Consider the following 57671-nt stretch of genomic DNA (forward strand, 5'->3'; position numbering starts at 1 on the left):
TTGCGCCACGCGACGGTAATCGCGCTTGAAGAAGGCGAACAGGTTGCGCGCCAGGTAGTCCTGGTCTTCCGGGGTCAGGCTGCCGACGATGCCGCAGTCGATGGCAATGTACTGCGGGCTCCAGGGATTCACGGTGCTGACGAAGATGTTGCCGGGGTGCATGTCGGCGTGGAAGAAGCTGTCGCGGAATACCTGGGTGAAGAAAATCTCCACGCCACGTTCGGCGAGCATTTTCATGTCGGTGCGCTGGTCGGCCAAGGTCGCCAGATCGGTGACCTGGATCCCGTAGATGCGCTCCATCACCAGTACCTTCGGCCGGCACCAGTCCCAATAGACTTGCGGCACGTACAGCAGTGGCGAGCCGTCGAAATTGCGCTTCAACTGGCTGGCGTTGGCCGCCTCGCGCAGCAGGTCGAGTTCGTCGTAGATGGTTTTTTCATAATCGCTGACCACGTCCACCGGGTGCAGCAGGCGCGCATCGGCGGAGAGTTTTTCGGCGGCGCGGGCGAGGATGAACAGCCATGCCAGGTCCTGGGCGATCACCGGTTTGAGACCGGGGCGGATCACTTTGACCACCACTTCTTCGCCGGTTTTCAGTTGCGCGGCATGCACCTGCGCCACCGAAGCCGAGGCCAGCGGCTCGACATCGAAACGGCTGAACACGTCGCTGATTTTCTTGCCCAGCTGTTCTTCGATCAGCTTGACCGACACCTGCGAGTCGAACGGTGGCACGCGGTCCTGCAGTTTCATCAGCTCATCGGCGATGTCTTCTGGCAGCAGGTCGCGGCGAGTGGACAGGATCTGCCCGAACTTGATGAAGATCGGCCCCAGGTCCTGCAACGCCAGGCGCAGTCGCGCGCCACGGCTCAGGTCCAGGGTCTTGCGCGGGAACCAGCGCCACGGCAACGCGTAACGCAGCGCCCGCAGAAACCACGGCAGTGGCAGGGCGAACAGCAGGTCATCGAGGCGGTAGCGGATCACGACGCGCTGGATGCGCAACAAACGGCGGACGGCAAGCAGCTTCATGCGTTATCGCTTGGGTCGAGGGATCGGGAAAGGCGCTCGAAACGCGCCTCGAGACGTTCCAGATCGAGCTTGATCTGGTCCAGTTCACTGAATCGGGCTTCGGCTTCGCGCTGACCGACAAGGGTGCGCGATTCTTCGGCCAGGTATTCGCCCAGGTTCTGGCCCAGGCTGGCAAAGCCTTGCTGGTACCAGCGGGCGCGACTGCGCAGGTGGCCGCCGACCAGTTGTGTGGCGACCGGGCCGAGCCAGCGCGAGAGCTCGTACTCCCAGTCCAGCTCCAGGTCCTGGAGGATCGCCGCCAGCTCCAGCAGCACGCCGCTGTCGCCGTCGAGTTCGACTTCAGGGCTGTGCAGGATCGAGGTCTTGTCCTTGCTCATGGCCAGCTTCAACAGGCTTGAAGCCGGTGCACGCAAGGTGCAGTCGGCGCCGGTTTCCCACTGGGAGGCGAGCATCAGGCCTTCGTCGCTGGGCAGGATGAACAGGTGCAGCGCCGGGCTGCGGCAATCGACGGCAATCACTTTGCCGGTCAGATGCGCCAGCCGCGGCAGCGCCGTGCTGTCGAGGCGCAGCACCCGGTTCAGGCCGAGTTCAACGCTGGCGAGCAGGCCGGCGAGCAGCATCAGGGCTTGATGCCGCGGTGCAGGGCAACGATGCCTGCGGTCATGTTGTGATAGGTCACGCGGTCGAAACCGGCCTCGACCATCATCGACTTCAGGGTTTCCTGGTTCGGGTGCATGCGGATCGATTCGGCCAGGTAGCGATAGCTTTCCGAGTCGTTGGTGATCAGCTTGCCCATCAATGGCATGAAGGCGAACGAGTAAGCGTCGTAGGCCTTGGACATCAGCGCGTTGGTCGGCTTGGAGAACTCCAGCACCAGCAAGCGGCCACCCGGCTTGAGCACGCGCAGCATCGAGCGCAGGGCGTCTTCCTTGTGGGTCACGTTGCGCAGGCCGAAGGCGATGGTCACGCAGTCGAAATGGTTGTCCGGGAACGGCAGTTTTTCCGCATCGGCCTGAACGAATTCGACGTTGCCGGCCACACCCAGGTCCAGCAGGCGGTCACGGCCGACCTTGAGCATGGATTCGTTGATGTCGGCCAGTACGACCTGACCGGTCGGGCCTACCAGGTGCGAGAACTTCCTGGTCAGGTCGCCGGTGCCGCCGGCGATGTCGAGCACGCGATTGCCGGCACGAACGCCCGACAACTCGATCGCGAAACGCTTCCACAGACGGTGCATGCCGCCCGACAGAAGGTCGTTCATCAGGTCGTACTTGGCGGCTACCGAGTGGAAAACCTCAGCGACTTTTTCCGCTTTCTGGCTTTCCGGAACGTTTTTGAAGCCGAAGTGAGTGGTGGGTTCGGCATCGCTGCCTTTGCGCTGATCAGTCATATCGCTGTCACCAAAAGAGAATGCGCGACATTCTAATCCCCAAGGCATGCTTTGTCTTGGCAAGGCTGAAGGTAAGATGGGCAACCATCGGGACGTTTTGACGCAGCAGAGGTCAAGATGCCCCGGGAAAGCATCCATAAAGCAGGAGTCATTCGATGGCCCGTATTAGTGTTGAACGTGCCCACGGCCTGGGTAAGGAAGCGGCTCGCGAGAAGGCCGACAAGCTGGCGCAGAAACTTTCCGATCAGTATGGCCTGGAGCCGCAGTGGTCCGGTGACACCCTGAACCTCAAGCGCTCGGGTGTGAAGGGTGCGGTGCATGTCAGTGAAGATTCGATCAAGGTCGATGTGGAACTGGGCCTGATGATGTCGGCCATGAGCGGCATGATCAAAGCGGAAATCGAAAAGGCGCTGGACAAGGCCCTCGTCTGATTTTCTGGTTGAAATGAGATCCCCTGTGGGAGCGGGCTTGCTCGCGAAGGCAGTCTGTCAGTTGACCAGGATGTTGACTGACACGACGCCTTCGCGAGCAAGCCCGCTCCCACATTTAGTTTGCGGTGCTCTCAAAGGTTTATGTCATTTGTTAGGGTGCCGTTTCTAATTTTTCTCCCTACTTTGTGCCAGAGCCCGACACTTATCCGGGCAGTTCCTCAAACCTTCTGCGCGTGAGGTGCACCATGGCCAAAGTTATTTTGAAGAAAAAAATCGACGCATCGACCAGCACGCTGGGCGACGTCAAATCCTATGCCCGCAAGATCTGGCTGGCAGGCCTGGGCGCCTACGCCAAGGTCGGCCAAGAGGGCAGCGAATACTTTCAAGAGCTGATCAAGGCTGGTCAGGTTGTTGAAAAGAAAGGCAAAAAAGTAGTCGCTGAGAAACTTGAAGCGGCCAATGCCGAGATCGATGAAGTCAAGAGTGAAGTCAGCACTTTCAAAGGCCGTGTCGAAGTTCAACTCGACAAGGTCGAGAAGGCGTTCGACACGCGTGTCGCAAGTGCCTTGAATCGTATCGGCATTCCGTCTAAACATGACGTTGAGACACTCTCTGCTAAGCTCGATGAGCTGACGGCATTGCTCGAACGTGTCGCGCGTAAATCTTAAGGAGAACGGGATGGCTGTTAAAAAGAAAACCGAAAAAGAAGGCAGCTCGTGGATCGGGAAGGTTGAAGATTACTCCCGAAAAATCTGGCTGGCTGGTTTAGGCGTGTACTCGAAGATCGACACTGACGGCAGCAAACTCTTCGATGCATTGGTTAAGGACGGCGAGAAAGCCGAGAAGCTCACCAAGAGCGCTGTTGGCAAGACAGTCGACGCCGCCAAGGACTCCGCTTCTTCGGCCAAATCGCGCATCAGCGGCGTGAAAGATCGCGCACTGGGCAAGTGGGATGAGCTCGAAGGTGCTTTCGACAAGCGTCTGAACAGCGCCATCTCGCGTCTGGGCGTACCGAGCCGCAACGAAGTCAAGGCACTGCACAGCAAGGTCGAGACCCTGACCAAGCAAATCGAAAAACTGACCGGTGCCAAAGTCGCGCCTGTCGCGGCGAAAACCGCGGCAGCCAAGCCTGCTGCCAAGACTGCCGCCGCCAAGCCAGCCGCGAAAACGGCTGCCAAGCCACTGGCAAAAGCAGCGGCTAAACCTGCTGCCAAGCCTGCCGCTAAAACTGCAGCCGCCAAACCTGCAGCGGCCAAGCCAGCGGCCAAACCGGCTGCGGCGAAAGCTGTCGCCAAACCGGCGGCCAAGCCAGCAGCGGCCAAGCCTGCGGCTAAAACAGCTGCAGCAAAACCCGCCGCCGCCAAGCCTGCAGCCAAACCAGCTGCTGCGAAAAAACCTGCAGTGAAGAAGCCGGCAGCTCCAAAAGCCGCCGCGCCAAAACCAGCAGTAGCAGCTGCCAAGCCGGCAACCCCGGCAACCCCGGCAGCCGCTCCGGTCAGCGCCTCGAACTCCGCGACCGCACCGACCCCTGCTGTCACCCCGACTGCCGCGCCAGCTCCATCGACGCCAACCAGTCAGTCCTGATTTTCAGGGCTCAAAAAAACGCCCGGCCTGCCAAGGTCGGGCGTTTTTGTTTGTGCGCGGATTTCTGAGCGACACAAGCCCACTGTGGGAGCGAGCTTGCTCGCGATAGCGGTGTATCAGTCGACATCCAGGTTGGCTGAACAGACGCCATCGCGAGCAAGCTCGCTCCCACAGGGGTGGCGGGTGTCAGGCTTACTCGTGTGCTTCCAGGTACTGCATCGCCATTTGCTCCGTCGCCACTTTGATCGGTGGCAACAGATGCGGCGCCACCAGCATCATGATCTGGTAAACCACCAACCGTACCTCGCCTTCGCGATCGAGAATCCGCTGGTAATCCAGTGAAAACAGCAGGGTCATGGTGATCTGTTCCACCAGTTGCCCTAACGCCTGGGTGTCGCTGACCAATTGCCCTTGAGCCTTCAATCGTGCGAGCAACGACGCCAGTGTGCGCTTGAGTGCATTGAGCAGGTTGCGAATGCCCTTGGCCAGTTTCGGCAGGCGTCCGGCGAGGTTCGACAGGTCCTGGAACAGAAACCGGTAGTGGGACAGGCGCTCGACGATCAGATGCAGGAACAGCCAGTAATCTTCGGGGCCCAATTCGACGTCGGACGGTGGGTCGAGCAGCGGTTGCAGTTCACATTGAAAGCGCTCGAACAGCCCGAGTATCAGCGGTTCCTTGCCGTGAAAGTGGTAGTAGAGGTTGCCGGGGCTGATACCCATTTCATTGGCAACTTCCATGGTGGAGACATTCGGTTCGCCCTTCTGGTTGAACAACTGCAGGGCACATTCGAGGATCCGGTCGCGGGTTTTCATCCAGTCTTCTTAATGATCGGGTCTTGCCACGGCCGGCAGCGGCCGTGGCGCGTTGAACGTCAGCGCACGCGCACGTAAGTACCGGGTGCTGCCTCCATCGGTGGGTAGTTCTGGTTGCCGAGCGCCATGTGGGTTTCCTTCTGCGCGCCGGAGCGTTCCTGAATCCAGCCCAGCCATTGGGTCCACCAACTGCCGTCGACATGTTTGGCGTCGTAGTACCAGGCACGGGGATCGCTGCTCAGTTTGCCGTTCTCGACGTAGTTGGCTTTCGGGTTGCTCGGCGGGTTGAGGATGCTCTGCACATGACCGCTGTTGGACAGCACGAAGCGCCGTTCGCCACCGAGCAACAGCGTCGAGCGATACACCGCGTCCCACGGTGTGATGTGATCGTTGATGCCGGCGACGCTGAAACTGTCGACGGTGACCTTCTGCAAATCGATCGGCGTGCCACACACTTCCAGTCCGCCCGGGTGGGTCAGCGGGTTGTGCTTGAAGAAGTCCAGCAGGTCGCCATGCAGGGCGGCCGGCAGGCGCGTGTTGTCGTTGTTCCAGTAGAGGATGTCGAACGCCGGTGGCTCCTTGCCCAACAGGTAGTTGTTGACGAAGTAGCTCCAGATCAAATCGTTGGGGCGCATCCAGGCGAAGACCTTGGCCATGTCACGGCCGTCCAGCACACCTTTCTGATAGGAGCGGCGCTTGGCAGCCTCCAGCGTCTGTTCGTCGGCGAACAGCGTAGCGGGGCTGTCCAGCTGACTGTCGAGCAGGCTCACCAGATACGTCGCGCTGGACACCCTGCGCAGCTGCCGCTTGGCCTGCAAATGGCCTTGCAGCGCGGCAATGGTCAGCCCGCCGGCGCAGGCGCCCATCAGGTTGACCTCGCGTGCGCCGGTGATCGCCCGGCAGACATTCATCGCTTCTTCCACGGCTTCGACGTAGGTCGAGAGCCCCCATTCGCGGTGACGCACATCCGGGTTGCGCCAGCTGATCATGAAGGTTTGCAGGCCGTTTTTCAGGGCGTACTGGACGAAACTGTTGTGCGGGCTCAGGTCAAAAATGTAGTACTTGTTGATTTGCGGCGGCACCACCAGCAGGGGCTTGGAATACTGCTTTTCGCTCATCGGCTTGTACTGGATCAACTCCAGCAGCTCGTTGCGGAACACCACGGCTCCGGTGGTGGTGGCGACCGTCCTGCCGACCTCGAACGCTTGCTTGGTGACTTGCCGGGGCAGGCCGTCGTTATGCAGCAGGTCGTCCACCAGATGGCCGATGCCCCGCACCAGGCTGTTACCGCCGGAATTGAACAGCTCCTTGACCGCCAGTGGGTTGAGCAGGGTGTTGGAGGGCGATACGGCGTCGTTGAGCAAGGCGAAGGCGAAGTGGGCGCGGGCGCGGTCGTCCGGGCTCATGTTGCTCTCATCGATCCAGCTTTTGACCTGCTTCTGCCAGCTCAGATAGGCCTGCAGGCTACGGCGATAAAACGGGTTGAGGCTCCACGCCGGGTCGGCGAAGCGAGCGTCCTGCGGGTTGGTCGGGTGCAGGGTCTCGCCCAGCAGCACGCGGCCAAGCTGACCGCCGAGTTTGAGGGCATGCCGGGCGCTGTGCAGTGGGTTGCGCAAGCCATGGGCGGCCACACTGCGCAGGGTCGACAGCAGATCCCGGCCACGCAGACCGGTAATCGCACTCTGTGCATTGATGAACGCGGCGGGAGTCGCCAAGGACTCCCTCGCTGGTTTCTCGCGCATGATTCAACACTCCTTCGTCTTCAGGCCAAAAACAAACACACTGAACCAGAACACCATAGACGCTGTAACGGGTTGTTGCGCGGCGTGGCGTCCTGCCGACCGCTGAGGCAGCGCTTTAACTGCCCAATGGCGCCGGACGCGGATGCATCACCGCGCGCTGGCGCTCCTCCTCCAGGAATTTCATGATGATCGGGGCCACCGCTTCGGCCCGGGTAATCAGGAACAGATGACCGTCATCGATGATGTGCAACTGGGCGTTGGGAATCCGCCAGGCCAGCAAGCGCATGTTGACCAGCGGGATCAACGGGTCATCGTCACCGGCCAGCACCAGGGTCGGCTGGCGGATCTTGTGCAGCCAGTGGATGCTGGTCCAGCCGAGGCCGGCGAACAGTTGCCAGTAGTAACCGAGCTTGCCCGCCGAACGCACCTTGGCCGCATGGCTGGCGGCGAGCGTCGGGTCGCGACGGAACGCACCCCCGTAGATCATCGGCGCAATGCGGATCACGTGGGACGGCTGGATGTAGCGTCGCGGGCTGGCCATCATCCACAACACTTTCGGCTTGCCCGGCACCATCACCGCACCCGCCGCCGTGGCGGCCAGCACGAGTTTCTTGCAGCGCTCCGGGTAGTCATAAGCAAACTGCTGGGCCAGGGCGCCACCCCAGGACACGCCGATGACGTTGACCTGCCCGTAGTCGAGATAGTCGAGCATCCGCGCCGTGAGCTTGGCCAACCCCGGAAAACGATACGGCCGGTTTGGCGTCGACGAACCGCCGACACCGGGTACGTCGAAGGCGATGACTTCCAGGTCCGGGTCCAGCGCGGCAATGAACGGGAACACCAGCTCCAGGTTGGCGCCGATACCGTTGAAAATCAGCAGGGGCGTCAAGTGAGGCTTGCCGGGGCGTACCGCCGTGCGGAGCGTCTGGCCATCCAGGTCGACGGTACGGAATATGAAGGGTTGCGGCATGCTTCAGGCCCTGTGGGTCGCTTTTTCCAGTTCATCCCCGCCCCCTGTGGGAGCGAGCTTGCTCGCGATAGCGGAGTGTCAGTCGGCGCATATGCCAAACCAGCCACCGTCATCGCGAGCAAGCTCGCTCGCACAGGGAAGTCGAGGTGTGTCAGTTACCGCTCGTGTACATAAGTGCCCGGTGCGGCTTCGCCCGCCGGGTACGCCTTGTTGCCCAGTTTCAGCGGAGCTTTTTTCAGATTGCCCGAGCGCTGTGCCTGCCAGGCCTGCCAATGCAGCCACCACGAATCGGCGTGCTTGGTCGACTCTTCCTGCCAGTCATCGGCATTGGTGGGCATTTCAGTGCTGGTCATGTAGCGCGATTTCGGATTGCCCGGCGGATTCAGGATGCTCTGGATATGCCCGCTGCTGGACAGCACGAATTCAACATTGCCGCCGAACAGTTGCGCCGACTTGTAGCAGGAGCGCCACGGGGTGATGTGGTCGCTGGTCCCGGCCAAGGAAAAGATATCGGCAGTGACCTGCTTCAGGTCGATCGGTGTGCCGCACACTTCCAGTGCATTCGGACGAATCAATGGATTGCTTTTGAACATTTCGATCAGGTCGCCGTGGAACGCAGCAGGTAACCGGGTGGTGTCGTTGTTCCAGAACAGGATGTCGAACACCGGTGGCTCGTTGCCCAGCAGGTAGTTGTTGACCCAGTAGTTCCAGATCAGATCGTTGGGGCGCATCCAGGCAAAGACTTTCGCCATGTCGCGGCCTTCCAGCACGCCGGCCTGATAGGAGTGGCGCTTGGCGCTTTCGAGGGTTTGTTCGTCGACGAACAGCGCTACATCGCTGTCCAGGGTGGTGTCGAGCACACTGACCAGCAGGGTGAGGGCGTTGACCTTGTTCTCGCCAATCGCTGCGTAATGGCCCAGCAACGCGGTGCAGGTGATGCCGCCGGAGCAGGCACCGAGCATGTTCACGTCCTTGCTGCCGGTGATCGCAGTGACCACGTCGACCGCTTCCTTGAGCGCCTCGATGTAAGTCGACAGGCCCCACTCACGCTGCTCCTTGGTCGGGTTGCGCCAGCTGACGATGAAGGTCTGCACGTTGCTGCGCAGGCAGAACCGCGCCAGGCTTTTCTCCGGGCTGAGGTCGAAAACGTAGAATTTGTTGATTTGCGGTGGCACTACCAGCAAAGGGCGCTCGTGCACCTGTTCGGTGATGGGCTTGTACTGGATCAGCTCCAGCACGTCGTTGCGAAATACCACTGCACCTTCGGTCACGGCCAGGGTCTTGCCGACCTCGAATGCTCCCATGTTGACCTGGCTCGGCATGCCGCCGTTGTGTACCAGATCCTTGGCCAGATGCGAGAGGCCGTCGAGCAGGCTTTTACCGCCGGTCTCGAAGAAACGCTTGACCGCCGCCGGGTTGGCCGCCGTGTTGGTCGGGGCGAAGGCCTCGGTCATGAGGTTGATCACGAAGTGCCCGCGGTTGACGTCCTTGGCCGGCAGGTTGCTGTCATCGATCCAGTCGTGGAGTTCCTTGCGCCACGCCAGGTAGGTTTGCAAATAACGTTTGTAGAGCGGGTTCTGGCTCCAGGCCGGATCGGCGAAGCGACGGTCATCGCTAGTCGGAAGAAGCTCGGATTTGCCTAGCAGTACATTCTTGAGTTCAAGGCCGAAATGGGCGACATGCTTGGCGCTGTGAATCGGTTGCTTGATGGCCTGCCTGAGCACCATGCGAGCAGAAGCCAGTAGATCTTTTCCACGCAATCCAACGACAGGATTCAGCCCCAAGGTGTTTTCGGAGGCTTGTTGCTTCAAGTCATCGTTATTCTTGTTACTCATCTACGACGCTCCAATGTCCTGAGACGAGTACCCGGGGCCCGCTGTGCAGTCACACAACCAATGCCAGGTACTGCTGCTCGGGTGACCGTTAATACTGCATCGCTGCTTTTGTTCGCAGTGAGCACTGCAGGGAACTTGCCAGTTCCATTGGTTACCCGAGTTTAATTTTTTTCGCAAGCAGGCCAATCGACGGCCCTGGAGCGGAGCATTCAAACAGATGAAATTAGAAAATGCCCTCTAAAGAGCAAGAGGCTCGGATTAGAGCATCAGCTTGACGACGGATTCGTTCGGGTCGCGGGTTTTTCCAGCCGCTTTAAGCTCGGCCAGATAATCTTCCCACAGTGCGTCATAACGTCGCGCCAGTTCGTAGAGGTATTCCCAGGTGAACAGGCCGCTGTCGTGACCGTCATCGAAGGTCAGTTTCAGTGCGTACTGACCGGCCGGTTCTATCTTGGTCAGGCCTACGTTGATCTTGCCAAATTGCAGGATGGGTTTGCCGTGGCCCTGGACCTCGGCGGAAGGAGAGTGCACGCGCAGGAACTCGGCGGGCAGGGTGTATTCCTCGCCGGACGCGTATTTCAGCGACAGGGTTTTCGAGGCTTTGTGCAGCTTGATGTCGGTGGGGATCATGACCGGATGTCCGCTTTGTGGAGATCCTTGTGGGAGCGAGCTTGCTCGCGATTGCGGTATCACATTCAACATGAGTATCGAATGAGATGGCCTCATCGCGAGCAAGCTCGCTCCCACAGGTTCTCTATCGCTGTAAGAGTTGCTTACAGGATATAACGGGACAGGTCTTCGTTCTGCGCCAATTCGCCCAGGTGGCTGTTGACGTAGTCGGCGTCGATCTGGATCACCTTGCCATCATGGGCGCTGGCCAGGTCGCCGGCGCTGAACGACACCTCTTCGAGCAGGCGCTCGAGCAGGGTGTGCAGGCGACGGGCACCGATGTTTTCGGTTTTCTCGTTGACCTGCCAGGCGATCTCCGCGATGCGCTTGATGCCGCTCGGCTGGAACTCGATGCCCAGGCCTTCGGTTTTCAGCAGCGCGCAGTATTGCTCGGTGAGCGAGGCGTGAGGCTCGCTGAGGATACGTTCGAAGTCTTCCGGGCTCAGGGCCTTGAGTTCGACACGGATCGGCAGACGGCCTTGCAGCTCGGGCACCAGATCGCTTGGCTTGCTCAGGTGGAACGCACCGGATGCAATGAACAGGATGTGGTCGGTCTTGACCATGCCCAGCTTGGTGTTGACGGTGCAGCCTTCGATCAGCGGCAGCAAGTCGCGCTGCACGCCTTCGCGGGATACATCGACGCCACCGGAATTACCACGCTTGGCGACCTTGTCGATTTCGTCGATGAACACGATGCCGTGCTGCTCGACGGCTTCCAGTGCCTTGGCCTTCAACTCTTCATCGTTGACCAGACGGCTGGCTTCTTCGTCGCGCACCATCTTCAGCGCTTCTTTGACCTTGAGCTTGCGGGCTTTTTTCTTGCCCTTGCCCATGTTGGCAAACAGGCTTTGCAGCTGGTTGGTCATTTCTTCCATGCCCGGTGGCGCGGAGATGTCGACGCCGGCCATTTCGGCGACTTCGATTTCGATCTCCTTGTCGTCCAGCTGACCTTCGCGCAGGCGCTTGCGGAACAGCTGGCGGGTGTTTGAATCGGCAGTCGGGGCGTCGTCGTTGCTGAAGCCCATGCGTGCCGGTGGCAGCAGGGCGTCGAGGATGCGCTCTTCGGCGGCGTCTTCGGCGCGGTGGCGAACCTTGACGATTTCCTGCTCGCGCAGCAGCTTGATCGCGGCATCGGCCAGGTCACGAATGATCGATTCGACGTCACGGCCGACATAGCCGACTTCGGTGAACTTGGTTGCTTCGACCTTGATGAACGGCGCATTGGCCAGCTTTGCCAGGCGACGGGCGATCTCGGTTTTACCGACGCCGGTCGGGCCGATCATCAGGATGTTCTTTGGCGTGACTTCAACGCGCAGCTCTTCAGGCAGCTGCATGCGGCGCCAGCGGTTGCGCAGGGCAATGGCGACGGCGCGCTTGGCATCGTCCTGGCCGATGATGTGGCGGTTGAGTTCGTGGACGATTTCACGGGGAGTCATGGACATAATATTCAGTGGACCTCAAGCAAGAATGAGCCGTGGTGCGGTGGCTGCACGGGCTTACTCGGCGCAGTCCTGCTCCTCAATGGTCTGGGTGTGGTTGGTGAATACGCAGATGTCGCCGGCGATACCGAGGGCGGTTTCGACGATTTCCCGGGCTGACAGGTCGGTTTTTTTCAGCAGCGCGCTGGCTGCGGCCTGGGCGTAGGCGCCACCGGAACCCATGGCGATCAGGCCGTCTTCGGGTTCGACCACGTCACCGTTGCCGGTAATGATCAGGGAGGCGTCCTTGTTGGCAACCGCGAGCATGGCTTCAAGGCGGCTCAGGGAGCGGTCGGTGCGCCATTCTTTGGCGAGTTCGACGGCGGCGCGCACCAGGTGGCCCTGGTGTTTTTCAAGCTGGCCTTCGAAACGTTCGAAGAGGGTAAAGGCGTCGGCGGTGGCACCGGCAAAACCGGCAATGACCTGGCCGTGGTACAGGCGGCGAACTTTTTTCGCGTTGCCTTTCATCACGGTATTACCAAGGGAAACCTGGCCGTCGCCGCCCATGACGACTTTGCCGTGGCGGCGAACTGAAACGATGGTGGTCAAGGGAAGAGTCTCCACGCAGCGGGGCGAAAATGCCTTATGCCCATTCATATGGGGGTGGTGGAGGGTTTTTCAACTGTAAGGCGTGAGAGGGGACGAGTGGTGGCAGGCAGGGGAGGGATGTGTTGTCCGTTCGGACACCATCGCTGGCAAGCCAGCTCCCACAGGATAATCCCCAACCCTGTGGGAGCTGGCTTGCCAGCGATGAACGATGACTCGGTTGACCTTGGGGGGTCAGCGGCTCTGGCGTTGTTGTAACAACAGATTACTGAAGCCGGCGCCGGCCAGTTGTTTCTGGGCGGTCGTCAGTTGTTCGCGGTTGCTGAACGGTCCGACCAGTACCCGATACCAGGTTTCGTCCTTCACCGTACCGGACTCTACCGAAACGGCCTGGCCCAGCAGAATGATCTGCGCCCGAACCTTGTCCGCATCGGTTTCCTTGCGGAACGAACCCGCCTGCAGGAAAAACTTCGTCACAGGCGCAGCCTTGACCGGTGGCGCTGGCGGCGGCGTGATCCCGGCCAATGCAGCCTGGGCGCGAGCCGTGTCGATCTTCGCCGCTTCGGCCGGGGTGACAGGCGTAGTCGGGATGGCCGGCACTTGTGGCGTCGGCAGGGTTTTTTCCGGCACGGCATCCGGCGGCACGATGACTTCCGATTCCGGCAGCAAGGTGTAGAAGTCGTACTTCGGCTTCACCGGTTGCGTCGGGCTCGGCGGGGTCTTGTTGGCCTCGGCGATCTTGCTGGCTTTCTGCTGTTGCTGTTGCTCGACCTTTTCACGCTTGACCGTGTCGCTGCCCTTGCCCGGTTCCAGCTTCATCAGGAACACGATGAACGCGCCGACCGTCAGGCCGATGGCCATCCACAGCCAGCCCGGGATCGGTTGCTTTGCAGGAGCTTGGTAACGGCTGGCGCCACGCTTGGGTGCAGGTTTTTTCTTGGCAGCCAACTTACATACGCTCCAGAGTTTCCAGGCCCAAGAGTTCCAGGCCTTGCTTGAGGGTGCGTCCGGTCAGCGCGGCGAGGCGCAGGCGGCTCTGCATTTGTGCCGGGGTGTCGGCGGCGAGGATCGGGCAGTTCTCGTAGAAGCTGGAGAACAGGCCGGCGACGTCGTACAGGTAGGTGCAGAGGATGTGCGGGGTGCCTTTTTCGGACACGTTGTTCAGGATCTCGCCAAACTGCGCAAGCTTCGCTGCCAGTTCGAGTTCGTGTGTCGCTTCGAGGACGATCTGGCCGTCGACTTCGCTGAAGTCCTTGCCGAGTTTACGGAACACGCCGGCCACACGGGTGTAGGCGTACAGCAGGTAGGGCGCCGTGTTGCCTTCGAAATTGAGCATCAGGTCGAAGTTGAAGCTGTAGTCGCTGGTGCGGTGCTTGGACAGGTCGGCGTATTTCACTGCGCCGATGCCCACCACCTTGGCGATGTTGCGCAACTCGGCCTCGGCCAGCTCCGGGTTTTTGTCCTTGACCAGGGTGTAGGCACGTTCCTGGGCTTCGGTCAGCAGGTCGATCAGCTTCACGGTGCCGCCATCACGGGTCTTGAACGGACGGCCGTCAGCGCCGTTCATGGTGCCGAAGCCCATGTGTTCCATTTCCATCGGATGGGTCACGAAACCGGCCTTGCGCGCCACGGCAAACACTTGCTGGAAGTGCAGGGCCTGACGCTGGTCGACGAAGTACAGCGCGCGATCGGCCTTGAGCTTGCCGCTGCGGTAGCGCACGGCCGCCAGGTCGGTGGTGGCGTAGAGGTAGCCACCGTCAGCCTTGACGATGATCACCGGCAGCGGGTCGCCGTCGGCGTTCTTGAACTCGTCGAGGAACACGCACTGGGCGCCGTTGCTCTCGACCAGCATGCCAGCGGCCTTCAAATCGTTGACCACGTTGATCAGGTCGTCGTTGTAGGCGCTTTCGCCCATCACGTCGGCCATGGTCAGTTTGACGTTGAGCAGTTCGTAGATCTTCTGGCAGTGGGACAGCGAGATGTCCTTGAACTTGGTCCACAGGGCCAGGCAGTCGGCATCGCCGGCCTGCAGCTTGACCACCAGGCCGCGGGCGCGGTCGGCGAACTCTTCGGATTCGTCGAAGCGCTGCTTGGCGGCGCGGTAGAAATTTTCCAGGTCCGACAGCTCGTCGCTGGTGATCGGGTTTTCCTGCAGGTAAGCCATCAGCATGCCGAACTGGGTGCCCCAGTCGCCGACGTGGTTCTGACGGATCACGGTGTCGCCGAGGAATTCGAGAACGCGGGCCACGCCGTCGCCGATGATGGTCGAGCGCAGGTGGCCGACGTGCATCTCCTTGGCCAGGTTCGGTGCCGACAGGTCGACCACGGTGCGCTGTACCGGGCCGGCCTTGCGCACGCCAATGTGGTCATCGGCCAGGGCGGCGTCCAGGCGGGTCGCCAGGGCGTCGGTGTTCTGGAAGAAGTTCAGGAAGCCGGGACCTGCGATTTCGGTCTTGGCAACGTTTTCGTCAGCCGGCAGCGCGGCGATGATTTTTTCCGCCAGATCGCGGGGCTTCATGCCGGCCGGTTTGGCCAGCATCATGGCGATGTTGCTGGCGAAGTCGCCGTTCTTCTTGTCGCGGGAGTTTTCCACCTGGATCGCCGGCGACAGGCCTTCAGGCAACACACCTTCGTTGACGAGTTGGGTGATGGCTTGTTGGATCAGCTGGCGAATGGTGTCTTTCATGGTCTTCTCTTTCGACCGCAGGCGCGGCGGCGCATCATGCGCTGGTGGAAAAACTGGGCATTATCCGTTGCGAAGACGGGCTTGCCAACCTTAGCAGGCAGGTTGTGGATGTGTGGTGACAATTTGACCGCAATCGCGAGCAAGCTCGCTCCCACAGGTTCTGTGGTGGACACAAATTGTATTTCCACTGAAAAACCATTGTGGGAGCGAGCTTGCTCGCGATTACGGTTTTGAAATCAATACAAATCGACAGGATCGACATCCAAAGACCAGCGCACCGCCCGCCCACTCGGCATCTGCTCCAGCACCAACAGCCAACTGGCCAACAACCGATGCAACGGCGCCCGGGCCGTAGCCTGCAACAACAACTGCGCACGATAACGCCCCGCCCGTCGCTCCATTGGCGCCGGCACCGGCCCCAACAGTTCGATCCCGGTCAAACCCTGTTCAGCCAGCAAACGCTCGGCCTCACTGCACGCCTCATCGAGAAAACCTTCGGCTTGACCCGGTTTATGCGCTTCGGCCCGCAACAACGCCAAATGCGCAAACGGCGGCAAGCCAGCCGCGCGGCGTTCGCTCAGGGCCTGTTCGGCGAAGGCGAAATAGCCTTGTTCGGTCAGTTGCACCAGCAGCGGGTGGTCGGCCAGGTGCGTCTGGATAATCACCTTGCCCGGCTCTTCGGCCCGGCCTGCGCGACCGGCGACCTGGACGATCAGTTGCGCCATGCGTTCGCTGGCGCGGAAGTCGCCGGAGAACAGACCGCCGTCGGCGTCGAGGATCGACACCAGCGTCACCCGCGGGAAGTGGTGCCCTTTGGCAAGCATTTGCGTGCCGATCAAAATGCACGGCTGACCTTTTTGAATGGTCGCGAACAACTGGTTCATCGCGTCCTTGCGCGATGTGCTGTCGCGGTCGACCCGCAGCACCGGATAGTCCGGGAACAGAATCGCCAGGCGCTCCTCGGCCCGTTCGGTGCCGGCGCCGACGGGGCGCAGATCGACCTTGTTGCACTTCGGGCACTGGCGCGGCACGCGTTCGACGTAGCCGCAGTGGTGGCAGCGCAACTCGCCGTAACGCTGATGCACGGTCATTCGCGCATCGCAGCGCTGGCACTCGGACATCCAGCCGCAATCGTGACACAGCAGGGTCGGGGCGAAGCCGCGGCGGTTAAGGAATACCAGTACCTGCTGCCCGGCGGCCAGGGTCTGGCCGATGGCTTGTTGCATCGGCCCGGAAATGCCGCTGTCCAGCGGGCGGCTTTTGACATCCAGGCGCAGGAAGCGCGGCTGTTTGGCCCCGCCGGCGCGCTCATTCAGGCGCAGCAGTCCGTACCGGCCGGTGTAGGCGTTGTGCAGGCTTTCCAGCGAGGGGGTGGCGGAGCCGAGGACGATCGGGATGTTTTCCTGTCGCGCCCGTACCAGCGCCAAATCACGGGCGTGGTAGCGCAAGCCCTCCTGCTGTTTATAGGAGCCGTCGTGCTCTTCGTCGATGATGATCAGGCCGGGGTTCTTCATCGGCGTGAACAGGGCCGAACGGGTGCCGATAATGATGTCGGCCTCACCGTCCCGGGCAGCCAGCCAGGCATCGAGGCGTTCGCGGTCATTGACCGCCGAATGGATCAGCGCGATGCGGGCATTGAAGCGCTGTTCGAAGCGCGCCAGGGTCTGCGGGCCGAGGTTGATTTCCGGGATAAGCACCAGTGCCTGCTTGCCGGCCTCGAGGGTTTCGCGGATCAGCTGCAGATAGACTTCGGTCTTGCCGCTGCCGGTGACGCCGGCCAGCAGGAATGCGTGGTAACTGTCGAAGCCGGCGCGAATGGCCTCATAGGCGGCGCGCTGCTCCGGGTTCAGCGGCAGCTCCGGTTGCGCCAGCCAGTGTTCGTGGCGTGCACCGGGGGCGTGCCGGCGGATCTCGACCTGCACCAGTTCCTTGGCCAGCAGCAAGTCCAGGCTGTCCTTGCTCAGCATCAGTTTGCTCAGCAACTGATGGGCGACGCCGTGGGGATGCTGGGCCAGCGTGGCCAGGGCTTCGCGCTGGCGCGGGGCGCGGGCGATGCGCGGATCATCGAGGCTGGCGCCTGGCGCGGCAGACCAGAAGCGTTCCTGGCGCGCTTCGGCCAGCTCACCCTGGCGCAGCAGCACCGGCAACGCCCAGCTCAAGGTGTCGCCGAGGCTGTGTTGATAGTACTGAGAAGTCCACAGGCACAGCTTGAACAGCGCGGGCGGCAGCGGTGGCGTAGCGTCGAGCAAGGCCAGGGCCGGCTTGAGTTTCTCGGCCGGTACTTCGCTGGTGTCGGTGACTTCCACCAGAATCCCGATCATCTCGCGCCGGCCGAACGGTACCCGCAGGCGCATGCCGGGGTGCAGTTGGGCACGCAGGACGCCGGCCGGAGCGCGGTAGTCGAACAGGCGGCGCAGCGGCGAAGGCAGGGCGAGGCGCAGAATGGCGTCGGGCACGCGGGGATCTCGATCAGCGGAATAAACAGCAGGGCTACGACCTGTGGGAGCGGGCTTGCTCGCGAAGACGGCGTGTCAGTCAACATTCAAGTAGCCTGACACACCGCTTTCGCGAGCAAGCCCGCTCCCACAGGGGCGGCGATTTGGTCGGGAGCCTAGCAGACGACTGGTTTGAGCGACAGCTTGCGTGAACGGGATTGTCTGGTAGAATCCGCGGCCTAATTACGTGCGGTATTCAACAATAGTGTTGGGTGGCGGCACGCTAGCCTGAGGAAAACACCATGAAAGCTGATATCCATCCAGAATACCCGGCAGTTGCTGTTACCTGCAGCTGCGGCAACAAGTTCGAAACCCGTTCGACCTTCGGCAAAGCCCTGGCGATCGACGTTTGCAACGAATGCCACCCGTTCTACACCGGTAAGCAGAAGACTCTGGACACCGGTGGTCGCGTACAGAAGTTCGCCGACCGTTTCGGTGCTTTCGGCGCGAAAAAGGCCTAAGGCCGATCAACTTGGGAAGCCGCTACGGTTTTTCCATGCTGATGAAAAAGGCGTCCCTCGCGGGCGCCTTTTTTGTGTCCGCGATTTGGCTGTCTGGCGCGCAGGCCTTTTGTCCGACGCCAGGCGGCCTGACACCCGTCGCGGTGCAACGGGTGGTGGATGGCGATACCCTGCGCCTGAGCGATGGCCGCAATGTGCGCATGATCGGCTTGAACACGCCGGAGCTGGGCAAGCAGGGCCGTTCCGACGAACCCTTCGCCGTGGCCGCGCGCAAACGCCTTGAGGCCTTGGTGGCGGCCAGTGACGGGCGGGTCGGGTTGGTGCCTGGCAAAGAAAGCAAGGACCATTACGGCCGCACGCTGGCCCATGTCTATGGTGCAGATGGCGCCAACCTCGAAGCGCAGATGCTCGCCGAAGGCCTGGGTTTCCAGGTGGCCGTGGCGCCGAACGTCGATCTGGTCGCCTGTCAGCAAGCCGCAGAGCGCAACGCTCGACAGGCCGGGCTCGGTGTGTGGCGCCAGTCGCCTGTACTGAAAGCGGAACAGATCAGCACTTCCGGCTTTGCCGTGCTCAGCGGTCGTGTGAGCAAGGTGCAGCGCAATCGAGGTGGGGTTTGGATCGAGTTGCAGGACTCGGTTGTATTGCGCGTTGCACCCAATCTGCTGGCGCGTTTCGATGTGAACTTGCTGGAAAGCCTCAAGGGCAAGCAGATCGAGGCGCGTGGCTGGGTGCTGGATCGTTCGCGACGTGGCGGATTGAAAGAAGGGCAGGCGCGCTGGATGTTGCCCTTGTCCGACCCGGCGATGCTTCAAGCAGTGCAGTGATAAAAAATTGTAGACATTTTTTCTGTCGATTGTGAACAGTCTAGCCCTTGTGAGCCGTGGCTCTTGGCCCAAAGTCGTAGGGGCGGGCGCTTGACAGGGGTGACCAGTCAGTCTTGTGGGGACTTTGCGAGGCGCGTATCCTCGCTGACCAGTCTGTCCAACAGTAAAAAGCGGAATGCCAAAATGTCTGATCTGAAAACTGCCGCTCTCGAATATCACGCCAATCCTCGTCCAGGGAAGCTGAGTGTCGAGCTCACCAAGGCCACTGCTACCGCTCGCGACCTGTCGCTGGCCTACAGCCCGGGCGTAGCCGAGCCAGTACGCGAGATCGCCCGCGATCCCGAGCTGGCCTACAAGTACACCGGCAAAGGCAACCTGGTTGCAGTCATTTCCGATGGCACCGCGATTCTCGGCCTGGGTAACCTCGGCCCATTGGCTTCCAAGCCAGTGATGGAAGGTAAAGGCGTACTGTTCAAGCGCTTCGCCGGCATCGACGTTTTCGACATCGAAGTCGACTCCGAAAGCCCGCAGGCCTTCATCGACACCGTCAAGCGCATCTCCATCACCTTCGGTGGCATCAACCTGGAAGACATCAAGGCACCCGAGTGCTTTGAAATCGAACGCGCTCTGATCGAGCAGTGCGATATTCCGGTATTCCACGATGACCAGCACGGCACCGCTATCGTGACCGCGGCCGGCATGATCAACGCCCTGGAAATCGCTGGCAAAACCCTGTCTGAAGCCAAGATCGTCTGCCTGGGTGCCGGCGCTGCCGCCATCTCCTGCATGAAGTTGCTGGTGAGCATGGGTGCCAACATCGAAAACATCTACATGGTCGACCGTACCGGCGTGATCCACTCCGGCCGTGACGACCTGAACCAGTACAAGGCTGTGTTCGCTCACGCGACCGACAAGCGCACCCTGGCTGATGCCCTGCAAGGCGCTGACGTGTTCGTAGGCCTGTCCGGCCCGAACCTGCTGAGCCCTGAAGGCCTGCTGTCGATGGCGCCGAACCCGATCGTGTTCGCGTGCTCCAACCCTGATCCGGAAATCTCCCCGGAGCTGGCACACGCCACCCGTAGCGACGTGATCATGGCCACCGGTCGTTCCGACTACCCGAACCAGGTCAACAACGTACTGGGCTTCCCGTTCATCTTCCGTGGTGCCCTGGACGTTCGCGCCAAGCGCATCAACGAAGAGATGAAAGTGGCTGCGGCCAACGCCCTGCGCGAACTGGCCAAGCTGCCAGTGCCTCAGGAAGTGTGCGACGCCTATGGCGGCATCAAGTTGGAATTCGGCCGTGAGTACATCATTCCGAAGCCAATGGATGCCCGTCTGATCACCCTGATCTCCGATGCCGTAGCCAAAGCTGCCATCGAGACCGGCGTGGCGACCCTGCCGTATCCGAAGAACTACCCGCTGAAAAGCGTGGATGATGTGTTCAACGGCTAAGCCGTTGTAGTGCTTCAATCGATAGCCCCGGCTCATTTGAGTCGGGGCTTTTTATTGCCTGCTGCTTATGTGTTGTCTATACAGGCCTCTTCGCGGGCAAGCCCGCTCCCACAGGATTTTGTGTTGTTCGCAGACCTTGTGCACGCCAACGATCCACTGTGGGAGCGGGCTTGCCCGCGAAGGGGCCGGACCAGGCAACATCAAAACCGGCAGGCACAAAAAGCCCCGCTCTTCTTTCGAAGGCGGGGCTTTTCATCATTGCTGCAATCAGAACAAATCGATTGGCGCAGCTTCATCCGCTGGCAACGGACTGCCTGGCGCATTGCCATTGCCGAGCTCGTTGCCCGACGGCGGCGTATCTTCGGCCTTGAACAGCTCGAAGTAGGCGCCTGGCGTGCCCGGGCTGGCCGCGCGACCGCTGACCGGATCGACTCGCAGGCTGAGGAGGCCTTCCGGCTCCGCTTGCGTATGCGGCGGCTTGCCTTTGAGTGCAGCGCCCATGTAGTTCATCCAGATCGGCAGCGCGACGGTGCCGCCGAATTCCTTGCGGCCCAGGCTTTCCGGCTGGTCGAAACCGGTCCATACGGTGGTCACGTAATCGGCGTTGTAGCCGGAGAACCAGGCGTCCTTGGATTCGTTGGTCGTACCGGTCTTGCCGGCAATGTCCGGGCGGCCCAAGGCCAGTGCGCGACGACCGGTGCCGAGCTTGATCACGTCCTCAAGCATGCTGTTGAGGATGTACGTGGTGCGCCCGTCAACGATGCGTTCGGCCACGGCGGGTGCCTGTGGTGTCGGCGCAGCAGCGCCAGGGACTTCGCCCGGCGTTGCATTGACCGTGAAGGCTTGAGGGGCGGGTGCGGCAATGCCATCGCTGGCAGCGCCGCCCTGAGGCACGCTCGGCGGGTTGGCGACGAACAAAGTGTCGCCGTTGCGGCTTTCAATCCTGTCGATGATGTACGGGGTGATCTTGTAGCCCCCGTTGGCGAAGGTGCTCCAGCCGGTGGCGATCTCCATTGGCGTCAGGGTCGCGGTGCCCAGTGCCAGGGACAGGTTGGGTGGCAGGTCCTGTTTGTTGAAGCCGAAGCGAGCGATGTAGTCGATGGTCTTGCCAACACCCATCGCTTGCAGCAAACGGATCGACACCAGGTTGCGCGACTTGTACAGAGCTTCACGCAGGCGGATCGGGCCGAGGAACGTGTTGGTGTCGTTTTTCGGCCGCCAGACTTTGTCCAGGTACTCGTCGACGAATACGATCGGGGCATCGTTCACCAGGCTGGAGGCGGTGTAGCCGTTATCCAGTGCGGCGGCGTAGACGAACGGTTTGAAGCTCGAACCCGGCTGGCGCTTGGCCTGCAGTGCGCGGTTGTAGTTGCTCTGTTCAAAGGCGAAGCCGCCAACCAGGGCGCGAATGGCACCGTTCTGTGGGTCCAGGGACACCAGCGCGCCCTGGGCCTGCGGGATCTGGCTGAACTTCAGCGAGTTGTCCGGCTGACGCTGCACGCGAATCAGGTCACCGACCTGGGCCACGTCCGAAGGCTGCTTCGGGTTGGCGCCCATGCTGTTGGTGTTCAGGAACGGACGGGCCCACTTCATGGTGTCCCAGTTGACGTGTTCCTGGCCGGTGCGGGTCAGCACCTGCAGGCCGCTCTTGTCGACCTGGGTCACGATGGCCGGTTCCAGGCCGCTGATGGTGCGTTGCTTGGTCAGCTCGGTTACCCAGGCTTCACGCGTCTTGCCCGGAAGCCGCGACTCGGGGCCGCGATAGCCGTGGCGCTGATCGTAAGTCATCAGGCCTTCGTGGACTGCGGTGTTGGCCAGTTCCTGGAGGTCGCTCGGCACCGTGGTGGTGACGCGGAAGCCTTCGGTATACGCGTCGCTGCCATAACGCCCGACCATTTCGGCACGGGCCATTTCGGCGATGTACGGCGCGTTCACTTCCGGAGTCGGTACGTGATAGCTGGCGTTCAGCGGCTCGTTGATCGCGGCGGTGTAGTCGGCCTCGGTGATTTTGCCGAGCTTGTACATGCGCCCCAGGATCCAGTCGCGACGTTCCTTGCTGCGCGCCGGGTTGGCCAGCGGGTTGAAGCGCGACGGCGCCTTGGGCAGGCCGGCAATCATTGCCATCTGCGCCAGGCTGACATCGCGGATCGATTTGCCGTAATAGACCTGCGCCGCCGCCTCGATGCCGTAGGCACGGTTACCCAGGTAGATCTTGTTGACGTACAGCTCGAGGATCTCGTCCTTGGTCAACTGTCGTTCGATCTGCAGGGCCAGCAGGATTTCGGTGGTCTTGCGCGAAAAGCTGCGTTCGCTGGTCAGGAAGAAGTTCTTCGCCACCTGCATGGTGATCGTGCTGCCACCGGACTGGATGTGTCCGCTTTTGACCAACTGGGTCGCGGCACGCATCAGGCTGCTGGGATCGACGCCATAGTGGTTGGCGAAATTGTCGTCTTCAGCACTTAGTAACGCATTAATGAAATTGGGGGGAATGTCGGCGAAACGGATCGGTGTGCGGCGCATTTCGCCGAACTCTGCGATCAACTTGTTATCGCTGCTGTAGACCCGCAAAGGAATCTGCAACTGGATGCTTCTCAGCGCCTCCACGGACGGCAGCCCGGGACTAAGGTAGAGGTACGCCCCGCTCAGACCCAGAAGGAGTCCGCAGAAAACCGCGACGATGGACCAACCGAAAAACTTCAGCAGACGAATCAAGGCTTTTGGATATCCAGGGCAAAAATGAATTGGGCAACAGGGTTCAGGCTAAATGAGAACAACCCGCGCTTGAGCAAATGCGGAAAAAAACGCTGGGCATTATAAGCATTTTTCTGATCGGGAGCGCGGTTGGCGCTGCTGTCAAGACGGGCGGATTGAACGCAATGGACATTGCAGAGTCCGTAACTCACGGAAAGTCATAGGGAATTGGTAGTGCCGGGACTCTTCAACAAAAAATCCAGTACGCTCCTGGGAATCGATATCAGCTCTACCTCGGTAAAGCTTCTGGAATTGAGCCGCCAGGGCGAACGCTACCGGGTCGAAGCTTATGCGGTCGAGCCGTTGCCGGTCGGCGCGGTGATCGAAAAGAACATTGCTGACCTCGAAGGCGTGGGGCTGGCCCTTTCGCGCGCGCTGACCAGGGCCAGAACCGGCCTCAAGGGCGTGGCCGTGGCTGTGGCAGGCTCGGCAGTAATCACCAAGATCATCGAAATGGATGCCGCTCTTTCCGAAGACGAGTTGGAAAGCCAGCTGAAGATCGAGGCGGATCAATACATCCCTTATCCCCTGGATGAAGTCGCGATCGACTTTGAAGTCCAGGGTTCCTCCGCGCGCAATCCGGAGCGCGTCAACGTGCTGCTCGCGGCTTGCCGCAAGGAAAACGTCGAGGTCCGCGAGGCCGCCCTGGCCCTGGCTGGGCTGACCGCCCGCGTAGTCGATGTCGAGGCCTATGCACTGGAGCGCTCATTCGGGTTGCTGGCCAGTCGGCTAGCGGTCTCCGAGAAACCGTTGACGGTCGCAGTAGTGGATATCGGCGCCACCATGACCACTCTGAGCGTGCTGCACGACGGGCGAATTATCTACACCCGCGAGCAGCTGTTCGGCGGTCGGCAGTTGACCGGGGAAATCCAGCGTCGCTATGGCCTGACGCTGGAGCAGGCGAGTCTGGCGCAAAGGAAGGGCGGCCTGCCGGATGACTATGCCGGTGAGGTCTTGCAGCCATTTCAACAGGCACTGGTGCAGCAGGTTTCGCGCTCGTTGCAATTCTTCTTTGCCGCCGGCCAGTACAGCGCCGTCGACCATATCCTGCTGGCCGGCGGTACCGCGTCGGTCCCGGGGCTGGACGGTTTGGTCGAGCAGCAATTGGGCACGCCGACCCAGATCGCGAATCCTTTCTCCGCAATGACGCTGGGCAGCAAGGTCAATGGTGCTGCCCTGGCGAGTGATGCCCCGGCGTTGATGATCGCCTGTGGTCTTGCCCTCAGGAGCTTCGACTGATGGGGCGGATCAACCTTTTACCCTGGCGCGAGGAACGGCGTGAAGTCCGCCGCAAACGCTTTCTGCTGGTCCTGGTGGTTGCTATGGCGGGCACTATGGGCGCAGTGCTGGTTGCCAACCAGGCCATCAGTCGTGCCATCGACCGGCAAATCGTCCGTAACGATTACATTGGCAGGCAAATCGCCGTGGTCGATGAGCGGATCACACAGATCAATGATCTCAAGGAGCGCCGCCAGCAACTGGTCGAGCGCATGCGCATCATCCAGGACCTGCAAGACAACCGCCAAATCAGCGGGCGAATATTTGACCAGTTGGCGCGAGCACTGCCTGACGGCGTGTATTTCACCGAAGTGAGAATGGCCGCAAAGACCTTGTCCATCACCGGTGCCGCGCAATCCAACAGCCGTGTTTCAGACTTGATGCGCAACCTCGAGGCATCAGACTGGTTCGATGCGCCGAGCCTGACTGAAGTCAAGGCCGCCGCTGCCGGTCAGGTGGCGCAGGCCAACATCTTCCAGTTGACCGTTCGCCAGACTCAACCCGCAGCACCGGAGGGCGGCAAATGAGCCTGTCCGAATGGTTCGAAGAGTTGCGCAAGATCGACTTCAACGATCTGGACACCGGCAACATGGGGGCCTGGCCGCCGGTGATCAAGTGTCTGGTGGCCGGTTTGCTCATGCTTGTGGTGCTGGTCTTGGGCTACAACTTTTCCACTCGTGACCTCGAGAGCCAGCTCGATCTGAAGCGCGAGGAAGAGTCGACGCTCAAGGAGCAGTTCGCCGGCAAAGCCCGTATGGCGGCGAATCTCGATCTCTACACCCAGCAGTTGAAAGAGATGGAGAACGCTTTCGGCGTGCTGTTGCGGCAACTTCCCGGCGACACCGAAGTGCCCGGCTTGCTGGAAGACATCACGCGTACAGGCCTGGGCAGTGGCCTGGAGTTCGAGGAGATCAAGCTGCTGCCGGAGGTCGCCCAGCCGTTCTACGTCGAGTTGCCGATCCAGATCACGGTCACCGGCGGTTACCACGACCTGGCCACCTTCGTCAGTGGTGTGGCCGGGTTGCCGCGAATCGTCACCTTGCACGATTTCGACCTTGCCCCCGTCAGTCCCCAGGGTGCTCCGAAACTGCGCTTGAGTATCCTCGCCAAGACCTACCGCTACAGCGAAACGGGGCGACATCAATGACCCCGGCGCGTTGTTTTTCGATGGTGCTGTTGCTGTCTGTTCTGTCCGGCTGTGGCGCTGGCGATGACTACAGCGATCTGGACGCCTACCTGAGCGAAATACGCCTGCGCGGCCCGGGCAGTATTGAACCAACGCCGGTATTCCGGTCTTACCCGACATTCATCTACGACGCAGCGAACCTGCGCAGTCCGTTTTCACCACAGCTCAGCACTGATCTGGCGGCCCATCGGCGGGGTTCGCGCAACGTCAAACCCGACCCTGACCGGGTCAGGCAATACCTCGAAGGTTTCAACATCGAGCAGTTTGAAATGGTCGGCACCCTTTCCAATGCAAAGGGCTCTTTTGCCCTGTTGCGCGGGGCGGGTGGCGTGCACCGCCTGAAGGTCGGTGATTACCTGGGGCGTAACGACGGACGAGTCGTTGCGATCAGTGGTTCGCAAGTCGATGTGGTTGAAATTGTTCCTGATGGTCAGGGTGCGTGGCTGGAGCGTCCCCGGACCATCCCTTTGAAAGAGCCCTCATAGTGGAACCCGAATAATGAACAGGATTTTTTCCGCCTTCGGCCTTTCGCTATGGATAGCGATGTTGTCGCCGATGGTACAAGCGGCCAATCTCAAGGCGCTGGATGTCGCTGCGCTGCCGGGAGACCGGGTCGAGTTGAAGTTGTCGTTCGATGCGCCGCCCCCGTTGCCTCAGGGCTACATGACTGAGTCGCCGGCCCGGATTGCGCTGGATTTGCCGGGTGTCGCCAGTCAACTGGCCAGCAAGACTCGCGATCTCGGCAGTGGAAATGCCCGTAGTGCAACGGTGGTGGAGGCCGGGGACCGTACGCGATTGATCATCAACCTGGCTCAGTCGGCCCCGTACGACTCGCGAATCGAAGGCAACAATTTGCTGGTGGTAGTCGGGCAGGGGGGCAAGCCGTCGACACCCAGGCCGGCGGCTCCGGCAATGCCGGTTCCGGCGCGAGCCGCTACGACGCCGGGCAAGGCCATTCGGGGTGTGGATTTTCAGCGAGGCACACAGGGTGAGGGCAACGTGGTGATCGACTTGTCGGACCCATCGATTGCGCCCGACATACAACAGCGCGAGGGCAAGATTATTGTCGGGTTTGCCAAAACCCGATTGCCCGAGCCGCTGCGCGTGCGTCTGGATGTTAAGGATTTCGCCACGCCCGTGCGGTTCGTCAATGCCAGCGCAAGCGGCGATCGAGCCATCATCAGCATCGAGCCCGGTGGTGCGTTCGATTACTCGACCTATCAGACCGACAGCAAGCTCACGGTCAGCGTTCGCCCGGCGACGGTCGACGACCTGCAAAAGCGCAATGCCGGGCAACAGGCTTACAGCGGCGAGAAGCTTTCGCTGAATTTCCAGGACATCGATGTGCGTTCGGTGCTGCAATTGATCGCCGACTTCACCAACCTCAACCTGGTGGCCAGCGACACGGTGCAGGGTGGCATCACATTGCGCCTGCAGAACGTGCCGTGGGATCAGGCGCTGGATCTGGTGCTGAAAACCAAGGGGTTGGACAAGCGCAAGGTCGGCAATGTCCTGCTTGTTGCGCCGGCCGATGAAATTGCTGCCCGTGAGCGTCAGGAGCTGGAATCACAAAAGCAGATTGCCGATCTGGCGCCGTTGCGCCGGGAACTGTTGCAGGTGAATTACGCCAAGGCGGCGGACATCGCCAAGCTCTTCCAGTCGGTGACCAGTGCCGAAGCGAAACCCGACGAACGGGGGTCTATCACCGTCGACGAACGCACCAACAACATCATTGCCTACCAGACCCAGGACCGGCTTGATGAGCTGCGCAGGATCGTCACGCAGCTGGATATCCCTGTGCGTCAGGTCATGATCGAGGCGCGGATTGTCGAAGCCAACGTCGACTATGACAAAAGCCTCGGGGTGCGCTGGGGCGGATCGATACAGAACAGGGGCAACTGGAACACCTCCGGTGTCAGCAATGGACTCAACGGTTCATCGACCATCGGCACGCCCGGCAGTACCAGTACCAACTCACCGTTCGTCGACATGGGCGTCGCCAACAACACCTCGGGAATCGGCATCGCGTTCATCACCGATAACGTCTTGCTGGACCTGGAACTGACGGCCATGGAGAAAACCGGCAACGGGGAAATCGTCTCGCAACCCAAGGTGGTCACGTCCGACAAGGAAACCGCCAAAATCCTCAAGGGCACCGAGATTCCCTATCAGGAGGCCAGTTCCAGTGGCGCGACTTCGGTGTCGTTCAAGGAGGCCTCGCTGTCCTTGGAGGTGACGCCGCAGATCACGCCCGACAACCGGATCATCATGGAGGTCAAGGTGACCAAGGACGAACCGGACTACCTGAACAAGGTCCAGGATGTACCGCCGATCAAGAAAAACGAAGTCAACGCCAAGGTCCTGGTCAATGATGGCGAGACCATCGTCATTGGCGGCGTTTTCTCAAATACTCAGAGCAAGGTCGTAGATAAGGTGCCATTTCTTGGCGATGTGCCGTATCTTGGCCGCCTTTTCCGGCGTGATGTGGTTTCGGAGAAAAAATCCGAGCTGTTGGTATTCCTCACTCCGCGTATCATGAATAATCAGGCGATTGCTGTGAGTCATTGATTCTGTGCGAAATTTGATTCTTGTAGGACCGATGGGTGCTGGAAAAAGCACCATCGGCCGGTTGCTGGCCAAAGAGCTGCGCCTGCCATTCAAAGATTCCGATAAGGAAATTGAATTGCGCACGGGCGCCAATATCCCTTGGATCTTCGATAAAGAAGGCGAACCGGGCTTTCGTGATCGCGAGCAGGCAATGATTGCCGAGCTGTGCGACTACGACGGTGTGGTGCTGGCGACAGGTGGGGGCGCGGTCATGCGCGAAGCCAATCGTCGGGCACTGCATGCCGGTGGGCGGGTGGTTTATCTGCATGCGTCGGTCGAGCAGCAGGTCGGTCGCACGGCCCGTGACCGCAATCGGCCATTGTTGCGTACCGCCGATCCGGCCAAGACCCTTCGGGATCTGTTGGCGATCCGCGATCCGCTTTACCGGGAAATTGCCGACCTGGTGGTCGAAACCGATGAACGACCGCCGCGAATGGTCGTACTCGACATTCTAGAGCGCCTGCAGCAGTTGCCACCCCGTTAAAGCGCCGCGCGAAATGCGCTATCCTCGGCGTCTCGCCATGACCACTCAAGGTTGTGGCGGATGGCTACCGAACGGCGTCACACCAGCAGATGCCGTGGATATTCGTTAACTCAAGGCAGGACGCCTGATTCATCTTCACTGTGGGGACACATGCAGACACTCAAGGTCGATCTAGGCGAGCGCAGCTACCCGATTCATATTGGCGAAGGTTTGTTGGATCAGCCTGAGCTGCTGGCCCCGCACATTCGCGGACGGCAAGTGGCGATCGTCTCCAACGAGACTGTTGCACCGCTTTATCTCGAGCGTCTGACCCGCAGCCTGGCGCAGTATTCGGTGATTTCCGTGGTGCTGCCCGACGGTGAAGCCTTCAAGACCTGGGAAACCCTGCAACTGATTTTCGACGGTCTGCTGACCGCGCGGCATGACCGCCGCACCACGGTGATCGCTCTCGGTGGCGGTGTGATCGGTGACATGGCCGGCTTTGCCGCCGCCTGCTACCAGCGCGGCGTCGATTTCATCCAGGTTCCGACCACGCTGCTGTCGCAAGTCGACTCCTCGGTGGGCGGCAAGACCGGGATCAACCATCCGCTGGGCAAGAACATGGTCGGCGCCTTCTATCAGCCGAACGTGGTGCTGATCGATACCACCAGCCTCAATACCCTGCCGGCGCGCGAGCTGTCCGCCGGTCTGGCCGAAGTCATCAAGTACGGGCTGATCTGTGATGAGCCGTTCCTGACCTGGCTCGAAGACAATGTCGACCGCCTGCGCAACCTGGACCAGAAAGCCCTGACCTATGCCATCGAGCGCTCCTGCGCGGCCAAGGCCGCGGTGGTCGGTGCCGATGAGAAAGAGACGGGCGTTCGTGCCACGTTGAACCTGGGCCACACTTTTGGCCACGCCATCGAAACCCACATGGGCTATGGTGTCTGGCTACATGGAGAAGCGGTGGCTGCTGGCACCGTGATGGCGCTGGAAATGTCCGCGCGACTGGGCTGGATCAGCGAGCAGGAGCGTGATCGCGGCATTCGTCTGTTCCAGCGTGCAGGGCTGCCGGTCATTCCGCCAGATGAGATGACAGAAGCCGATTTCCTCGAACATATGTCCATTGATAAAAAAGTGATCGACGGTCGTTTGCGCCTGGTGCTGCTGCGCCACATGGGTGAAGCGGTGGTGGCCGACGATTATCCGAAAGAGGTTCTACAGGCCACGCTGGGGGCAGACTACCGCGCCCTGGCTCAGCTTAAAGGTTAATAAGAACGCGATGACTAGTTTGCATGCCGACGAGGCTTTCCTCGGCCATTACCAGTTGAGTCATGACCCTTTTGCTCCACGGGTGCCTGGCTTCAAATTTTTCCCGGCCCAGCGCAAACCCGTGCTGGGACAGTTGCATCACCTGGCCCGCTACAGTCAGTTGTTGCTGGTCGTCACTGGCCCCGAGGGCAGTGGCAAGACCCTGTTGCGTCAAGCCCTGGTCGCCAGCACCAACAAGCAGTCGGTACAAAGCGTGGTGGTGTCCGCCCGTGGCGCCGGCGACGCGGCCGGTGTGCTGCGTCAGGTGGCCCAGGCGCTGAATGTCGCCCAGGCGGATGCCGACGCTATCCTGGCCCAGGTTGTGCAGCTTGCGCTCACCGGCCAGGAAGTCTATTTGCTGGTCGATGACGCCGAACAGCTCGACGAGTCCGGCCTTGAGGTACTGATGGTCCTGGCGGCCGGTGCGCCTGAAGGTCGCCCGCATGTGTTCCTGTTCGGTGAAACCTCGCTGATCGCTCAGCTTGAGGCCTTGCATCTCGAGGAAGAGCGATTCCACGTCATCGAACTGCAGCCCTATACCGAGGACGAAACCCGCGAGTATCTGGAGCAGCGGCTCGAGGGCGCTGGCCGCGGCATCGAACTTTTCACCGCGAATCAGATCTCTGATATTCACGAAAGCTCCGAAGGTTGGCCTGGCAGCATCAATCAGGTCGCTCGCGATGCAATGATCGAAGCCATGATCGCCAGCCGCTCTGCGGTCAAGCGTCCAAAAATGGGGTTCAATATGCCGAAGAAACACGTATTGGCGATTTCCGCCGTTGTCGTGGTTGCGGTAGCTGCCGCCTGGATGATGCCGGGTCGCAACAAGGCGCCGAGCACCGGTGCGCCGGCCAATGAACAGGCGCAACTGCCGCTTGGCCAGGGCCAACCAACCGCGAATGGCGGTGCTCCGGCCGTCGAATTCGCCGGCAACACGCAGCCGATGCCATTGCCGTTGGTCGGCAACTCGCAACCGGTCATGCGCGCCCCGCTGGCCGAGGCCGCAGGCGGCATCACCGAAGGCGACGATGGCGTTCCGGTTGAAGGCTCCAGCGCCACACCGCCTACAGTGACCACCACTGCGCCGCCTGTGGGCGTTCCTGCCGGCCCTGCGCCGACACCAGCGGCCAAGCCTGCACCTGCGCCGACTCAGGTCGCCACGGCCAAGCCAGCGCCAGCTCCAGTGGCCAAGCCTGCTCCAGCGCCAGCCAAGCCAGCCGTTGCTGCGGCGGCCAAGCCTGCCGAGAAACCGGCTCCGGCAGCCAAGGCGGCGGGTGGCACCTGGTACGCCGGTCAGGCACCGGGCAACTACGTGGTGCAAATCCTCGGCACCAGCTCCGAGACCGCCGCACAAAGCTTCGTCAAGGAGCAGGGCGGCGAGTACCGTTATTTCAAGAAAGTCCTCAATGGCAAGCCGCTCTACGTGATCACCTACGGCAACTTCGCCAATCGTGATGCAGCCGTTTCCGCCATCAAGGCCTTGCCAGCGAAGGTTCAGGCTGGTAAACCTTGGCCTCGCACTGTCGCCAGCGTCCAACAGGAACTGGCAACAACTCGCTGAAGATTCGGCGGCCTTACCCAGGCCGCCTCTCCAAGCACCTCAAAATTTCTACAAGTGCGCGCCGCCTTCCGGGCTGCGTGCCTTGTGGTGTCTGCGTCACAGTAGTCTTTGAGTCGTTGCGGTCAAAATTAAAAAAGTTTTGACTAGCACAGCATATCGCTTTAAACCTTTCACAAATGCGACATGGATTTGCGACATTTCGTCGTCAAATTTGTGAGGCCAAGTGTCGGTGTGTACAATGACCTCCCTTTTGTCCCCGCAAAGCTGGCGTACGTTCGGCGCGGATGGCAAGTGGTTGAATTGAAAAGAAATTTGCCTCGTAAAGAGGCAGCCTGGTGAGAAAGTGTCTATGAAAGCAGGTCTGTACCAACCAGATGAATTCAAGGATAACTGCGGTTTCGGCCTGATAGCCCATATGCAGGGCGAGCCCAGTCATACCCTTTTGCAAACGGCCATCGAGGCCCTGACCTGCATGACCCACCGCGGTGGGATTAATGCCGACGGCAAGACCGGTGACGGTTGCGGTCTGCTGATTCAAAAGCCGGACGTGTTCCTGCGAGCGATCGCCCAGGAAACCTTCGGCGTCGAAATGCCCAAGCAATATGCGGTGGGCATGGTCTTCTTCAACCAGGACCCGGTCAAAGCCGAAGCCGCTCGCGAGAACATGAACCGCGAGATCCTGGCCGCCGGCCTGCAACTGGTCGGCTGGCGCAAAGTGCCGATCGACACCAGCGTCCTCGGCCGCCTGGCCCTTGAGCGTCTGCCGCAGATCGAGCAAGTGTTCATCGGTGGTGAAGGCCTGAGCGACCAGGACATGGCCGTCAAGCTGTTCACCTCCCGTCGTCGCTCGTCCGTGGCCAACGCCGCCGACACCGACCACTACGTCTGCAGCTTTTCGCACAAGACCATCATTTACAAAGGCCTGATGATGCCGGCGGACTTGACCGCCTTCTATCCGGACCTGAGCGATGAGCGCCTGCAAACTTCGATTTGCGTGTTCCACCAGCGCTTCTCCACCAACACCCTGCCGAAATGGCCGCTGGCTCAACCGTTCCGCTTCCTGGCGCACAACGGCGAGATCAACACCATCACCGGTAACCGCAACTGGGCCGTGGCCCGTCGCACCAAGTTCACCAACGACCTGATGGACCTGGAAGAACTCGGCCCGCTGGTCAACCGCGTGGGTTCCGACTCCTCGAGCATGGACAACATGCTGGAGCTGATGGTCACCGGCGGCATCGACCTGTTCCGTGGCGTGCGGATGATCATTCCGCCAGCGTGGCAGAACGTCGAGACCATGGACCCGGATCTGCGTGCGTTCTACGAATACAACTCGATGCACATGGAGCCGTGGGACGGCCCGGCCGGCGTGGTAATGACCGACGGTCGCTACGCGGTGTGCCTGCTCGACCGTAACGGTCTGCGTCCGGCGCGTTGGGTCACCACCAAGAACGGCTTCATCACCCTGGCCTCGGAAATCGGTGTCTGGAACTACCAGCCTGAAGACGTGATCGCCAAGGGTCGTGTGGGACCTGGCCAGATCTTTGCCGTGGACACCGAGACCGGTCAGATCCTCGACACCGATGCGATCGACAACCGTCTGAAGTCCCGTCATCCGTACAAGCAATGGCTGCGCAAGAATGCCCTGCGCATCCAGGCGACCATGGAAGACAACGACCACGGTTCGGCGTTCTACGACGTCGACCAGCTCAAGCAATACATGAAGATGTACCAGGTCACGTTCGAAGAGCGCGATCAGGTGCTGCGTCCGCTCGGCGAACAGGGCTACGAAGCCGTGGGCTCGATGGGCGACGATACGCCGATGGCCGTGCTGTCCCAGCGCGTGCGCACGCCGTACGACTATTTCCGCCAGCAGTTCGCGCAGGTCACCAACCCGCCGATCGACCCGCTGCGCGAAGCCATCGTCATGTCGCTGGAAATCTGCCTCGGTGCCGAGCGCAACATTTTCCAGGAGTCGCCGGAACACGCCTCGCGCGTGATCCTCAGCTCGCCGGTCATTTCCCCGGCCAAGTGGCGCTCGCTGATGAACCTCGATCGTCCGGGCTTCGAGCGCGCGATCATCGATCTGAACTACGACGAAAGCGTCGGCCTCGAAGCGGCCATCCGCAACGTCGCCGATCAGGCTGAAGAAGCCGTGCGCGCCGGTCGTACCCAGGTCGTGCTGAGCGACCGTCACATTGCCCCGGGCAAGTTGCCGATCCACGCGTCCCTGGCTACCGGCGCGGTGCACCACCGCCTGACCGAAAAAGGCCTGCGTTGCGACTCCAACATCCTGGTGGAAACTGCGACCGCTCGCGATCCGCATCACTTCGCCGTGTTGATCGGTTTCGGTGCCTCTGCCGTTTATCCGTTCCTGGCTTACGAAGTGCTCGGTGACCTGATCCGTACCGGTGAAGTACTGGGCGACCTCTACGAGGTGTTCAAGAACTACCGTAAAGGCATCACCAAGGGCCTGCTGAAAATCCTGTCGAAGATGGGTATCTCGACCATCACTTCGTATCGCGGTGCGCAGTTGTTCGAGGCCATCGGCCTGTCCGAGGAAGTCTGCAACCTGAGCTTCCGTGGCGTGCCAAGCCGCATCAAGGGCGCGCGTTTCGTCGACATCGAGGCCGAGCAGAAAGCCTTGGCCACCGAAGCCTGGAGCCCGCGCAAGCCGATCCAACAAGGCGGTCTGCTGAAGTTCGTCCACGGTGGCGAATACCACGCGTACAACCCGGACGTGGTCAACACTCTGCAAGCCGCTGTGCAGCAGGGCGACTACAGCAAGTTCAAGGAATACACCTCGCTGGTGGATAACCGCCCGGTGTCGATGATCCGCGACCTGCTGAAAGTCAAAACCCTCGACACTCCGTTGGATATCAGCGAGATCGAACCGCTGGAATCGGTGCTCAAGCGCTTCGACTCCGCCGGTATCTCCCTGGGCGCGCTGTCGCCGGAAGCTCACGAAGCCCTGGCCGAAGCCATGAACCGCCTCGGTGCGCGTTCCAACTCCGGCGAAGGCGGCGAAGACCCGGCGCGCTACGGCACCATCAAGAGCTCGAAAATCAAGCAGGTTGCGACTGGCCGCTTCGGTGTGACCCCGGAATACCTCGTCAACGCCGAAGTGCTGCAGATCAAGGTCGCCCAGGGCGCCAAGCCGGGCGAGGGCGGTCAACTGCCGGGCGGTAAAGTGAACGGTCTGATCGCCAAACTGCGTTACGCAGTGCCCGGCGTGACCCTGATTTCGCCACCGCCGCACCACGACATCTACTCGATCGAAGACTTGTCGCAGCTGATTTTCGACCTGAAACAAGTCAACCCGAAGGCGCTGGTTTCGGTGAAGCTGGTAGCGGAAGCCGGCGTCGGCACCATTGCCGCCGGTGTGGCCAAGGCCTACGCGGACTTGATCACCATCTCCGGCTACGACGGCGGCACCGGTGCATCGCCGCTGACCTCGATCAAGTACGCGGGCGCACCGTGGGAACTCGGCCTGGCCGAAACCCACCAGACCCTGCGCGGCAACGACCTGCGTGGCAAAGTCCGGGTACAGACCGACGGCGGCCTGAAAACCGGCCTCGACGTGATCAAGGCGGCCATCCTCGGCGCTGAAAGCTTCGGCTTCGGCACCGCACCGATGATCGCCCTGGGCTGCAAATACCTGCGTATCTGCCACCTGAACAACTGCGCCACCGGCGTTGCGACCCAGAACGAGAAGCTGCGCAAGGACCACTACATCGGTACCGTCGACATGGTGGTGAACTTCTTCACCTACGTCGCCGAAGAAACCCGTGAGTGGCTGGCCAAGCTGGGCGTGCGTTCCCTCGAGGAACTGATCGGCCGTACCGATCTGCTGGAGGTCCTCGAAGGCCAGACCGCCAAGCAGCATCACCTGGACCTGACTCCGTTGCTGGGCAGCGACCACGTGCCGGCGGACAAGCCGCAGTTCTGTGGCGTAGACCGCAACCCGCCGTTCGACAAAGGCCTGCTGGCCGAGAAGATGGTCGACATGGCCACCTCGGCGATCAACGACCTGAGCGGCGCTGAATTCGCTCTGGATATCTGCAACTGCGACCGTTCCATCGGTGCACGGATCTCCGGCGAAATCGCGCGCAAGCACGGCAACCAGGGCATGGCCAACGCGCCGATCACCTTCCGCTTCAAGGGCACAGCGGGCCAGAGCTTCGGCGTGTGGAACGCCGGCGGCTTGAACATGTACCTGGAAGGCGACGCCAACGACTACGTCGGCAAGGGCATGACCGGCGGCAAGCTGGTGATCGTTCCGCCGAAGGGCAGCGTCTACCGCACCCAGGACAGTGCCATCATCGGCAACACCTGCCTGTACGGCGCTACCGGCGGCAAGCTGTTCGCCGCTGGCACCGCGGGCGAGCGCTTCGCCGTGCGTAACTCCGGTGCCCACACGGTGGTGGAAGGCACTGGCGATCACTGCTGCGAGTACATGACCGGTGGTTTCGTCTGCGTGTTGGGCAAGACCGGTTACAACTTCGGCTCTGGCATGACCGGCGGTTTCGCCTACGTGCTCGACCAGGACAACACCTTCGTTGACCGGGTCAACCACGAACTGGTGGAAATCCAGCGGATCAGCGGCGAGGCGATGGAAGCCTACCGTAGCCACCTGCAACGCGTGCTGAACGAGTACGTCGAGGAAACCGACAGCGAGTGGGGTCGTGAACTCGCCGAGAACCTCGATGATTACGTGCGCCGTTTCTGGCTGGTCAAGCCCAAGGCTGCCAACCTGAAGTCGTTGCTTTCCAGCACCCGTGCCAACCCGCAGTGATATGCGCCTGAAGAGTTTGATGAGGTTTTAAAATGGCTGAACGTCTGAATAATGACTTCCAGTTCATCGAGGTCGGGCGCAAGGATCCGAAGAAGAAACTGTTGCGTCAACGCAAGAAAGAGTTCGTGGAAATCTACGAGCCCTTCAAACCCCAGCAGTCGGCCGACCAGGCCCACCGCTGTCTGGGTTGCGGTAACCCGTATTGCGAATGGAAGTGCCCGGTGCACAACTTCATTCCCAACTGGCTGAAGCTGGTGGCCGAGGGCAACATCCTCCAGGCCGCCGAGTTGTCGCACCAGACCAACACCCTGCCGGAAGTCTGCGGTCGGGTGTGCCCGCAGGATCGTCTGTGCGAGGGTGCCTGCACCCTCAACGACGGCTTCGGCGCGGTGACCATCGGTTCGGTGGAGAAGTACATCACCGACACCGCGTTCGCCATGGGCTGGCGCCCGGACATGTCCAAGGTCAAGCCGACCGGCAAGCGTGTCGCGATCATCGGTGCCGGGCCTGCGGGCCTGGGCTGTGCCGACGTGCTGGTGCGCGGCGGTGTGACCCCGGTGGTGTTCGACAAGAACCCGGAAATCGGCGGTCTGCTGACCTTCGGCATTCCCGAGTTCAAGCTGGAAAAGACCGTGCTGAGCAATCGCCGCGAAGTCTTCACCGGCATGGGCATCGAGTTCCGCCTCAACACCGAGGTGGGCAAGGACGTGACCATGGAGCAACTGCTCGAAGAATACGATGCCGTGTTCATGGGCATGGGCACCTACACCTACATGAAAGGCGGCTTTGCCGGAGAGGACCTGCCGGGCGTGTACGACGCGCTGGACTTCCTGATCGCCAACGTCAACCGCAACCTGGGCTTTGAAAAGTCGCCGGAAGATTTCGTCGACATGAAAGGCAAGAAGGTCGTGGTCCTGGGCGGTGGCGACACGGCGATGGACTGCAACCGTACCTCGATCCGCCAGGGCGCCAAGTCGGTGACCTGCGCCTATCGTCGTGACGAAGCGAACATGCCTGGCTCGCGCAAAGAGGTGAAGAACGCCAAGGAAGAAGGCGTGAAATTCCTCTACAACCGCCAGCCGATTGCGATTGTCGGCGAAGACAAGGTCGAAGGCGTGAAAGTGGTCGAGACCCGTCTCGGCGAGCCGGACGCCCGTGGCCGTCGTAGCCCCGAGCCGATCCCGGGTTCCGAAGAGATCATCCCGGCCGACGCCGTGGTCATCGCCTTCGGTTTCCGTCCGAGCCCGGCGCCGTGGTTCGAGCAGTTCGAGATCCAGACCGACAGCCAGGGCCGCGTCGTGGCACCGGAACAAGGCCAGTACAAGCACCAGACCAGCAACCCGAAAATCTTCGCCGGTGGCGACATGGTGCGGGGTTCGGACCTGGTGGTGACGGCGATCTTCGAAGGCCGTAATGCCGCCGAAGGGATCCTGGATTACCTGGGCGTCTAAACCTCGTTCGAAACAGCAATGCGATACCTGTGGGAGCTGGCTTGCCAGCGATAGCATCACCTCGGTCTACCTGACCACCGAGGTGCCTGCATCGCTGGCAAGCCAGCTCCCACAGTGTTTTGTGGTGCTGCAAAAATGCGACAAATTGACCCGATAGACAAAAGGCTGACCTGCATCCGTGCCTTTTGCGCCCGGCTCTGAGAAAATGCCCGCACTTTTTTTCCGGATGCCGACATGACTGCCCTGAAGAACGACCGTTTCCTGCGCGCCCTGCTCAAGCAACCCGTAGACGTCACTCCCGTGTGGATGATGCGTCAGGCCGGTCGCTACCTGCCTGAATACCGCGCCAGCCGCGCCAAGGCCGGCGATTTCATGAGCCTGTGCATGAACCCGGCGTTCGCTTGCGAAGTCACGATGCAACCGCTCGACCGCTATCCGCAACTGGACGCGGCGATCCTCTTCTCCGACATCCTGACCATCCCCGATGCCATGGGCCAGGGCCTTTACTTCGAAACCGGCGAAGGTCCGCGATTCAAGAAAGTCGTCAGCACCCTGGCCGACATCGAAGCCCTGCCGATTCCCGATCCGCAGAAAGACCTCGGCTACGTGATGGATGCGGTCAGCACCATCCGTCGTGAGCTAAACGGACGTGTACCGTTGATCGGTTTCTCCGGCAGCCCATGGACCCTGGCGACCTACATGGTCGAAGGCGGCTCGTCGAAAGACTTCCGCAAGACCAAGGCCATGCTCTACGACAACCCGCAAGCCATGCACCTGTTGCTGGACAAGCTTGCGCAGTCGGTCACCAGCTACCTCAATGGCCAGATCATGGCCGGTGCGCAAGCGGTGCAGATCTTCGATACCTGGGGCGGCAACCTGTCGGCAGCGGCGTACCAGGAGTTCTCCCTGGCCTACATGCGCAAAATCGTCAGCGGCCTGATTCGCGAGCACGAAGGCCGCAAGGTGCCGGTCATCCTGTTCACCAAAAACGGCGGCCTGTGGCTGGAAAGCATCGCCGATGCCGGTGCTGATGCATTGGGCCTGGACTGGACCTGCGACATCGGCAACGCCCGTGCCCGTGTTGGCGACAAGGTCGCACTGCAAGGCAACATGGACCCGACCGTGCTCTACGCCAAACCGGAAGCCATTCGCGCTGAAGTCGGGCGCATTCTCGCCAGCTACGGCAAAGGCAGCGGCCACGTGTTCAACCTCGGTCATGGCATTACGCCGGAAGTCGATCCGGAACACGCGGGTGCATTCCTGCGGGCCGTGCATGAATTGTCGGCGCAGTATCACGAGTAACGGCCAGCGCCGATTTCCAGAAGCCTGTTCCGCCTTGTGCCGGACAGGTTTTTTTATGCCCTGCAGAAATGCTGTCCGGATGAAGCCTTTCTGTCGGTAAGGGTGTTTTTTTCCTGAGTGAACATTGGATGAGCAGACCATTCCTGCCCGGCTAGATGATTACTCCTACATAGAATTCCTCGTCATCCCCGTAAGGTTCCAGACCCCTGTTCAGCACAACGCTGAACGGTAACGAAGCAAACATCGCCGCCTGCAAGGCGCCTTGTTTTCGATAAGCAGTCTGGAACACATCATGAAAATTACATTTGATAAAAGAAGTGCATTAACGGCCTGCACCTCTTCGATGATCCTGTTATCGGCAATGCTGGCCTCTCAAACCGTATCCGCCCACGGCTATCTGGATGTGCCGCCGTCGCGCGCACTGGCCTGCCAGAAAGGCTTGAACACCAACTGTGGCGGCGCGCAGTACGAGCCGCAGAGCGTCGGTGAAACCTTCAAGGGCTTTCCGGCAGGTGTCGGCGGTGCCCCCTTGCAGGGGCCGGTCGATGGCAAGATCGCCAGCGGCGGTCACGCGCTGTTCTCCGCACTGGACGCGCAGTCCGCCACCCGCTGGCACCTGACGGAAATCAAGGATCGCAACATCGATTTCCAATGGCGTTACACCGCCGTTCACCCGGCTACCAAGCACGAGTATTTCATCTCCAGCGACGGTTGGAACCCGAACGAGTCGCTCAAGCGCGCCACCTTCGAAAGCACACCGTTCTGCACCATCGATGGCGGCAACCAGTTGCCGGTGTCGGGTGCCAGGCACAGTTGCACCCTCCCGTCTGACAAGTCCGGGCACCACGTCATCCTGGCCATCTGGACCGTCGGTGATACCGACGCCGCGTTTTACAATGTCGCAGACGTGAACATCCTCGCCGAACCTGACTTGCCGGGCGGTTGGTCGCCAGTAGGCAGCATTGCGTCATCGACCCCGTTGCTGGTGGGTGACAAGGTCAAGGCCCGCGCGTTTACCGCCAAGGGCGAGAGTGCGCAATACAGCGTGGAAATCAGCATCGATAACGCTGAAGAAGGCACACCGCAAAACTGGTCGTACAAGCTGGCGGAAAAAATCAACCAGACTCACACCCTGGTTCGCGCCGGTATCCGCGACGAGAGCGGCAATGTTGCCCCGGTCAAAGGCACCAATCGCCTCTACGTGCAAAGAGAAAGCGGCGTAGTCCGCTATGAAGTGCAGTTGGCCATGAAGGAAGACGCCGCTGCGCACATGGCGGTGACCTCTCAGCAAGCCGAATACGTTCTGGATAAAGGCCGGGCCAAAGTCGAATTCAGCATGACTGCGAACCGCGCGATGGACGTCGAAGCGACCTTGTTCGATCAGAACAACAAACCGGTCGGCACCACATCGGCACAAGTGGCCACCGGCTCCACCTCGTTGTCCCTGGATGTGCGCAGCAATCCTGGTGCGCACACGCTGACCCTGGTCGGCACCACCCTGGATGGCCGCACCACCCGTCAGGACACCAAGACCACCCAACTGACCGGTGAAGGCGCGGTCATCGAATACGACTTCGTATTCCCTGAAGGCCTCAGCGACTACACCGCCGGCACCAAGGTGCTGCAACCGAAGACCGACGAAGTCTTCGAGTGCAAGCCGTTCCCTGCGTCGGGTTATTGCAAGCAGTACACCCCTACCGCCAACGGCTTCGAGCCAGGTGTCGGTGCTCACTCGCACATGGCGTGGGACAAGTTGTAAGTCCCCGCAACTGGCTTCAGGCGACCTCAAAAAAGGTCGCCTGAAGCCAGGCACTTCTGCTGAGTACCGAGTTGAAAATGAAGGTTTCGAATTTTTCCGGACAACGCTTTCGGGCATGCCTGAGCAGCATTTGTTGGCTCGCGTTGCCAGCGGGCGCGGCGGTGTTTCTGGCGTGGCAGGAACGGACGTTTCGCGAGCATCTGGTTTCACCGTTGCCCGACATCGCAGCTCTGGAGACGGTGCCGGCACGTGAACCACTCGAAACAACATCGATTGCCATTGTGTTCGGCCTGACGACGGAGGCCACACCGCGGCCCAGCGCCGAACCGCTGACCTTGCAAGCGAGCTTTGTCAGCAGCGGACTATCCAAGGCGCTGCTGGCCAATGCTCAAGGTTCTCGTCTCTATCAGGTGGGCGAGCGTTTGCCCGGCGGCAGTGTCCTGCGTCGTATCGAGACCCACCAGGTTGTGCTGTGGAACAAGGGCCGGGAAGAGCTGCTAACGCTCGTCCCCTCTGGCGCACGGTTCCTGACGGGACTCGAATCATCCCTCGATGCTCAACCGGTCACCACCACGCATTTTTTACGCCCGCTCTCCGGGCAACCAGAGTGATGAATTTCATGAACAGCTTCGTCGGCGCGCATTGGTTGCGTTCCATGCTTTTGCTTGCCGTTTTGGCAGTTGCAGCCTTCCCGGGGACGCTTCGAGGCGCCGAAGAAAAATGGCAACTGGCGATGAACAACGCAGAGCTGCGCGACATCGTCGAAGAGATCTCCAGCATACTCGGGACCACGGTAGTGCTGGACCCCAAGGTCTCCGGTCGTATCACCGTCATGTCCCGGCAGGCCCTCGATCGTGAAGGGGTGCGCCGGTTGTTCTATTCAGTGCTCGACGCCCACAATTTTACGGTGATCGATGAGGGCGACCGGATTCTCATCACCCCGGTTGCCGAGGCCAGGACCCGGGCCGGTCAGGGCACGGTAAAAACCACCACGGCGTCGCAGTTCGTGACCGAAGTCATCGGGTTGAACACCGGTAGCGCCACCGACATCGCCGGGCTGGTGCGGCCGTTGGTTTCTGCCAACGGTTATGTCGGCCCCTCGGTGTCGGCCAACGCTTTGGTGCTGACCGATACGGCCGCCAATGTGAAGCGCATCGCCCGGGTGATCCGCGAACTGGACTCCGGGCAGAACACCCTGCACGCGGTGTTTCAGCTCAAGCATGCCCAGGCGGGCGATGTCGCGCCGGTGATCGAGGCCTCCATGGGCAAGCGCAATGCCGAGTCGGCGATACAGGTACTGGCAGACACCCGGACCAATCGCCTGATTTTCATTGGTCCGCCGGTCGTTCGCCAGCGTTTGATCGAACTGGCCCGCGGGCTCGATACACCGGCCACCACGACCCTCGACAACGCCCGGGTGATTCGCCTGCGTCACAGCGATGCCAAGCAGTTGGCCGAGATTCTGGAGTCGATGGGGCAGGGCAGGAAACAGGCGTCCGCCGTCGGCAACGCCAAGGACATGTCGGGCGGCGCAACCTTCATGATCAAGGCCGACGAAAGCCAGAACGCACTGGTGCTGATTGCCGAGCCGGCACAGGTGCGGACCATCGAAAGCATCGTGCGCCAGCTGGACCAGCCGCGGGCCCAGGTGTTGATCCATGCCGCCATCGTCGAAATCTCCGGCGACATCGCCGAGGCCGTCGGTGTGCAGTGGAACCTCAACACCGGCGACGCCAAGGGCTTCATCAACTTTCCCGGCACCGACATTCCGATTGTCGGCGGGCTGAAGTTCGACGAGAAACGATCGGCGCCGGAAGGGGCGATCCTGCAACTGGGCAGCGACCGCTTCGGTGCGCTGATTTCGGCCCTGGCCAGCAACACCCACAGCAACCTGCTGTCCACCCCGAGTCTGTTGACCCTGGACAATCAGGAAGCGGAAATCATCGTCGGCCAGAACGTGCCGTTCAAGACCGGTTCCTACGCCACCAACAGCAACGGCGCGGAGAATCCGTTCACCACCGTCGAGCGCAAGGACGTCGGCATCAGCCTGAAGATCAAGCCTTACATCAACGAAGGCTCGACGTTGCGCCTGGAGGTCGAGCAGGAAGTATCGGACATCGCCCCCTCGGTGTCGGGCATCGACTCCTCGGACCTGATCACCAACAAGCGAGCGCTCAAAAGCACCATCCTCGCCGACGATGGCGAAATCATCGTGATCGGCGGCCTGATCCGCGACAGCGTGCGCACACAGAAAAGCGGCGTGCCGCTGCTGCGTGACATTCCCTACCTTGGCGCGTTGTTCCGCTGGAGCCGCGACACCCAGACCAAAAGCAATCTGATGGTGTTCTTGCGCCCGACCATCGTGCGCAGCAAGGAGGACCTGTCCCAGGTCAGCCAGCAGCGTTACAACGCGCTGCGTGACCTGAGCAAGACAGGGGCGGGGGAAAACAACTCGTTGCTGCTGCCATCCGAGGCACGCGGGTTGTTTGAACCAGCCAGCGACGCGCCAGTGTTCGACTTGCGCGGCAAGGCGCAGTAACCCATGGGCGAATTCAGCGAGCAATTGCCCTTCGGCTTCGCCCGGCGTTTTGGTGTGTTGCTGGAGCGTGACGGCGACGATCTGCGCCTTGCCCTGCGCAGCGATGCACCGCTCAGCGCACTGTCAGAGGCGCGCCGGGTGTGCGGGTCGACGCTGCCGTTCGTCATCGTCGACGCCGAAGAATATGCCTCACGCCTGGCGGCAGCCTATCGCGAGGGACAAAGCGCGATGGAGCAGGTAGCCCAAGGGCTGGACGAAGAGCTGGACTTGCTCAGCCTGGTCGATCAGGTGCCGCAGACCGCCGACCTGCTGGAGCAACAGGGCGATGCGCCGATCATCCGCCTGATCAACGCACTGCTCGGTGAAGCCGTGCGCGAGCACGCCTCGGACGTGCACCTGGAAACCTTCGAGCAGTACCTCTCGGTGCGCATGCGGGTGGATGGCCAACTGCGTGAAATGCTCAGGCCCAAGCGCGAACTGGCGACGCTGCTGGTATCGCGGATCAAGGTCATGGCGCGCCTGGACATCGCGGAAAAACGCGTGCCCCAGGATGGGCGAATGGCCTTGCGTCTGGCCGGGCATGAAGTCGATGTGCGGGTCTCGACGCTGCCTTCGGCCCACGGTGAACGGGTGGTGCTGCGCCTGCTCGACAAGCAGGCCGGGCGCCTTGACCTGCATCGGCTGGGCATGCCGGACGATACCCTCGCGGCCCTGCGCCAGTTATTGGGCAAACCCCACGGCATCCTGCTGGTGACCGGGCCGACCGGCTCCGGCAAGACCACCAGCCTGTACGCCGCGTTGAGCAGCCTGAATGACCAGACCCGCAACATCCTCACGGTCGAAGATCCGATCGAGTATCACCTGCCGGGTGTGGGCCAGATGCCGGTCAATCCGAAAGTCGACATGACCTTTGCCCGCGGCCTGCGGGCGATTCTGCGCCAGGACCCGGACGTGGTGATGGTCGGCGAAATCCGCGACCGCGAAACCGCCGAGATCGCCGTGCAGGCGTCTTTGACCGGGCATCTGGTGCTGTCGACCTTGCACACCAACAGTGCGGTTGGCGCCGTCACGCGGCTGGTCGACATGGGCGTCGATGCCTACCTACTGGCGTCCTCGCTGGTGGGCATTGTGGCCCAGCGCCTGCTGCGCACCCTGTGCCCCCATTGCAAGGTTTCCTACACCGCCGATGCGGCGGCCTGTGAGCGCCTGGGGCTCGACACGGCCACGTCGCACACCCTGTGCAAAGCCTCGGGCTGCGCGCAGTGCCAGCACGGCTATCGCGGGCGCATCGGCATCTACGAACTGATCAGCGTGACGCCCGCCGTCTCGGCGCTGATCCTTCAGGGCGCCAGCGAGCAAATCCTCGTCGACGCAACGCGCAAGGTCTCGCGCAGCCTGTTCCAGGACGGGCGTCAGCGGGTGCTGGAAGGCTTGACCAGCCTCGATGAGTTGCTGCGCGTGACCCAGGAGCACTGACGGATGCCGACCTTCGACTACCGCGCCCTTGATGCCCAAGGCCGATCCTGCAAGGGGCGCCTGGAGGCCGATGGACCCCGTCATGCGCGACAGCTGTTGCGCGAGCGTGGCGTGTGGCCGCGTGTGTTGATCGAGGTCCGGGTGGGCAGCGATACAGGCAAGCAACCTCGCGGCGCAGGCCTGAGCGCGGCTGATCTGGCCTTGTTGACCTTGCAGCTGGCAACGCTGGTTCAGGCCGGGCTGCCTCTGGAAGAAGCACTCGAGGCGGTGGCGAAACAGAGCTCGAAGCGCAAGGTCGCAGGCCTGCTCTCGGCGGTCAGGAGCCGGGTGATGGAAGGCCACGCCCTGGCCTCGGCCCTGGGACAATTTCCCAGGGCCTTCCCCGAATTGTTTCGCGCCACCGTGGCCGCCGGCGAACGCTCGGGGCATCTGGGTCACGTGCTGGAGCAACTGGCGGCCTACACACAGGCTCGCCAGGCCTCGCGGCAAAAGATCCAGATGGCCCTGGTGTACCCCTTGATCCTGATGCTGGCCAGCGCAGCAATCGTCGGTTTTCTGCTCGGCTACGTGGTGCCGGATGTGGTGAAGATCTTCGTCGACAGCGGCCAGCCGTTGCCCTGGCTGACCCAGGCACTGATCGGCGTGAGCAACGGCCTGCGCAACCATTTCCTGTTGTTGATAGGCGTCCTGGTGACGCTGTTCGGCCTGTGGCGCTGGAGCTGGCAGCAGCCGCAGTGGCGTCTGCGCTGGCATCGTTGGCTCTTGAGTGCGCCCGTCATCGGCGAAGTGCTGCGGGCCATGGAAGCCGCGCGGTTTGCCAGCACCCTGGCGATCCTCGGTAAAAGTGCCGTGCCCTTGGTGGACGCACTGGAAATTTCTGCCTCGGTCATCGGCAACCTGACCATTCGCGCGCGGATGGTCGATGTCGCCCGTTCCGTGCGCGAAGGCGGAACGCTCACCCGCGGCCTGGAACTGAGCGGCGACATCCCGCCGATGATGCTGCACATGATCGCCAGCGGTGAACGTGCCGGCGAACTCGACCGCATGCTGGCCCGGGCCGCCGAACAACAGGAAAGCAGCCTCGCCGCGCGCATTGCGCTGGTGGTGAGCCTGTTCGAGCCGGCCATGCTGGTGCTGATGGGCGGCGTTGTGCTGCTGATCGTCATGGCCATCCTGCTCCCGATTCTCAGCCTCAACCAATTGGTGAATTGATCCATGCAACCTGTCCGCAAAAGCCTTTCCCGCGTGCAACGCGGTTTTACCCTGATCGAAATCATGGTGGTGGTGGTCATCATCGGCGTGTTGGGGGCCATTGTGGTGCCGCAGTTCATGAGCCGCCCCGATCAGGCCAAGGTCACCGCCGCCAGAATCGATATCCAGGCCATCGCCACCGCCCTGGAAATGTATCGCCTCGACAACGCCCATTACCCCTCGACCCAGCAAGGCCTGGAAGCGTTGGTCAAACGTCCCTCTGGCCTGCCCGCGCCGCGTGGCTGGAACCCTCAGGGTTATCTCAAGAGCATGCCGGTCGACCCGTGGAACACGCCTTATCAGTACCTCAATCCGGGTGTGAGATCGACGGATGGCACGTACGACCTGTATTCCCTGGGTGCCGATGGCGTAGCCGGCGGTGAAGGGTTTGCAGCGGAAATCGGCAATTGGGGTCATTGAACCGTGGGCTACCGTTGCCGGGGATTTACGTTGTTGGAGTTGATGATCGTGATTGTCATGGTCGGCTTTTTGCTGGGCATGGTGAGCTTCGCCGGTGGGGGCAGTCCCGCACGCCAGGTCAGGCAGGAGGCTGAGGCTATGGTGCAGGTGATCCATCAGTTGCGCGAGCGAGCGGTATTCGAGGGGCAGGACTATGGCTTGCGGCTGAGTACCGATGGCCACCGGGCGATGCGCCAGGGTGCTCACGGATGGGAGCCGGTGGCGGAGCTTACTGATTGGCCCCTGAGCGTGCGGGTACGTTTTCGGCATGACGGCTATGCGGTAGACCTGGACGCCGATGAAGGACCGCCGCAGTTGTTGATATTCAGCAACGATGAGACCAGCGTCTTCACCCTGACATTCGAGTCCACCAACCGGACCTGGCTGAGCCTGTCCGGCGATGGCCTTGGCGAGGTGGCGATCGATGGCTAACCCGCGATCCCGACCCGCCATGGGCGGTTTCACACTGCTGGAAATCATGGTGGCCCTGGCGGTCTTCGCGACACTGGCGGCTGCCGTGCTGTCAGCCAGTCAATACGTGGTCAAACAGCGTGGCGCCGTTGAGGCGCGACTGTTCGCGGCGTGGCTGGCGGACAACCGGTTGAACGAATTGCGCCTGCAACCCGGGTTGGCGGTTGGGCAGCAACAACAGGTGGTGTCCATGGAACAGCGCGACTGGGTGTTGCAGCAATACATCAGCGCCACCAGTGATCCACGTTTGCTCCAGGTCGACATTCGAGTCAGCCCCGCAAACAGTACACACACCTTGCATCGTGCCAGCGGTTGGATACTCGCGGTTCATGAATAAGCAGCGCGGGTTCACCTTGTTGGAGCTGGTCATCGCCCTGGCGATCTTCGCCGTGTTGGGGCTGGCCAGTTGGGGCTTGTTCGATAGCGTGGTGCGGGTGCAACGGGGCGTGACGACCCACGAGCGAGAACTCAGGAGCCTGCAGCGTGCGGTGGCGGTGATCGAGCGGGATCTGCTGCATGTCACTGCGCAGCCGATGGTGCTCGCACCGCCGCTTTTGCAGTTCCAGCGCAGTCACTGGCGCAATCCGCTGGACCAGCCGCGCAGTGAGCTTCAGGCACTGACCTATCGACTCGATGGCGACGTGCTGTGGCGCGAAAGCCAGGGCGAAGGCACAGAGCTCGTGCAGCGGCAAAAACTGCTGGAGGACGTTCGCGAGTTGAACTGGCGCCTGTTCGACAGCCAGTCCGGCTGGGTCGCTCATGGGGCGTCCGGGCCGGACGCGAAGGCGCCCCTGGCGCTGGAGGTGCAGGTCTCGGTCGGTCGCTTCGAATCGATTCGTCGGGTGTTGCCGATGCCGGGTGCATTGCCATGAACGGGCACCAACGCGGCATGGCGTTGATCAGTGTTTTGCTGGTCCTGAGCCTGGCGTTGCTGATCACCGCTGGCTTGTTGCGCAGCCATCACTTGTCGCTGCAAAGCAGCGGGCAACAGTTGCAGCAGATACACCTGCGCCAACTCGCATCGGGCGGAGAAAGCTGGGCGTTGCTGCTGTTGCGCGACGCGCTACAGGCCACGGAAAAACCCGTCGAGCGGATTCAGGGCTGGAGGGCCATGGCGCCGGGTTTCGAGGTTGAGGATGCGCAGATCCGCATCGATATCGATGACCTCGCCGGGCGTTTCAATCTCAACGCTTTGTTACGCCAGGGCCAGGTGTATCAGGTCACCCTCAACCGGTGGGCGCGCCTGCTTGAGCTGCTCGATCTCCCTCCTGTGCAACTGAGCCAGGTCGGGCCGCTGCGGGAACTGAGCCAGCTGCGCTTGCTTCCCGGCATTGACGCTCGCCTGCTGCAACGACTGGGGCCCTGGGTGGCACTGCTGCCCACCGACGTCACCCTGAACATCAACACCGCACCGGCGCTGGTGTTGAGAACGCTCGGCGAGGTGGACGCCGCGACCGCCGATGCGCTGGCGCTTCAGGCCGCAACAACGCCCTGGGCGAGTGTCCAGGCGTTTACGCAGGACCCCTTGCTCTCCGGGCAGGGGTTGAGCAGTCACGGCCTTGGCACCCATAGCCGCTGGTATCGGATCGGCGTGCAGGTGATCCGGGACGGGCGCCAATTGCATCTGGCCACGGATGTCGGGTACGACCCCAAGACTCAACAGCTGACGGTGCTGCAACGACGTTTTCTTCCCACCAGTAGCCACGAGAGACCGCGATGAACACTTGGCTTTACCTGACCGCCGAGGGCCGGGATGCGCCATCCGCACTCTGGCCTTGCGTGTTGTGGTCCCCCACCGGTCAACGCCAGCCGATGCCACTGAGTCAGGCGACCTCGGCATTGCAGGGGAAGTCGGTCGATGTGCTGTTGCCCATGGAAATGTGCAGTTGGGTACGCAGCGAGCCATGGCCGGCGCGGCGTCAACCCGAGGCCCAGGCCATCGCCTTCGCCGTGGAAGATCAACTGAGCGAGGCGCTGGACGTTGTGCATCCGTGTGTCGGCGCTCGTGATCGCGACGGCTGCTACCCGGCCATGGTCATCGGCCGGGAACGGTTGGCCGCCGTGCTCGCCCTGCTGCGCGAGACGGGTATCGAGGTGCGCGGGGTGTTCGTCGATGCCGATGTATTGTCAGGTGATCAGCCGTGCGGCGCATGGTGGTTCGGTCGTTGGCTGTTGGGTGGAAGCCTGTCGGCACGCTTGGCGTTGTCGCAAGAGCACCTGGCGCTGCTCACCCCATTATTGCCCAGGGACATGCAATGGCTGGACGAACGTGAGGACCCCACGGTCATCGACCAATGCCTGACCCACCGCCCGATCCGGGCCATCAACCTGTTGCAAGGCGCATTCGCCCCGCGCGGCAAGCGTCTGCCCTGGCGTGCCGGCGGGTGGGTGATGGTGATGCTGGCGCTGTTGATCTGGGGGGCCAGCGAGACGCGGATTCGCTTCATCGACGGCGAAGCCCGCCGCCTCGCCAGTCAAAATGAACGGCGATTCAAGGCGCTTTACCCGGAACAAGGCCGTATCGTCGACATCGCAGCGCAGCTCAAGGCCCTGCACAACCAGCCTGTCGAATCGCAAAACACCCGCATTGCGGGGCTGGTCCGATTGATTGAGCAGGTGATCGGCGCCAGCCCGGTCGAGGTCCGGCGCATCGAATTCAGGGCCGGGGAAGGCTGGAAAATCCAGCTGACCGCCAGCGGCTTTGCCGAGCTGGAGCAATTGCGTGAGCGCGGACGCCAACAAGGCATGCCCATCCGGCTCGATAGTGCGAACAAAGCCGCAGACCGGGTGCACGCCACCCTCACCGTGGAGGACGAGGCATGATCCAGGCATGGCGGCGCATTTCTGTGCGCGAACAACGGCTGTTGCAGGTGTTGGGCGCTTTTCTGTTGGCGGTTGTGGCTTTCAGCCTGATCTGGCAACCGAACCGGCAGCGCCTGGAAACTGTCGAGCGCCAGTATCAACAGCAGGCGAGTCTGGCCGCGCAACTGCAACGGGCGTCACCGCGCAGCCATGTCCCCGCCGACACTGGTCAGCCGCTATCGCTGCGCATCAGTGAGAGCGCAGCGGCAGCGGGGCTGGAAATCCGACAGATGGAGAGCGACAGCGACCTGCTGCGCCTGACCCTCAATGGCAACGCGCAGCCGTTGATACAGTGGCTCGACGCTATGGAGCGCAACGGTGTCGCGTTGCAGTCGCTGACCCTGGAAAAACGTGACGATGCCCTGGAGGCGCAGCTGGTGCTCAGGTAGCCGAGGTGTGTTGTGGCAACAGCGGCAACTTCGCCAGTTTCAACGCGATCAGCAGCGCAATCACCAGCAGCGTGCCGATGAACAGCCCGATCCCGTTCCAGCCACCCAGATGCCAGAACACGCCACCCGCCGTGCCCGCAATGCTCGACCCGGCGTAGTAGCTGAACAGGTACAGCGACGACGCCTGGCCCTTGGCCTTGGTGGCGCGGCGGCCGATCCAGCTGCTGGCCACCGAATGGGCACCGAAGAAGCCGAAGGTGAACACCAGCATGCCGATGATCACCAGCGACAGCGGCGTGAACATCGTCAGCGCCAGGCCGGCGATCATCAGTGCAATGGTGCTCCAGAGCATTTTGCGTCGACCGAGCTTGTCGGCCAGGGCACCGATTTTCGCCGAGCTGTAGATACCCGACAGGTACACCACCGAAAGCATCCCGACGAACGCCTGTTCCATGTGATACGGCTCGGCCAGCAGGCGATAGCCGATGTAGTTGAACAGCGTGACGAACGCCCCCATCAGCACGAAGGCCTCGAGGAACAGCAGCGGCAAGCCGGCGTCGCGAAAGTGCATGGTGAAGCCATCGAGCAGGCTGCGCGGGTGCAGCGAGCGGGAGCGGAAGTTGCGCGATTCGGGGAGGATTTTCCAGAACACCGCCGCCGCAATCAGGGCCAGGCCGCCGATCACCAGCATTGCCGTGTGCCAACTGACGAAGTCGATCAATACCCCGGTGATCAAGCGCCCGCTCATCCCGCCAATCGCGTTGCCGCCGATGTACAGGCCCATCGCCAGACCGATGTGCTGCGGATGGATCTCTTCGCTCAGGTAGGTCATGGCGACCGCCGCCAGCCCGCTCAAAGACAGGCCCACCAACGCCCGCATCGCCAGCACCGCGTGCCAGCTCGGCAGCATGGCGCTGGCAAGGGTGCACAGGGCGGCGGCGAACAGCGCGGCGACCATCACCGGTTTGCGCCCGACGCGGTCGGAGATCGGCCCCGTGATCAGCAAGCCGAAAGCGAGCATGCCGGTGGCCACCGAGAGGATCAGGCTGCTTTGCGCCGCGTTGATGGAATATTCGTCGGACAGCAGCGGCATCATCGGTTGCACGCAGTAGAGCAGGGCGAAGGTCGCGAAGCCGCCGCAGAACAGCGCCAGCACCGTGCGCATGAACGCCGGCGTGCCTTTTTCGATGTAGATCTCCGCCAGCTCAACGGCGATATCGTCCTTTGCGGCGGGAGGAACTTCATGGGCGAGTGGGGCGACAGCAGTTTTCACGGGGGACCTCGGAGGACGCAGCCGGTCAGGCAATGAAAAAAGCATATAGCTGGCTAATGATTCAATCCAATATATTGTTCGACCTGTTTGATAGCTTTTACGACCTAATGGGGTTTCCATGGAATTGCGTCATCTGCGCTACTTCATCGCCGTCGCCGAAGAACTGCACTTCGGCCGCGCCGCACAGGTGCTGGGCATCTCCCAGCCGCCGCTGAGCCAGCAAATCCAGGCACTGGAACAGGAAGTCGGCGCGCGGCTGTTCGAGCGTACCAATCGTCGGGTCGAGCTGAGCGAGGCCGGTCGGCTGTTCCTGGAAGAGGCGCGGCTGGTGCTGGCGCAGGTCGACAAAGCGGCGGATGTCGCGCGACGGGCGCAACTGGGTGAGTTGGGTGAACTGAAGATTGGCTTCACCTCATCCGCCCCGTTCAACTCGACCATTCCCCAGGCGATTTTCTCTTTTCGCCAGCGCTTCCCGGCGGTGCACCTGAATCTGCGGGAAATGAGCAGCACCCAGGTGGCCGATGCGCTGGTGGATGAGTCGATTGAAGTCGGCATCATGCGCCCGCTCGGGCTGCCGGACTGCCTCAGCGTGGTCGAGCTGATGCGTGAGCCGCTGGTCGCGGTGCTCAGCTCCAAGCACCCGTTGGTAGAGGGCAGCGAAGAGGGCCTGTTTCTGTCAGCCCTGGCGCTTGAGCCTTTCGTGTTCTTTCCGCGCAGCTATGGCAGTGGCCTGTATGCCCAACTGCTCAGCCTGGCCCGGGACGCCGGCTTCAGCCCGCACTTCGCCCAAGAGGCCGGCGAGGCGATGACCATCATCGGCCTGGTGGCGGCGGGGCTCGGTGTTTCGGTGTTGCCGGCGTCGTATCAGCGGATGCGTATTGATGGTGTGGTCTATCGGCCGTTGCTTGATCCGGCGGCTGTGTCGGCGGTGTGGCTGGTGCAGCGCAAGGATCAGAAGTCGGCGATGGCGCGGGCATTTGTGGAGTTGTTGACGCGCAAGGTTGAGCCGTCGAAGGCGTGACTGTCTGCGATGGTTTGCTCTGACTACCGAACATCGAATGATCAGAACTCGGTATTGAGTGGGTGTAGCTCAAGCGCTACACTTCGCGCATGACGGAGATCCTTCGAAGTTCTACATTTTCAGGCTGGCTAACAAAGCTGGCCGATAGCCGCGCCAGGATGCGTATTCAGGTGCGGATTGACCGCATGGCTGACGGGCATTTTGGAGATGTCAAAGCTATCGGAGATGGATTGAGTGAAGCACGAATCGACTATGGTCCTGGGTATCGGATCTACTTCATGCAACAAGGCCGTCAGTTGATCATTCTCCTGTGTGGTGGAGATAAAAGCAGCCAACCTCGTGATATCAAACAAGCCAGGCTTATTGCGAAATCCTGGCAGGAGCAAAACCCATGACCGAACAATTCACTCGCTGGGACTCTGCTGAGTACCTCAAGACCGAAGAGGACATGGCTAACTATCTGGACGCTTGCATGGAGGAGGCGGGAGATGATCCAGCATTCATCGCCAAAGCTCTCGGGACTATTGCACGAGCTCGCGGCATGACTCAGGTCGCCCGTGATGCGGGACTTTCTCGAGAAAACCTCTACCGCGCATTATCGGGTGATGGGAATCCGGAGTTCGGCACCATTCTGAAAGTCATCAAGGCTTTGGGGCTCAAGTTGCATGCCAGTACGTGAGGGATTGAATCAAGTACCAAGACAATCAATCTGCGAATGGGCGCCCAAACGGCGCCTTTTTCATTTCACTTGGCCACACCAATTGGCATTGGTGAGCGTTTTGTTCGAGTGGATTTTGAATGATGGCCTTTAGCCTTGTTCGGGTCTGCCGATAATGGTTTCTGCATTCATCAAACTATGGAGAAACAGGATGTTCAAGCAGTTAACCTTCACCGCTTTGCTGGCACTGACCGCTCTGACTGGTGGTTGTGCTTCGGTAAAAATGGCGGATGAAAGCCAGGACGCTCAGGCCAAAACATTCCAGGTTGCCCCGGATAAAGCCCATATCTACGTGTATCGCAACGAAAGCATGGGCGCTGGCGTGAAAATGCCGGTGGCGCTGAACGGCAAGCCTGTAGGCCAGACCGTCGCCAAGTCTTATCTGATGCTTTCGGTCCCGGCCGGTCAGCAGACCTTGGTATCTTCCGCAGAAAACGATTCGGTACTGAAACTCACCGCAGAAGCGGGCAAAAATTACTTTGTCTGGCAGGAAGTGAAAGTGGGTTTCATCAAGGCACGTAACAGCCTGCAAGTAGTCGACGACCAGACCGGCCGCGCCGGCGTCGCTGAAAGCAAACTGATTCAGGCTCAGTAAGCGTTCCGACAACCCCCGCACTCAGCGCGGGGGTTGATTCGCTTTGTCCGAGAGAGCACAAAAAAGCCCACCTGTACGGACCTGGAATGTCCAATCCAGCAGGACGCCTCACCACCTACTGTAGGACATTTCCGAAATCCCTCGGAGAGGCTACAGCGCCTTGCGGCGTTGCCTACAACTACCCCAGAATCCGCCGGCTTGTGCGCTTTGAGTGCCATCGCTAACTTGATTCGCGTCACTGATGGTCAGTGATCGGGTTTAGTAGCCCGTGTTCTCGCTAAGTGCATTTGCGCTCCTGATAGGCAGGTATGTCGATACCTGCCCTTGACGGTAGCTGTGCGCAGGGCGCCTTCGGGCGCGCCGGTTTGGCGAAAACCCGGTCTACTAACCTGCGTACAGCTGCCACCCTTTTGATTCGTAGCGACTCGGTGTCGGCTCCACTTTTCTGGGCACTGAATCATGACCAATAAAGCAAAAAACCGGTCGGACACTGATCCTGATACCTCACGCCAACCCAGCAAAATCTTCCTCGTCGCTCCTGAGGTCGACAACCACACTCTGCTGGAGTACGCATGTGTGTCACTGGCATCAGCCAATGCCATGGCGAGCGACTTCGCGCGGAGTCTGAACGGAGCGCAAAGCAACACCCTGCTGGGCATTCAGCAGTCGATCATGCTGGGTGAACTGGCGGTGAATCGGGTGTTGGATAACCTTGATCCGCGCTAGTAAATCACTGGTAACTGATCGTTCCCGAAAGGGGCTTGTGAGACTCTGAGAATCCTGGGCTACCAGCCATTGCAGAGCCAGACAGGGCGCGGCGATGACAAGCCGACCTGTTTGTGAGGGGCGCCGCAAGGCGCCCTTTGTCGTGTCGGGTGTACGAGCTAAGCCGAAATTTGCTTTTGCAATCGTCGCCCGATGACATCCATCAAATCACAGCCATCACGCAATGAAGTGACCAGCACCCGAGCCAGTTCGCTGTAAATGCCTTCGTCAAACGCAAGGCTTTCCAGCAGTTGAGTTGCGGTGCGAATGCGGTAAGCCGCTGTTTCGTGCAGGACGTCCAGCGGTGCTTCTGTGTCGATCACCAACGATGCAATGGTGCAGTCGATGCCGGTGATAGGCATATATCGATCCATGACAAAAAACCTCCAGTGGTAAGAACGCGAACACATTGTGCTCGCGGTTTGGCGAACTTCAGGCGATCCCTAAGGTGGGTCCAAATTGTCTAGCGCTCGGTTTACCAATAACTCGCCCAGCACCGCGAGTTGCTGAATGGCCAACGCCACATTGCGACGCGAACCTTCCAGTTCGCAGGCAAGATCGGTGGCCATGACATTCAGCGAGGCGAGGGTTTCGCAGGCGTGACAAAGCAAAGACTCGGTGTCGACATTCGGGACGATAGTGAACACGTGGCTGACCGGGTCGGGCCGATCCGGGTTGCGCAGTCGAGCACTGACGAGACGTTCGGTGATCTCCGAGAGTTTGGACAGTTCCACGAAGTCAGCGGGTGGAAGGTCTGGCGATTGCGAAGGATTGGGGGTGGTCTTTTTCATCATGGAGCTCCCTGCAGGGTTTAAGAAAAAACCAAATCAACGCTGCTCAACAGCAGTTTTTAGTAGTTGGATTCGGGTGGGGTGCAGGTGGATTTATTACCAGAAAATTCAAATTAATTAATCAAAAAAATGTACATTTGTCTAATTAAATGATTCGAAATTTGTAGTATGTAGGAATCGTCTTACATTGTTTTTTGAGTGTTGTTGTTTTTCTGTTTGTGTAAGTTTTTTCTGTGGGTTAATTCCGCTGTGGATTGTGGTGGACCTATTGTGGGCGTCTTCAGATTGGGATGTCGGAAATGTCCCAGTTGAAATATTATTTAATGGTTGTTATGCGTATTTTTATATTTGCTTTTGTACCATGCTCCGTTATGTAGGATGCTGGCCTCACAAGAAGCCCCTGTAGCGGTCAAGCCCAGTGGCTACCTGATGTATTCGGAAATGTGAGTGGTAGGTTTTATGTACAAAAAAGAAAAGACGGAAAATCTGAAAAACAATATCAAATATTTAATAAAAAGCCGTGGGGAGACGCAGCTGTCGCTGTGTAATTCCAGTGGTTTGACCAGAACTACGATATACAACATTCTCGAAGGGAGGGTTGTAAACGTTCAGCAGTCGACGATTCGGAAAATTTCTGATTTTTTTGGTGTGTCATATAAAGAGATAGAAACGGTTGATTTTGAAGAACGAGAAATAGTTGAAAGCGATGTGTCTCCGGAAGGGAATATGAATCCGGCCGCTGTTCCTGTGATCAAGGAAAGCGATTTGATTCGGTGTTTGGATAAAAGAATTGGCGAGCTCTGCACGATTTATCCATTGACATACTATTTTGGAACGGCTTCTAACTTAATAGGCGTTCTTCTGGAAAATGAGATTGCTGGTGTGAATGACTCGGGAGATTTGTTAATCGTAAAGAAAGGTCTGTCGATATGCGGTAAAGAGCAGTTGGTGTACGACATTGAGGCGAAGAGGCTATATATAACGACTGAGTGTTGTGTTGGGTCGGATGTTGTTCGGGTTGTAGGTGAAGTCATCGAGGAAAGATTTAATGGGTAGTGAGTGTGAGAATAGTAAGTATAAGCTGTTAGGTTTTGATGCGAATAAAAATCTCGCTTTGATCATGGTTATTTCTACTGGAAAAGTCATTAGGGTTAAACTTGGTGAAGTGCTGAAGAGCGAAATTATTGATGATTTGAACAAGTCTGAAGTTAAAGATCTGTACAAAAAATATTACTCGGCTGGAGCAGCATTGACCACCTATGAGCTGCATGATCGCCACGAGCGCTCGTGGATGATTTATGTTGTTTTGAATCTTCTCCTGCTTGCCTTGTACATTTTTTCGAATATTGGTGCCACAAAGCTTATTTATTTAGAGGCGTTTGATCTGGTTGTCACTCCAGGGGTGTTTTTATTTCCGCTGACGTTTTTGATAGTCGATATGTTGAATGAGTTTTATGGGCTTCGCCTTGCAAGGAAGGCTATATTGTTTGCATTTGCAGGCAATGCCTTAATTATCGTTTTGTTGAGTGCTGTGGCGCACCTTCCAGGATTGCCTGGGTGGGAATTGGATGTTCCTTATGGTGCGGTTATAGCTCAGGTTTCGTCAGTGTTGGTGGCATCCTCTGTTTCATTTCTTTTTTCTGAGTATGTGAACTCATATCTCTTGTCTAAAATAAAAGAACTGACAAGCTCTCGGTTTTTGTTTTTGCGGGTGTTTTTTAGTACTTTTTTTGCGGTGATAATAGATAGTTTTATTTTTTGCTATATTGCATTTTATGGAGTCATGACAAATGCTGAAGTGCTTTCAATTATTTCTGTTCAAGTCTCTATAAAAATGTTTTTTGCTTTCTTTAATGTTTTGCCTGCTTATGGTGCGCGATCATTGTTTAAACGATTTGTGGCTGAAGGGCAGGTATCGTAAAAAGGGTCATTTGTAATGGCCCTTTTTTGACGGCAGGAAAACTAGTTTAGATTCAGTTTGTGTTTTAGGCTGCTCAGTATTTCTGTTTTGTTTTCACAATAAGTGTTGAGTCCTGTTGCACGAAGGCTGCATGCGTCGCAGTCCCCGCATCCGTTTCCTTTAACGCCGTTATAGCAAGTTAGCGTGTTGACACGAATCAGGTCGAATTGCTTGTGGTGGTCAGCCAGCGCCCAGGTTTCTGCCTTGTTCAGGTACATGAGTGGAGTTTCAATGC

Annotated in this window: 54 protein-coding genes (2 of these 54 running past the window's edge); 36 read left to right on the forward strand and 18 right to left on the reverse strand. The window is 60.3% G+C overall.

Annotation, left to right across the window (positions count from 1 at the left end; genetic code table 11):
* The 3 genes in view from ubiB to ubiE are tightly spaced (each overlapping or abutting the next) and all read right to left on the reverse strand, a layout consistent with a single transcriptional unit that may run on beyond the window.
* On the reverse strand, positions 1–1026 hold the 5' portion of the coding sequence (gene ubiB, locus KW841_RS10670) for a ubiquinone biosynthesis regulatory protein kinase UbiB (protein ID WP_218475821.1). The gene continues 579 nt to the left of window position 1, outside the view; the window shows 1026 of its 1605 coding nt (coding positions 1–1026); the start codon lies at positions 1024–1026; the stop codon falls past the left edge of the window.
* A complete protein-coding gene (locus KW841_RS10675; protein WP_007975567.1) occupies positions 1023–1646 on the reverse strand; it encodes an SCP2 domain-containing protein in 624 nt (207 codons plus the stop codon). The genes ubiB and KW841_RS10675 overlap by 4 nt, the downstream gene beginning before the upstream one ends.
* A complete protein-coding gene (gene ubiE / locus KW841_RS10680) occupies positions 1646–2416 on the reverse strand; it encodes a bifunctional demethylmenaquinone methyltransferase/2-methoxy-6-polyprenyl-1,4-benzoquinol methylase UbiE (RefSeq protein ID WP_007975568.1) in 771 nt (256 codons plus the stop codon). The genes KW841_RS10675 and ubiE overlap by 1 nt, the downstream gene beginning before the upstream one ends.
* A gap of 155 nt (positions 2417–2571) precedes the next feature.
* Here ubiE and KW841_RS10685 point away from each other — a divergent pair, with 155 nt between their 5' ends.
* From KW841_RS10685 to KW841_RS10695, 3 genes are all read left to right on the forward strand, one after another.
* The gene (locus tag KW841_RS10685; protein WP_015093124.1) at positions 2572–2847 is read left to right on the forward strand and encodes a polyhydroxyalkanoic acid system family protein; all 276 of its coding nucleotides are present in this window, start codon (positions 2572–2574) and stop codon (positions 2845–2847) included.
* Between the two features lie 245 nt (positions 2848–3092).
* A complete protein-coding gene (locus KW841_RS10690) occupies positions 3093–3515 on the forward strand; it encodes a phasin family protein (RefSeq protein ID WP_104451116.1) in 423 nt (140 codons plus the stop codon).
* Between the two features lie 10 nt (positions 3516–3525).
* A complete protein-coding gene (locus tag KW841_RS10695; RefSeq protein ID WP_218475823.1) occupies positions 3526–4431 on the forward strand; it encodes a phasin family protein in 906 nt (301 codons plus the stop codon).
* Between the two features lie 192 nt (positions 4432–4623).
* Here KW841_RS10695 and KW841_RS10700 read toward each other — a convergent pair whose 3' ends face one another.
* From KW841_RS10700 to KW841_RS10745, 10 genes are all read right to left on the reverse strand, one after another.
* Positions 4624–5244: a TetR/AcrR family transcriptional regulator gene (locus KW841_RS10700; RefSeq protein ID WP_007975574.1), complete on the reverse strand. Its 621-nt coding sequence runs from the start codon at positions 5242–5244 to the stop codon at positions 4624–4626.
* 59 nt (positions 5245–5303) lie between these two features.
* On the reverse strand, positions 5304–6986 hold the full coding sequence (gene phaC, locus KW841_RS10705; protein WP_218475825.1) for a class II poly(R)-hydroxyalkanoic acid synthase: 1683 nt from the start codon (positions 6984–6986) through the stop codon (positions 5304–5306).
* A 115-nt stretch (positions 6987–7101) separates the two neighbouring features.
* Positions 7102–7956: a poly(3-hydroxyalkanoate) depolymerase gene (phaZ, locus tag KW841_RS10710; RefSeq protein ID WP_007975576.1), complete on the reverse strand. Its 855-nt coding sequence runs from the start codon at positions 7954–7956 to the stop codon at positions 7102–7104.
* 155 nt (positions 7957–8111) lie between these two features.
* Positions 8112–9791: a class II poly(R)-hydroxyalkanoic acid synthase gene (phaC, locus tag KW841_RS10715; RefSeq protein WP_218475827.1), complete on the reverse strand. Its 1680-nt coding sequence runs from the start codon at positions 9789–9791 to the stop codon at positions 8112–8114.
* 258 nt (positions 9792–10049) lie between these two features.
* On the reverse strand, positions 10050–10421 hold the full coding sequence (locus KW841_RS10720; RefSeq protein WP_218475829.1) for a gamma-butyrobetaine hydroxylase-like domain-containing protein: 372 nt from the start codon (positions 10419–10421) through the stop codon (positions 10050–10052).
* 143 nt (positions 10422–10564) lie between these two features.
* Positions 10565–11902: an HslU--HslV peptidase ATPase subunit gene (hslU, locus tag KW841_RS10725; protein ID WP_102698564.1), complete on the reverse strand. Its 1338-nt coding sequence runs from the start codon at positions 11900–11902 to the stop codon at positions 10565–10567.
* A 54-nt stretch (positions 11903–11956) separates the two neighbouring features.
* A complete protein-coding gene (gene hslV / locus KW841_RS10730) occupies positions 11957–12487 on the reverse strand; it encodes an ATP-dependent protease subunit HslV (protein ID WP_007975582.1) in 531 nt (176 codons plus the stop codon).
* A 231-nt stretch (positions 12488–12718) separates the two neighbouring features.
* On the reverse strand, positions 12719–13432 hold the full coding sequence (locus KW841_RS10735) for an SPOR domain-containing protein (RefSeq protein WP_007999206.1): 714 nt from the start codon (positions 13430–13432) through the stop codon (positions 12719–12721).
* A gap of 1 nt (position 13433) precedes the next feature.
* The gene (gene argS / locus KW841_RS10740) at positions 13434–15170 is read right to left on the reverse strand and encodes an arginine--tRNA ligase (RefSeq protein WP_218475831.1); all 1737 of its coding nucleotides are present in this window, start codon (positions 15168–15170) and stop codon (positions 13434–13436) included.
* Positions 15171–15406: 236 nt separating this feature from the next.
* Positions 15407–17626: a primosomal protein N' gene (locus KW841_RS10745; RefSeq protein ID WP_033047971.1), complete on the reverse strand. Its 2220-nt coding sequence runs from the start codon at positions 17624–17626 to the stop codon at positions 15407–15409.
* A gap of 281 nt (positions 17627–17907) precedes the next feature.
* On the opposite strand from KW841_RS10745, the gene rpmE reads away from it, so the two are divergent.
* From rpmE to KW841_RS10760, 3 genes are all read left to right on the forward strand, one after another.
* Positions 17908–18126 (forward strand): 50S ribosomal protein L31, encoded by a 219-nt coding sequence (gene rpmE / locus KW841_RS10750; protein WP_007975586.1) that lies wholly within the window; start codon positions 17908–17910, stop codon positions 18124–18126.
* Positions 18127–18161: 35 nt separating this feature from the next.
* On the forward strand, positions 18162–18950 hold the full coding sequence (locus tag KW841_RS10755) for a thermonuclease family protein (RefSeq protein WP_218475833.1): 789 nt from the start codon (positions 18162–18164) through the stop codon (positions 18948–18950).
* Between the two features lie 183 nt (positions 18951–19133).
* Complete coding sequence (locus KW841_RS10760; RefSeq protein ID WP_104451108.1) at positions 19134–20402, forward strand: malic enzyme-like NAD(P)-binding protein; 1269 nt, start codon at positions 19134–19136, stop codon at positions 20400–20402.
* Positions 20403–20669: 267 nt separating this feature from the next.
* On the opposite strand, the gene KW841_RS10765 is transcribed toward KW841_RS10760, so the two are convergent.
* Positions 20670–23111, reverse strand: a complete 2442-nt coding sequence (locus KW841_RS10765) for a penicillin-binding protein 1A (protein WP_371319508.1) — start codon at positions 23109–23111, stop codon at positions 20670–20672.
* A gap of 216 nt (positions 23112–23327) precedes the next feature.
* On the opposite strand from KW841_RS10765, the gene KW841_RS10770 reads away from it, so the two are divergent.
* From KW841_RS10770 to gspM, 23 genes are all read left to right on the forward strand, one after another.
* Positions 23328–24392: a pilus assembly protein PilM gene (locus tag KW841_RS10770; RefSeq protein WP_218475837.1), complete on the forward strand. Its 1065-nt coding sequence runs from the start codon at positions 23328–23330 to the stop codon at positions 24390–24392.
* Complete coding sequence (locus KW841_RS10775; protein ID WP_218475839.1) at positions 24392–24958, forward strand: PilN domain-containing protein; 567 nt, start codon at positions 24392–24394, stop codon at positions 24956–24958. The genes KW841_RS10770 and KW841_RS10775 overlap by 1 nt, the downstream gene beginning before the upstream one ends.
* Entirely contained in the window at positions 24955–25578 is a 624-nt protein-coding gene (locus tag KW841_RS10780; protein ID WP_218475841.1) for a type 4a pilus biogenesis protein PilO, read from the forward strand. Before KW841_RS10775 ends, KW841_RS10780 begins: the two co-directional genes overlap by 4 nt.
* Positions 25575–26102, forward strand: a complete 528-nt coding sequence (locus KW841_RS10785; protein WP_218475843.1) for a pilus assembly protein PilP — start codon at positions 25575–25577, stop codon at positions 26100–26102. Before KW841_RS10780 ends, KW841_RS10785 begins: the two co-directional genes overlap by 4 nt.
* Positions 26103–26115: 13 nt before the next feature.
* The gene (gene pilQ / locus KW841_RS10790) at positions 26116–28185 is read left to right on the forward strand and encodes a type IV pilus secretin PilQ (RefSeq protein ID WP_218475845.1); all 2070 of its coding nucleotides are present in this window, start codon (positions 26116–26118) and stop codon (positions 28183–28185) included.
* Positions 28186–28189: 4 nt separating this feature from the next.
* Positions 28190–28708, forward strand: coding sequence for a shikimate kinase AroK (aroK, locus tag KW841_RS10795; RefSeq protein ID WP_015093141.1), 519 nt, complete (start codon positions 28190–28192; stop codon positions 28706–28708).
* Positions 28709–28858: 150 nt separating this feature from the next.
* Complete coding sequence (gene aroB, locus KW841_RS10800) at positions 28859–29959, forward strand: 3-dehydroquinate synthase (RefSeq protein WP_218475847.1); 1101 nt, start codon at positions 28859–28861, stop codon at positions 29957–29959.
* Positions 29960–29969: 10 nt separating this feature from the next.
* Entirely contained in the window at positions 29970–31559 is a 1590-nt protein-coding gene (locus KW841_RS10805) for an AAA family ATPase (protein WP_218475850.1), read from the forward strand.
* 349 nt (positions 31560–31908) lie between these two features.
* Entirely contained in the window at positions 31909–36354 is a 4446-nt protein-coding gene (gene gltB, locus KW841_RS10810; RefSeq protein WP_116580782.1) for a glutamate synthase large subunit, read from the forward strand.
* A 32-nt stretch (positions 36355–36386) separates the two neighbouring features.
* Positions 36387–37805 (forward strand): FAD-dependent oxidoreductase, encoded by a 1419-nt coding sequence (locus KW841_RS10815; RefSeq protein ID WP_007975602.1) that lies wholly within the window; start codon positions 36387–36389, stop codon positions 37803–37805.
* A 234-nt stretch (positions 37806–38039) separates the two neighbouring features.
* A complete protein-coding gene (gene hemE, locus KW841_RS10820; RefSeq protein WP_095964623.1) occupies positions 38040–39107 on the forward strand; it encodes a uroporphyrinogen decarboxylase in 1068 nt (355 codons plus the stop codon).
* A gap of 292 nt (positions 39108–39399) precedes the next feature.
* Entirely contained in the window at positions 39400–40866 is a 1467-nt protein-coding gene (gbpA, locus tag KW841_RS10825) for an N-acetylglucosamine-binding protein GbpA (RefSeq protein WP_218475852.1), read from the forward strand.
* A gap of 77 nt (positions 40867–40943) precedes the next feature.
* Complete coding sequence (locus KW841_RS10830; RefSeq protein ID WP_218476202.1) at positions 40944–41477, forward strand: type II secretion system protein N; 534 nt, start codon at positions 40944–40946, stop codon at positions 41475–41477.
* Positions 41478–41485: 8 nt separating this feature from the next.
* On the forward strand, positions 41486–43405 hold the full coding sequence (gspD, locus tag KW841_RS10835) for a type II secretion system secretin GspD (protein ID WP_218475854.1): 1920 nt from the start codon (positions 41486–41488) through the stop codon (positions 43403–43405).
* Positions 43406–43408: 3 nt separating this feature from the next.
* Positions 43409–44881 (forward strand): type II secretion system ATPase GspE, encoded by a 1473-nt coding sequence (gene gspE / locus KW841_RS10840; RefSeq protein WP_218475856.1) that lies wholly within the window; start codon positions 43409–43411, stop codon positions 44879–44881.
* Positions 44882–44884: 3 nt separating this feature from the next.
* The gene (gspF, locus tag KW841_RS10845) at positions 44885–46093 is read left to right on the forward strand and encodes a type II secretion system inner membrane protein GspF (RefSeq protein ID WP_218475858.1); all 1209 of its coding nucleotides are present in this window, start codon (positions 44885–44887) and stop codon (positions 46091–46093) included.
* 3 nt (positions 46094–46096) lie between these two features.
* Complete coding sequence (gspG, locus tag KW841_RS10850) at positions 46097–46552, forward strand: type II secretion system major pseudopilin GspG (protein WP_218475860.1); 456 nt, start codon at positions 46097–46099, stop codon at positions 46550–46552.
* A 3-nt stretch (positions 46553–46555) separates the two neighbouring features.
* Positions 46556–47023 (forward strand): type II secretion system minor pseudopilin GspH, encoded by a 468-nt coding sequence (gspH, locus tag KW841_RS10855; protein ID WP_218475863.1) that lies wholly within the window; start codon positions 46556–46558, stop codon positions 47021–47023.
* On the forward strand, positions 47016–47399 hold the full coding sequence (gene gspI / locus KW841_RS10860; protein ID WP_218475865.1) for a type II secretion system minor pseudopilin GspI: 384 nt from the start codon (positions 47016–47018) through the stop codon (positions 47397–47399). Before gspH ends, gspI begins: the two co-directional genes overlap by 8 nt.
* Complete coding sequence (locus KW841_RS10865) at positions 47392–47934, forward strand: type II secretion system protein GspJ (RefSeq protein WP_218475868.1); 543 nt, start codon at positions 47392–47394, stop codon at positions 47932–47934. The genes gspI and KW841_RS10865 overlap by 8 nt, the downstream gene beginning before the upstream one ends.
* The gene (locus KW841_RS10870) at positions 47931–48782 is read left to right on the forward strand and encodes a type II secretion system protein GspK (protein ID WP_218475870.1); all 852 of its coding nucleotides are present in this window, start codon (positions 47931–47933) and stop codon (positions 48780–48782) included. The genes KW841_RS10865 and KW841_RS10870 overlap by 4 nt, the downstream gene beginning before the upstream one ends.
* The gene (gene gspL, locus KW841_RS10875) at positions 48779–49885 is read left to right on the forward strand and encodes a type II secretion system protein GspL (protein ID WP_218475872.1); all 1107 of its coding nucleotides are present in this window, start codon (positions 48779–48781) and stop codon (positions 49883–49885) included. Before KW841_RS10870 ends, gspL begins: the two co-directional genes overlap by 4 nt.
* Positions 49882–50313, forward strand: coding sequence for a type II secretion system protein GspM (gspM, locus tag KW841_RS10880; RefSeq protein ID WP_218475874.1), 432 nt, complete (start codon positions 49882–49884; stop codon positions 50311–50313). The genes gspL and gspM overlap by 4 nt, the downstream gene beginning before the upstream one ends.
* On the opposite strand, the gene KW841_RS10885 is transcribed toward gspM, so the two are convergent.
* Positions 50306–51586: an MFS transporter gene (locus KW841_RS10885; protein ID WP_218475876.1), complete on the reverse strand. Its 1281-nt coding sequence runs from the start codon at positions 51584–51586 to the stop codon at positions 50306–50308. The two genes, gspM and KW841_RS10885, sit on opposite strands and share 8 nt — an antisense overlap.
* A gap of 118 nt (positions 51587–51704) precedes the next feature.
* Here KW841_RS10885 and KW841_RS10890 point away from each other — a divergent pair, with 118 nt between their 5' ends.
* The 5 genes from KW841_RS10890 (at position 51705) to KW841_RS10910 (ending at position 54646) form a co-directional block, all read left to right on the forward strand.
* Positions 51705–52607, forward strand: a complete 903-nt coding sequence (locus KW841_RS10890; RefSeq protein WP_218475878.1) for a LysR family transcriptional regulator — start codon at positions 51705–51707, stop codon at positions 52605–52607.
* Positions 52608–52696: 89 nt separating this feature from the next.
* Positions 52697–53002 (forward strand): type II toxin-antitoxin system RelE/ParE family toxin, encoded by a 306-nt coding sequence (locus KW841_RS10895; protein ID WP_218475880.1) that lies wholly within the window; start codon positions 52697–52699, stop codon positions 53000–53002.
* Positions 52999–53286 carry an addiction module antidote protein gene (locus KW841_RS10900; protein WP_007974639.1) on the forward strand — a complete coding sequence of 96 codons (288 nt, stop codon included), beginning with the start codon at positions 52999–53001 and terminating at the stop codon, positions 53284–53286. Before KW841_RS10895 ends, KW841_RS10900 begins: the two co-directional genes overlap by 4 nt.
* A gap of 190 nt (positions 53287–53476) precedes the next feature.
* Positions 53477–53920: a DUF2846 domain-containing protein gene (locus KW841_RS10905; protein WP_007974637.1), complete on the forward strand. Its 444-nt coding sequence runs from the start codon at positions 53477–53479 to the stop codon at positions 53918–53920.
* A gap of 459 nt (positions 53921–54379) precedes the next feature.
* Positions 54380–54646: a DUF6124 family protein gene (locus tag KW841_RS10910; RefSeq protein WP_007974635.1), complete on the forward strand. Its 267-nt coding sequence runs from the start codon at positions 54380–54382 to the stop codon at positions 54644–54646.
* Positions 54647–54804: 158 nt separating this feature from the next.
* Here the strand turns inward: KW841_RS10910 and KW841_RS10915 are convergent, their stop codons facing one another.
* Both KW841_RS10915 and KW841_RS10920 read right to left on the reverse strand, forming a co-directional pair.
* Positions 54805–55059: a hypothetical protein gene (locus tag KW841_RS10915; RefSeq protein WP_007974632.1), complete on the reverse strand. Its 255-nt coding sequence runs from the start codon at positions 55057–55059 to the stop codon at positions 54805–54807.
* Between the two features lie 69 nt (positions 55060–55128).
* Positions 55129–55476: a DUF6124 family protein gene (locus KW841_RS10920; RefSeq protein WP_218475882.1), complete on the reverse strand. Its 348-nt coding sequence runs from the start codon at positions 55474–55476 to the stop codon at positions 55129–55131.
* Positions 55477–55935: 459 nt separating this feature from the next.
* Between KW841_RS10920 and KW841_RS10925 the strand changes: the two genes are divergently transcribed.
* A complete protein-coding gene (locus KW841_RS10925) occupies positions 55936–56532 on the forward strand; it encodes a helix-turn-helix transcriptional regulator (protein ID WP_218475884.1) in 597 nt (198 codons plus the stop codon).
* The gene (locus KW841_RS10930; protein ID WP_007974627.1) at positions 56525–57397 is read left to right on the forward strand and encodes a queuosine precursor transporter; all 873 of its coding nucleotides are present in this window, start codon (positions 56525–56527) and stop codon (positions 57395–57397) included. Before KW841_RS10925 ends, KW841_RS10930 begins: the two co-directional genes overlap by 8 nt.
* A 41-nt stretch (positions 57398–57438) precedes the next feature.
* Here KW841_RS10930 and queC read toward each other — a convergent pair whose 3' ends face one another.
* Positions 57439–57671 carry the 3' portion of a 7-cyano-7-deazaguanine synthase QueC gene (queC, locus tag KW841_RS10935; RefSeq protein ID WP_218475886.1) on the reverse strand. The gene runs 466 nt beyond the window's last position, so the window shows 233 of its 699 coding nt (coding positions 467–699); the start codon falls outside the window, past its right edge; it ends in the stop codon at positions 57439–57441.

It is taken from the genome of Pseudomonas sp. PDM28 (genome assembly GCF_019219115.1).
GTDB lineage: Bacteria > Pseudomonadota > Gammaproteobacteria > Pseudomonadales > Pseudomonadaceae > Aquipseudomonas > Aquipseudomonas laurylsulfatiphila.

Bases quoted from the DNA above. Each gene is read 5' to 3' on its own strand.
- KW841_RS10675 (WP_007975567.1), bottom strand. From the start codon at position 1,646: ATGCTGCTCGCCGGCCTGCTCGCCAGCGTTGAACTCGGCCTGAACCGG.
- ubiE (WP_007975568.1), bottom strand. From the start codon at position 2,416: ATGACTGATCAGCGCAAAGGCAGCGATGCCGAACCCACCACTCACTTC.
- KW841_RS10685 (WP_015093124.1), top strand. From the start codon at position 2,572: ATGGCCCGTATTAGTGTTGAACGTGCCCACGGCCTGGGTAAGGAAGCG.
- KW841_RS10690 (WP_104451116.1), top strand. From the start codon at position 3,093: ATGGCCAAAGTTATTTTGAAGAAAAAAATCGACGCATCGACCAGCACG.
- KW841_RS10695 (WP_218475823.1), top strand. From the start codon at position 3,526: ATGGCTGTTAAAAAGAAAACCGAAAAAGAAGGCAGCTCGTGGATCGGG.
- KW841_RS10700 (WP_007975574.1), bottom strand. From the start codon at position 5,244: ATGAAAACCCGCGACCGGATCCTCGAATGTGCCCTGCAGTTGTTCAAC.
- phaC (WP_218475825.1), bottom strand. From the start codon at position 6,986: ATGCGCGAGAAACCAGCGAGGGAGTCCTTGGCGACTCCCGCCGCGTTC.
- phaZ (WP_007975576.1), bottom strand. From the start codon at position 7,956: ATGCCGCAACCCTTCATATTCCGTACCGTCGACCTGGATGGCCAGACG.
- phaC (WP_218475827.1), bottom strand. From the start codon at position 9,791: ATGAGTAACAAGAATAACGATGACTTGAAGCAACAAGCCTCCGAAAAC.
- KW841_RS10720 (WP_218475829.1), bottom strand. From the start codon at position 10,421: ATGATCCCCACCGACATCAAGCTGCACAAAGCCTCGAAAACCCTGTCG.
- hslU (WP_102698564.1), bottom strand. From the start codon at position 11,902: ATGTCCATGACTCCCCGTGAAATCGTCCACGAACTCAACCGCCACATC.
- argS (WP_218475831.1), bottom strand. From the start codon at position 15,170: ATGAAAGACACCATTCGCCAGCTGATCCAACAAGCCATCACCCAACTC.
- rpmE (WP_007975586.1), top strand. From the start codon at position 17,908: ATGAAAGCTGATATCCATCCAGAATACCCGGCAGTTGCTGTTACCTGC.
- KW841_RS10755 (WP_218475833.1), top strand. From the start codon at position 18,162: ATGCTGATGAAAAAGGCGTCCCTCGCGGGCGCCTTTTTTGTGTCCGCG.
- KW841_RS10760 (WP_104451108.1), top strand. From the start codon at position 19,134: ATGTCTGATCTGAAAACTGCCGCTCTCGAATATCACGCCAATCCTCGT.
- KW841_RS10775 (WP_218475839.1), top strand. From the start codon at position 24,392: ATGGGGCGGATCAACCTTTTACCCTGGCGCGAGGAACGGCGTGAAGTC.
- KW841_RS10780 (WP_218475841.1), top strand. From the start codon at position 24,955: ATGAGCCTGTCCGAATGGTTCGAAGAGTTGCGCAAGATCGACTTCAAC.
- KW841_RS10785 (WP_218475843.1), top strand. From the start codon at position 25,575: ATGACCCCGGCGCGTTGTTTTTCGATGGTGCTGTTGCTGTCTGTTCTG.
- pilQ (WP_218475845.1), top strand. From the start codon at position 26,116: ATGAACAGGATTTTTTCCGCCTTCGGCCTTTCGCTATGGATAGCGATG.
- aroB (WP_218475847.1), top strand. From the start codon at position 28,859: ATGCAGACACTCAAGGTCGATCTAGGCGAGCGCAGCTACCCGATTCAT.
- KW841_RS10805 (WP_218475850.1), top strand. From the start codon at position 29,970: ATGACTAGTTTGCATGCCGACGAGGCTTTCCTCGGCCATTACCAGTTG.
- gltB (WP_116580782.1), top strand. From the start codon at position 31,909: ATGAAAGCAGGTCTGTACCAACCAGATGAATTCAAGGATAACTGCGGT.
- KW841_RS10815 (WP_007975602.1), top strand. From the start codon at position 36,387: ATGGCTGAACGTCTGAATAATGACTTCCAGTTCATCGAGGTCGGGCGC.
- hemE (WP_095964623.1), top strand. From the start codon at position 38,040: ATGACTGCCCTGAAGAACGACCGTTTCCTGCGCGCCCTGCTCAAGCAA.
- gbpA (WP_218475852.1), top strand. From the start codon at position 39,400: ATGAAAATTACATTTGATAAAAGAAGTGCATTAACGGCCTGCACCTCT.
- KW841_RS10830 (WP_218476202.1), top strand. From the start codon at position 40,944: ATGAAGGTTTCGAATTTTTCCGGACAACGCTTTCGGGCATGCCTGAGC.
- gspD (WP_218475854.1), top strand. From the start codon at position 41,486: ATGAACAGCTTCGTCGGCGCGCATTGGTTGCGTTCCATGCTTTTGCTT.
- gspE (WP_218475856.1), top strand. From the start codon at position 43,409: ATGGGCGAATTCAGCGAGCAATTGCCCTTCGGCTTCGCCCGGCGTTTT.
- gspF (WP_218475858.1), top strand. From the start codon at position 44,885: ATGCCGACCTTCGACTACCGCGCCCTTGATGCCCAAGGCCGATCCTGC.
- gspG (WP_218475860.1), top strand. From the start codon at position 46,097: ATGCAACCTGTCCGCAAAAGCCTTTCCCGCGTGCAACGCGGTTTTACC.
- gspI (WP_218475865.1), top strand. From the start codon at position 47,016: ATGGCTAACCCGCGATCCCGACCCGCCATGGGCGGTTTCACACTGCTG.
- KW841_RS10865 (WP_218475868.1), top strand. From the start codon at position 47,392: ATGAATAAGCAGCGCGGGTTCACCTTGTTGGAGCTGGTCATCGCCCTG.
- KW841_RS10870 (WP_218475870.1), top strand. From the start codon at position 47,931: ATGAACGGGCACCAACGCGGCATGGCGTTGATCAGTGTTTTGCTGGTC.
- gspL (WP_218475872.1), top strand. From the start codon at position 48,779: ATGAACACTTGGCTTTACCTGACCGCCGAGGGCCGGGATGCGCCATCC.
- gspM (WP_218475874.1), top strand. From the start codon at position 49,882: ATGATCCAGGCATGGCGGCGCATTTCTGTGCGCGAACAACGGCTGTTG.
- KW841_RS10890 (WP_218475878.1), top strand. From the start codon at position 51,705: ATGGAATTGCGTCATCTGCGCTACTTCATCGCCGTCGCCGAAGAACTG.
- KW841_RS10895 (WP_218475880.1), top strand. From the start codon at position 52,697: ATGACGGAGATCCTTCGAAGTTCTACATTTTCAGGCTGGCTAACAAAG.
- KW841_RS10900 (WP_007974639.1), top strand. From the start codon at position 52,999: ATGACCGAACAATTCACTCGCTGGGACTCTGCTGAGTACCTCAAGACC.
- KW841_RS10905 (WP_007974637.1), top strand. From the start codon at position 53,477: ATGTTCAAGCAGTTAACCTTCACCGCTTTGCTGGCACTGACCGCTCTG.
- KW841_RS10910 (WP_007974635.1), top strand. From the start codon at position 54,380: ATGACCAATAAAGCAAAAAACCGGTCGGACACTGATCCTGATACCTCA.
- KW841_RS10915 (WP_007974632.1), bottom strand. From the start codon at position 55,059: ATGGATCGATATATGCCTATCACCGGCATCGACTGCACCATTGCATCG.
- KW841_RS10920 (WP_218475882.1), bottom strand. From the start codon at position 55,476: ATGAAAAAGACCACCCCCAATCCTTCGCAATCGCCAGACCTTCCACCC.
- KW841_RS10925 (WP_218475884.1), top strand. From the start codon at position 55,936: ATGTACAAAAAAGAAAAGACGGAAAATCTGAAAAACAATATCAAATAT.
- KW841_RS10930 (WP_007974627.1), top strand. From the start codon at position 56,525: ATGGGTAGTGAGTGTGAGAATAGTAAGTATAAGCTGTTAGGTTTTGAT.